We start from the raw sequence: 52,094 nt of genomic DNA, 5'->3' as shown, positions 1-52,094 counted from the left end.
CCACCCGCGTGCAGGAAGGCTTCACGCGCTTCCATGTTGATCTCTTCCAGCGTTTCAAGGCAGTCGCTGGTGAAGCCGGGGCAGACCACGTCCACGCTCTTCAAGCCCTTCTGCGCCAGATCGATCAGCGTGGGCTCGGTGTAGGGCTCCAGCCACTTGGCCTTGCCGAAGCGCGACTGGAAGGTGACCTTGTAGCGTTCTTTCGCCAACCCCAACTGCTCGGCCAGCAGGCGCGCGGTCTTGTGGCACTCGCAGTGGTAGGGGTCGCCCAGCTGCAGCGTGCGCTCAGGCACGCCGTGAAAGCTCATCACCAGCTGCTCGCACTGGCCGTGTGCCGCCCAGTGCGCGCGAATGGACTTGGCCAGTGCCTGGATGTAGCCGGGATGGTCGTGATAGCGGTTGATGAAGCGCAGCTCGGGCAGGTTGCGCACCTTGGCCGCCCAGTTCATCACGCCGTCCACCACGCTGGCCGTGGTGGTGGCGCTGTACTGTGGGTAGGCCGGCAGCACCAGCACGCGCGTCACGCCCTCGGCCTTGAGTTCGTCCATCACCGAAGCAATGGAGGGGTTGCCATAGCGCATGGCGTAGCGCACGGTCACCTGGTGGCCGCGCTCACCCAGGTAGCCTCGCAGCAGCGTGGCCTGGCGTTCGGTCCACACCTTCAGCGGCGAGCCCTCGGGCATCCATATACCGGCGTACTTGGCGGCCGATTTTTTGGGCCGCACGCGCAGGATGATGCCGTGCAGGATCAGCATCCAGACAAGCCGCGGTATTTCCACGACGCGCTGATCGCTCAGGAATTCGGCCAGGTAGCGGCGCAGGGCGGGGGCGGTGGGTTCGTCGGGGGTGCCCAGGTTGCACAGCAATACAGCGGTGCGAGCCGGCTGGCCGTGTTGGTAGGGCGGTTCGGTGTTGAAGGGCATGCGCTATTCTCACGCAAGCATGAAAACCCCCACGAGTACAGCCCTGCCGCCCGCGCCTTTCGCGCTGGACCCCGCCCGCATCCGCGCCATCAGCATCGATCTGGACGACACACTCTGGCCGATCTGGCCCACCATCGAGCGCGCCGAAGCCATGCTGGCCCGCTGGCTCAGCCAGCATGCGCCGGCCACCGCCCAGCTCTACGCCACGCCAGGCGCTCTGCGTGAGGCCCGCAACCACTTGCAGACCCTGCGACCCGACCTGGCCCACGACCTCAGCGCGCTGCGCCGCGAGTCGATTCGCCACGTGTTGCAACGTGCTGGAGACGACCCCGCGCTGGCCGAGCCCGCGTTCGACGTGTTCTTTGACGAGCGCCAGCGCGTGCAGTTGTTCGAAGACGCCATGCCCGCACTGGAATGGCTGAGCACCCGCTTTCCGGTGGTGGCCGTGTCCAACGGCAATGCCGATGTGCACCGCGTGGGTCTGGGGAACCACTTTCACGCTGCCTTCAGCGCCCGTGAATTCGGCGTGGGCAAACCCGATCCACGCATCTTCCATGCAGCCGCCGATGCCGCCGGTGTGGACGCCGCCGAGGTGCTGCACATCGGTGACGACGCGCGCCTGGATGTGTTGGGTGCCCTGGGCGCCGGCATGCAGGTGGCCTGGGTCAACCGCACGGGCATGGCCTGGGAGCACGCACCCGTGCAGCCGCACACCACCGTTGCCGACCTGATGGCCCTGTGCCGACAGATCGGTTGATCCCTTTTCCCCCCGCAGCGTTCGACATGAGCCTCACGATCTACGGCATTCCCGCGTCCCGCGCCGTGCGCCCTTTGTGGGCCGCCACCGAACTCGGACTGAACTACCACCACGAGAAGCTGGCCTACCAGGGCGGAGGCACGCGCACGCCGGAGTTCCTGGCCATCAACCCCAATGGTCACGTGCCGGCCATCGTCGATGCGAGGCCAGAGGGCGATGTGGTGGTGTGGGAGAGCATGGCTTGTGCGCTGTACATCGCACGCCACCACGGACCAGCGGACGGCGTGAGCATCACACCCGCCACGCCGCGCGAAGACGCCGAGGCCTTGCGCTGGAGCTTCTGGGCCGTGACGGAAACCGAGGCCGACGCGTTGACCGTGCTGATGCACCGCTTGGCGATGCCCGAGGAGCGGCGCAAGCCCGAGATGGCCAACGCCGCCGAGCGCCGCCTGGCGGTGCCGCTGCGCGTGATCGAACAGCACCTGCAAAAACAGAAGGATGCGGGCGAGGCCTTTCTTGCGGCCGCGCGGTTCACCGTGGCCGATGTCTGTGCAGCCAGTGTGCTCAACTGGGCCCGCCCCTCGCAGTCGCTGATGGCCGCCCACCCACTCACGCACGACTGGATCCTGCGCTGCATGGCGCGGCCAGCCTATGTTCAGGTGCGCGAGTTCGGTTGAGCGTCGGTTTTCAGAAGCCCCAGAGCAGCCGTTTCGCGATCCAGCCGCCCACGCCCTCGCTGCGCTCCACGCGCACCCAGTCGGCGCGCTTCTCGCGGGTGCGCAGCAACTCGCCGTATTCGACCTTGCCCACGATGCGGTGCTGCGTGCCAGGTCCGCTGCGCACGTTGGCCACTTTGGACTTGACGATATGGTGCGGTGTGTTGCCCGTGAGTGAGCGTGCCACCCAGCCGGTGTCGCCCTCGAAGTCGCGCACCCGCAGCCAGCGGCCCTTGCGCTGGGTGATCTGCAGCGGATAGCCTCGTTTCAGCTCCCACAGCACGGCGGTGTGGGTGCCAGGCCCTTCGCGCATGTTCAGCGTGCTGCCTTTGACGCTGACCATGTTCCGTGCGTTGGCCGTCGTGTTGAACAGCGCCGCGAGGCACAGGCCGGTTGCAATCAGCAGGGTTCGGGTGAGGCTGGTTCGGGTCATCAGCGGGGGTTCCTTGGTGGGAGGTTGAGAAAAATCCATCTGGTGGGAACGCCCGGCTTTGCAGAGGTTCCCCACGGGTGCTTTTTTTGTCGGCTCAGGCGTTGGCCAGGCGGGCCGCCGCCACGCCGCTGCGCACGGCGCCTTCGAGCGTGGCGGGGTAGGGCCCCTGTACATAGTCGCCCGCGGCATACAGCCCGGGGGCCATCACCGCGCCGGGGCGCTCCAGACTGGGCGTGCAGGCGAACGTTGCGCGCTTCTCCACCACACTGAGAAGTGGCTGCAGTGGCCAGCCGAGTTGACGTTCGCCCTGTTGCAACACGCGCGCCTGCAGGTCGTCGCGCTCACCGTTGCTGGCACTGACCACGAAGGCCAGCACGCCTTGCGCGGCCGCATCGGTCGGGCTGAGCTGCCCCCGGTCGAACACGAACTGCGCCGGCGCGGCATGGGCGTGCGGCTCGGCGCGCAAGGCCAGCATGGGCGCAGGCAGCCGCGCGCCCGCGGCATGGGCGTAGACCGTGGTGATGGCGGTGAACTCGAGCGCGTGCGCCGACAAAGCCCAACTGGCCAGGGCTTCGTTGTCATCGGCGTGGGCGAGCAGGGTCTGCGCGGCCACGCTGGCCGGCGTGGCCCAGATCACGCGATCGAATGCCTCATCCACGCCATCACCCGTCAGTTGCCACCGACCCGCATGGGCCAGCAGCCCGGTGATGCGCGCGCCCGTTCGAAGGCGTGTTGTCTCGCCATGGTGGCTTTGCAGCCAATGCGCCGCCGCTGCGGGAAACAGGCTGGTGAGATCGGTGCGTGGCAGCAGCAGGCTCGATGCGTTGAAGCCAGCCGCGCCTCGGCCGAACAGGGCGTCGCGCATGACGTTCAGAAAGACGGCCGCACTGGCATGCGCAGAAGGGAGGTTGAGCGCCGAGACGCACAGCGGTTCGATCAGCTCCTGCACCACGCGGTCAGGCAAGGACTCGCACAGTTCCTCGACGGTGAGCGTGGGCGTGCAACGGAAGCCCGCAAGCTGCCAGCCCAGCGACGCACGGATCAGCGCCAGGCGCTCGCCCCAGCGCCATCCGCGCGCGGTGGCGATGGCCGCCAGTGCGTCCAGCGGAGCAGGCCAGCGCGTCGCCCAGGCCGGGGTCTGCAGGCCCGTGCCGTCGGGGTAGGGCAGCGAGAGCGGCAGTGCCATCAGCACCTGCGGCAGGTTCAGCCCCACGCGCTGCATCAAGGCCAGCGTCTCGCTGTAGGCACCGATCAGGATGTGTTGGCCGTTGTCCAGCGTGATGGGTGTGCCGTCGGGTTTCTCGGTGGTCAGCGCGCGGGCGCGTCCACCCAAGGTGCGCGTGGCTTCGAACACGGTGACGTCGAGCCCCAACGATGCGGCTTCGACCGCCGCGGCCATGCCGGCCCAGCCTGCGCCGACGACGGCGAGCTTCACAGCCGACCCGCCGCCGGGCCGCCCCAAGGCGGGTCCGCCCCCTCGGGGGGCAGCGACCCGCGCCAGCGGTGGAGCGTGGGGGCAATCCTCATAGCCTGCCGAGGGCTTGCACTTTCCAGGCGAGCCAGAATTTGCGCAACGGTGTGAGGCTGACCCGCTGGGTCAACACCAGCAACGGATCGGCAGCGATCTCCTGCAGCAGGGTGCGGTAGATGCTGGCCATCATCAGGCCCGGCTTCTGGGCGCGGCGGTCGGCCGCGGGCAGCAGGGCCAGGGCGTCGTCGTAGGTCTGCAGTGCGCGGGTGCACTGGAACTGCATGAGTGCGGTGAAGCGGCGCTTGAAATCGGCTTCGTCGGTGCCGGGTGCAGCTCCACGTTGAAGCAGCTCGTGTGCCTTCACGTTGAAGCTCTGCAGTTCGTTGACCGGCAGGTAGATGCGCCCGCGCGCGGCATCTTCACCCACGTCGCGCACGATGTTGGTGAGCTGAAACGCCAGGCCCAGCCGGTGCGCGTACTCGGTGGTCTGCAACTGCGTCTGGCCGAAGATGCGCGCGGCCACTTCACCCACCACGCCGGCCACCAGGTGGCAGTAGCGTTGCAGGTTGGCGAAATCGAGGTAGCGGTTCTGCTCCAGGTCCATCTGGCAGCCGTCGATCACGGCGTTCAGGTGCCGGGCTTCGATGGCGTAGGTGTGGCTCAGGGGCATGAGCGCGCGCATCACCGGGTGGGTGGGTGAGCCGGCAAACGATTGCGCCACCTCGCGCCGCCACCAGGCCAGCTTGGTTTGTGCCACGGTGGGGTCGCTGACCTCGTCCACCACGTCGTCGACCTCGCGGCAGAAGGCATAGAAGGCGGTGATCGCGGCGCGCCGCTCGGCTGGCAGGAACAGGAAGGCGTAGTAGAAGCTGCTGCCGGAGGCGGCTGCTTTTTGCTGGACGTAGTCTTGAGGGGTCATGGGCACGTTTTTCTGACAAGTGTACGTACCCATGCCGGGGTTGCCCTGTGCCGGGGCTGGCAGGTTTGTCAACGCTCATGACACCGCGTGGTCCAGGCCTGGACGCTGGAGATGCGCAGTGGCTGCCGGTTCAGGGGTGTTGCGCGATCAGTTCGGCCTTGCGCCGGGCCATGCGGTCCCCGAGCTCCACCAGGTCAATGCGGGACTCCCTGACCCGTGGCAGCATGTTCTCGCGCAAGGTCGACACGTGCTGCTTCACCTCTTCGGCCAGCACCTGGATGGGGGCGTCGACCTCCTCGGCCACGGGATCCAGGCTCTTGATGTGGGCCACGAGTGCCTTCATGGTGTCATGTTGCGGTGTGGCCTGTGGCATCACCGCCTCGACCGCCGGGTAGAAGATTTCTTCCTTGACCTGCGCGTGCACCACCACGGTGGCGCAGATGCGCTCCACCAGGAAACGCTTGTTGTTCACCGAGCGTGTGTTTTCGAACGCCGTGAACATCTGCTGCAATTCGGCGTGTTCGGCCGCGATCCTGGAAATGGCATCGGGCGTGGGCCGGCTGGGTGGCGCCCGTTTGGCCAGGCGTTCCCGGAGGTGGGCTCTTTGATCGGTGTTCATGGGCCGACCGTAAGGCCCCCACTTGTTGGGGTCTGTGCGCTGTCGAACACAATGCAACCCGGTACATTCACTGCGACGCCGGTGCTCAGCCGATCGGCTGTTTTTGACCCCACAGTCTCCCAACAGAAGCAATTCATGCCCACATCCGCTGTCAGTCCAGCGCCCGAGGTCGATTGGCCCGACCAGGCACCCGCCACCGCCATGCGCTGCACCGAATGCCCGTTGCGGGCCTTGCCGCTGTTTGTGGAGCACACCCCTGAAGAGCTGGAACTCGTGCAGTCGCTCAAGCGCCGTGCGCTGCGGGTGGAGGCCAACGAGACGCTGATCCACGAAGGCCAGACCGATGCGCCGCTCTACACCCTGCTGCAAGGCTGGGCCTTCCGCTACAAGACCTTGAGCGACGGGCGGCGCCAGATACTGAGCTTCCTGCTCGCCGGTGATTTCATTGGTGTGCAGCAGAAGATGGGCGATGCCGCCGCGCACGGCGTGGGCACGCTCACATCGGCCAGCTTCTGCGTGTTCCAGCGCGACGCGCTGTGGGAGATCCACCGCCGCTCGCCCACCATGGGCTTCAACGTGACCTGGCTCACAGCGCACGAGGAGTCGCTGGTGGACGACACGCTGCTGTCGGTGGGGCGGCGCAGCGCCGAAGAACGCATCGCCAGCACATTGATCCTGCTGTTCAAGCGCGCGGCCGCGCTGCAGCAAGACAAGGGCGCGGGCGGCGTGGTCTTTCCCCTGACCCAGCAGCACATTGCCGACGCGCTGGGCCTGTCGCTGGTGCACACCAACAAGACCCTGCGCAAGCTGGAGAAGCGCGGCCTGCACCAGATCAAGGATGGCCGCTTGTTCCTGCGCGATGTGAAGGCGCTCGCGCGCCTGGCTGATCTGTACGGCGACGGGAATCCGCCCCCGCGACCACTGGTCTGAGGGCGGTGCGCGGGTGGGGCGGCGCCCTCCGGGATGTAACCGATTGACAAGTTATGTAAAGCGCAATGGGTATGTGTCTTTCGACATGGAAACCGCATATGTATCAACCTACATTGCGTCTCTGACCGGGGCGCGGAGATCTTTCACTGCGCTCAATGACAACCATGAGGCGCATGCAAATGACATCTTCTGCCGTTTCCCACCGTGAAAAAAACCAGTTGCTCGCGGCCATGCCGTTCGAAGACTGGCGTTACATCGAATCCCACCTCGAGTGGGTCGAGATGCCTGCCTGCAGCACCTTGTTTGAAGCAGGCACCAGCTTGCGCCATGTGTACTTTCCGACCACCGCCGTTGTCTCGCTGGTTTCCACGATGCTGGACGGCGCCACGGTGGAAGTGGCTGCGGTGGGCAGCGAAGGCATGGTGGGTGTGGATGCTTTCATGGGCAGCAGCAACGCCAACAACGGCACCACCGCCAGCGGCACCGTGATGGCCCAGAACACGGCCCTGGTGAGTCGGGGCGGTCACGGCTATCGCATGAGCGCGCAGTCCATCGCGCACCACGCCAAGCGCTCGGAACAGGTGATGCACCACCTGCTCAACTACACCCGCACGCTGTTCCAGCACATGTCGCAGACCTCGGCCTGCAACCGCCACCATTCGCTCGACCAGCAACTCGCGCGCTGGTTGCTGGTGCACCTGGAGCGCCAGCCAGACGACGAACTGCACATCACGCAGGAGCGCATTGCCAGCATGTTGGGGGTGCGCCGAGAAGGCGTGACCGGTGGGGCGCTGCGCCTGCAGAAAGCCGGGGTGATCCGCTATGGCCGCGGGCAGATGTCGGTGCTGGACCGGGCTGGCCTGGAAAACCACAGCTGCGAATGCCACGGCGTGATTCGCGAGGCCTACGACCGCCTGAAAAACGACGCGGTGCTGCAGGCCAAACCGGCCCAGGTGAGCTCTGGCGCAGTGCCCGGTACCTGCTCGCTGGATCGCGGCACCGCCCACGTCTGAGGTGCGCCGGCGCACAGACCCGGCGCCGTACTTTTGTCAGCATGGCTTCTGGTCATCGAACCGAGAACTGCCATGCACGACGAAACACTTGAAGAACCCGTCCTCCACGCCACCGCGACCCGCCGTGGTGAGATTGCCCCTCGCCAGGGTCCGGGCCCCCGGCTCATGGGCGCCAGCACCTTGATCGGCAACGATGTCTTCAATGATCGCGATGAAGACCTGGGCGAGATCCGGGAAATCATGCTCGACATGCACACCGGGCAGGTGGACTACGCAGTGCTGTCGTTCGGCGGATTTCTCGGTGTGGGCGAAAAGCTGTTTGCCGTGCCGTGGGCGGCGCTGGAGCTGGACACCACCAGCCGGTGCTTCGTGCTGCGCGTGAGCAAGGCGCGCCTGGAGAGCGCGCCGGGCTTTGACAAACAGCACTGGCCCGACATGGCCGACCCCGAATGGGAGAAGGACGTGCACGAGTTCTACGGCACGCAACCGGATGCGTTCACCGAGGGAGGCCGCTGATCCTGCGCCCTGTGCGCCTTGTCGGGCGGTCTGCGGATCAGGTGGCGTGGGGATGCAGGAATACGCGCGCTTTTCTGGGCGCGACCACCACGGTGTCGCCTTCCTGGATGCCGAGCTCCTTGAAGCGCTCGGCCGACAGGTGGGCTTCAATCAGCGTGGGTTTCTCGCCGTTGGCGGGCGCCTCCAGGGGCAGGAGTTCGAGGCGGGCGATTGGCCCCACCACGACGGCACGGTCCAGCTTGACAACCATGCCGCTGAGCCCCGCGGCGTAGGGCAATACATCCAGTTCGTGCGGACGCACGTAGGCGAAGGCCCTGGCGTCCTTCGCGCCGGCGTGTTCGGGCGATGCAATCGACACGCCCTCCAGATGCATCTGGCCTTCGTGCGCGCGGCCGTGAAAGAGGTTCACGTCACCCAGAAAGCCATACACGAAGGGGCTGGCCGGTCGGTCCCACACTTCCTGCGGGGCGCCCACCTGCTCCACATGGCCCTGGTTCATCAGCACCACGCGGTCGGCCACTTCAAGCGCCTCTTCCTGGTCGTGCGTGACGAACACGCTGGTCACGTGCAGCTCGTCGTGCAGGCGGCGCAGCCAGCGGCGCAGTTCCTTGCGCACCTTGGCATCGAGCGCGCCGAAGGGTTCGTCGAGCAGCAGCACCTTGGGTTCGACCGCGAGCGCGCGCGCCAGGGCGATGCGCTGGCGCTGGCCGCCCGAGAGTTGCGAGGGGTAGCGGTCGGCCAGCCAGTCGAGCTGCACCAGCGTGAGCAGGTCGTGCACCTTGGCCTTGATCTGCGCGTCGCTCGGGCGCTCGCCGCGCGGCTTCACGCGCAGGCCGAAGGCCACGTTTTCCAGCACGGTCATGTGGCGGAACAGCGCGTAGTGCTGGAACACGAAGCCCACGTTGCGCTCGCGCACGTGCACGTCGGTGGTGTCTTCGCCGCTGAACAGGATGTTGCCGGTGTCCGGCGTCTCCAGCCCGGCGATGATGCGCAGCAGCGTGGTCTTGCCGCAGCCCGACGGGCCGAGCAGCGCAAGCAGTTCGCCTGAGTGGATGTCGAGGTTGACGTTGTTCAGCGCCTGGAAGGTGCCGAAGTGTTTGTTGATGTTGCGGATTTCAATGCTCATGAGGTTTGTCCCAGCAAGGGGTTGACGGCTTGCGTGGGCCGCTCAGGTGGCAGCTCGGCCAGCGCCTTCATTTCACGCTCCATCTTCCATTCGGCGACCGACTTGATCACCAGCGTGACCAGGGCCAGCAGGGCCAGCAGCGAGGCCACGGCAAACGCCGCCACCGACTGGTATTCGTTGTAGAGGATCTCCACGTGCAGCGGCATCGTGTTGGTCTGGCCGCGGATGTGGCCCGAGACCACCGAGACCGCGCCGAACTCGCCCATGGCGCGTGCGTTGCACAGGATGACCCCGTAGATCAGGCCCCACTTGATGTTGGGCAGGGTCACATACCAGAAGGTCTGCCAGCCCGAGGCGCCGAGCACGATCGCGGCCTGCTCTTCGTCGTTGCCTTGTGCCTGCATCAGCGGAATGAGTTCGCGCGCGATGAAGGGGAAGGTGACGAAGATGGTGGCCAGGATGATGCCGGGCACGGCGAACACGATCTTGATGTCGTGCTCCGCGAGCCAGGGGCCCAGCCAGCCCTGCGCGCCGAACACCAGCACGTAGATCAGGCCCGCGACCACCGGCGACACCGAGAACGGCAGGTCGATCAGCGTGGTCAGGAAGGACTTGCCGCGGAACTCGTACTTGGCCACGGCCCAGGCCGCGGCCACGCCGAACGCGAGGTTCAGCGGCACGGCGACCAGCGCGGTGATGAAGGTCAGGCGGATGGCGGACCAGGCGTCCGGGTCTTTCAGCGCTTCCCAGTAGGCTGCAAAGCCTTTGCGCAGCGCTTCGGTGAACACCGCGGCCAGCGGCAGCACCAGGAACAGGAACATGAAGACCAGCGCGATGCCGATCAGCGTGCGGCGAACCCAGGGTGCTTCGGTGCGTGCAACGCTCATGCCATCACCCCGCCGGAGCGCTTGCGTTGCCAGGTCTGCAGGCCATTGATGAGCAGCAGCAGCACGAAGGAGATGGAGAGCATCACGGTGGCCACGGCGGTGGCGCCGGCATAGTCGTATTGCTCGAGCTTGCTGATGATGATCAGCGGCGTGATCTCGGAGATCATGGGCATGTTGCCGGCGATGAAGATGACCGAACCGTATTCACCCACCGCGCGCGCAAACGCCATGGCAAAGCCGGTGAGCAGGGCGGGGGCGATGCTGGGAAAGATCACGCGGCTGAAGGTCTGCCAGCGCGTGGCGCCCAGGCAGGTGGCGGCTTCTTCCAGTTCCTTCTCGGTGTCTTCGAGCACCGGCTGCACCGTGCGCACCACGAAGGGCAGGCCGATGAAGATGAGCGCGATCACCACCCCATTGGGGTTGAAGGCCAGCTGCAGGCCGAGGGGTTCGGTGTATTGGCCGATCCAGCCATTGCCGGCGAGGATGGCGGTGAGCGAAATGCCGGCCACAGCGGTGGGCAGCGCAAAGGGCAGGTCCACCAGCGCATCAACAATCTTCTTGCCCGGAAAGCTGTAGCGCACCAGCACCCAGGCCACCAGCAGGCCGAAGAAGGCGTTGATCAGCGCGGCGATCAGCGAGGCGCCGAAGGTGAGCTTGTACGAGGCCAGCACGCGCGGCGCGGTGACGGCGTCCCAAAACTGTGGCCAGGTGAGGGTGAAGGTCTTGAAGATCAGTGCCGAGAGCGGGATCAACACGATCAGGCTCAGGTAGAAGACCGTGAAGCCCAGCGTGATGTTGAAACCCGGCAGCACACGGCGCGTGGCGCGCCGGGGCAGGGGAACTCCGTGCGGGGCAGCGGCGCCGGGCAGCACGGCAGAGGGAGCCGACGCCATTTATTTACCGACGGTGTAGATTTTGTCGAACTGGCCACCGTCGTTGAAGTGCACCTTCTGGGCTTCAGCCAGCGAGCCGAAGTACTGCTCGACGCTGAACAGCTTGATCGGCTTGAAGGCGGTGGCGTACTTCTTGAGCACGGCTTCGTTGCGCGGGCGGATGTTGTGTTTGGCTGCGATCTCCTGGCCTTCGGGGCTGTAGAGGAAGTCGAGGTAGGCCTTGGCGTCGACGGCAGAGCCCTTCTTGTTCACGGTGCGCTCGACGATGGCCACCGGGTTCTCCGCCACGATGGAGATGCTGGGGTGGATGGCATCGACCTTGCCGGCGCCGAACTCGTTGTTGACCGACACGACCTCGGACTCGAAGGTGATCAGCAAGTCGCCGATGTTGCGTTGCAGGAAGGTGCCCGTGGCGTCGCGGCCACCTCGCGCGAGCACCGGCACGTTCTTGTAGAGCTTGCTCACGAACTCGGCGGCCTGCTCGTCGGTGCCGCCCTTGGCGCGGATGTGTCCCCAGGCTGCGAGGTAGGCATACCGGCCGTTGCCACCGGTCTTCGGGTTGACCACCACCACCTGCACGCCGGGCTTGATCAGGTCGTCCCAGTCCTTGATGCCCTTGGGGTTGCCGTTGCGCACCAGGAACAGCATGGTGGACGTGGTGGGCGCGGCGTTGTTCGGGAAGCGCTTGGTCCAGTCGGCTGCGACCACGCCCTTGTCGGCGAGGAACTGCACATCGGTGGTGGTGTTGAAGGTCACCACGTCGGCCTCCAGGCCGTCGGCCACGGCGCGCGCCTGCGCGCTGGAGCCGGCGTGCGACTGGTCGACCTTGATGTCCTTGCCGGTGGATTTCTTGTAGCTCGCGGCGAAGGCCACGTTGATGTCCTTGTAGAACTCGCGCGCCACGTCGTACGAGACGTTGAGCAGCGTGGTCTGGGCGGATGCCAGCGCGGACGTGGAGAGGGCGACGGCGGCCAGGGCCGCGCGCAGTGTGTTGTTCATGAAAGAGCTCCAGACGAAAACAGGATGTGAAGAATTCTGGGTGCGCGCCCTGCGAATCCAAACGACTTTGTTCTTGTTTTCTTATGCGGCTCAGGCATAAGCCCGGATCAAGCAGGCTCCACCGCGCGGGTGGCAGCGGGCACATTGGCCCCGAGCGACTGCAGCAGCGCGAGACCCAGTGGCCAGGGGCCATGGCCCGAGTCCACGTTGATGTGGCCGGCATCGTTGAGCCGCACGAATTCGCTGCCCCACGCCCGCGCGTAGGCGCCGGCCGTGCGCACCGGGCAATACGGGTCGTTGTTGCTGGCCACGAGGATGCTGCGGTAGCGCAGGCGCTGGTAGGGCACGGGCGCGAAGTCGACCAGCACGCCGCGGCGTTCGGGGTCGGCTGGCGCCACCAGCAAAGCCCCCTGGATACGGGCCGACACGTCGGGCGGCAGGTGGGTGGTGGCAATGCAACCCAGGCTGTGCGCAACGATCACCACCGGCCCAGGGGCCTGTTCGATGGTCTCGCTGAGCCGGGCCACCCAGGATCTGCGCACCGGTGCGACCCAGTCATCCTGCTCGACGCGCAACACCGAGGGCAGGCTGTCGGACCACAGCGTTTGCCAGTGGCCCGGGCCGGAATTGCGCCAGCCTGGCATGACGATGATGGTGGGGAATGCCATGCCGTGGGCTCAGCTGGCGGGGTCGGTCAGCGTGGTGTTCCGAGTGACATCCGGGGCGTTGTCGCCGGGTCGAAGCGTGCTCATGGTGACGTCCTTGATCCTTGCAAAACTGCATTCTCTGGAGCACTTCCAAACAAACAAACAACTATGAAGTAGTTTGTTTATGGGATCGCGGCATATGCAGCGGCACAGATGCCGGGCGAGGACACCGGGTCTTGCGAAAAGACCCACGCGAGAAATTGGAGATCGGGCACACTGCAAGAGCCGATCGCCTTGCAAGGGCGGACAAGCCGCTCGTCCTCCCGGACGAATGAGACCAAAAAACGGAGGTCGCCATGCCACACCGACAACCACCGCCAGATCAGGCCCTGGCCGAACATCCCCTGGAATATTCGGACCCTGAGTTGCGAGCGTACGCCGAGGAGCAGGCCGAAGACATCCTCGATTCCGTGGTGCACTACATGCCCTTGTTGTTGCCGATCATGGGCGCCATCCTCATTTTCATGCTGGCGTTCATTGCCGTGTTCATGGCGTGAGGTGACTCCGGCGCGCGCACCGGCCAGCCTTGGTGCTCCCGGCCATCTCAGGGCTCCATCCCGCGCTTCTGGTGCCATTCCTTGAGGGAAAAATCCGGGTACACGTCAAAGCACTCGTCGTCCTTGCCGCCTTCCACCCGAACCCATGAAGCCTTCGAGCCCAGCATGAGGTGCACGTTCGCGGGCGGCACGGGCAAGGGCGTATCGATGGCGCCCGCGTGGGGGTGCACCAGGTCTGGCCAGGTGGGGTCCCACAACCAGAGCGCAGTGCCACACACGCCGCAGAAGTGCCGATGCCCGCTGCTGTGCCGCACATGGTCACCCTCGGTGATCGTAGCCTTGTAGACCCGCAGGTGGCGTTTGCCGGTCACCTTGAGGGTGCGGTGGTCGGCGCCGAGGTTGATGGCGTAGCCGCCGGTGCCGGCCGTCTTTCGACAAATGGAGCAGTAGCACCGCATGAACGGAACGGGCTCGGCGGATTCGACCGAGAACCTGACACTGCCGCAATGGCATGAACCTTCCAGATGCATGACGCCTCCGCAGGTGCGTTTGGGCTTTTACGCCACCGCTTCGATGATGCGGATGTCGCGTTCAGCGCCCTGGCCCAGGGCCTTCAGCGCCTCCTGGTAGGCCGGACTGTCGTGCGCCGCGGTGGCCTGCGCCACGCTGTCGAACTCGATCAGCACGGCGCGCTGATTGTCGGCCGCCTCATACACCTTCGCGGGCATGCCACGCGCCAGGAAACGCCCGCCCGCGGCCTGAATGGCGGGGCCGGCCAGTGCTGCGTAGGCAGCAAGTGCGGCTGGGTCGTTGATCGTTCGGTAGGTGGCCATCCAGTACGCCTTGGGCATTTTCGAATCCTTGGTGGGTTGAGAAAAAAGGCACTGTAGCCGGACGCGACCAGGTTGACGCGCCCGGATGCCATTGCCCTTACGAGCCCGAGACCAGCTTGAGGCCGATCACACCGGCCAGGATGAGCGCGATGCAGAAGAGCCTCAGGGGTGCAGCGGCGTCGCCCATCAGCACCATCCCGAGAATCGCGGTGCCGGCCGCACCGATGCCGGTCCATACCGCATAGCCTGTGCCCACGGGCAGGGTGCGCAGCGCGAGCGACAGCAGCACCACGCTGGAGAGGCCGGTGGCGACCGTGAACAGCGAAGGCCACAGGCGCGTGAAACCCAGGGACGCCTTCATGCCCAGCGCGAAGGCGATCTCGAGAAGGCCGGCGATGCCGAGCAGTGTCCAGGCCATGGCATCAGGCCTGCGCTGTGGCTGCGGCTGCGGGGGTGGAGCGGAACGCCACGCCAAACCGGTTGAACGCGTTCATCAGGCCGATCGCGTAGGTGAGGTCGGCCAGTTCCTTGTCGTTGAACTCGGCGGCCGCGGCCTGGTAGTCGGCGTCGGGAATGCCGGTCGTCGCCACGCGGGTGACGGTTTCGGCCCAGGCCAGTGCGACGCGTTCGCGGCCCGTGAACACCGCGCCCGCGTCGCGCCACACCGGCACCAGGGCGAGCTTGTCCGCCGCCAGGCCGGACTTGATCAGGTCGCGTGTGTGCATGTCGATGCAGTAAGCGCAGCCGTTGATCTGCGAGACCCGCAGGTACACCAGGTCGACCAGGCCTTTGGCCAGGCCACTTTTCTGAACACTGACGTACACCCCGCCGAAGGCCTTGAAGCCCTCGGGTGAAGCCTGTGCGTAGTCGATGCGGTTGCTCATGACGAATCCTTCTTGAACGTGTTGATGGAAGGACGTCATGGTGCAGTTTCATGGACTATTCAAGAAGAGCCATGAATGGTGTTGTTGAATGGGCCAAGATGTGGAGTGTCAACCCGTTAAAGCAGGCGCAGGATGCGCCGGCCGAGTTTCTCGACGGTGGCCTGGTTGTCGATGTTCGTGAAACCCAGCAACAGGGCAGGATCGACATCCGCGCCCATGGTCCAGTCCGACATGGCTTCCGCGTACAGGCCATCCTCTCGCATGAGCGCCACCAGCTTGCGGTCGGAGCGCCGTGCGTGCAGGCGCAGCACCAGGTGCATGCCACCGGGTGGTGCATCGATCGTCATGTGCTGGCCCAGCACGCGTTGCAGGCCTGCGGTGGCCGCTTCCCGGCGCTCGGCATAGAGTTTTCGCATGCGCTGGATGTGGCGCGCGAAGTGCCCTTCGGTGATGAAGGCGGTGACGATGCCCTGCGTGAGGGTGGGGCTGCCGCCGGCAAAGACTTCGCTGATCTGTTCGAAGCGCTCGACCTGCGAAATCGGCACGACCAGGTAGGCCAGCCGGATGGCGGGAAACAGCACCTTGCTGAAGGTGCCGGCATACAGCACGCGCCCATCGCGGTCCAGGCTCTTGAGCGCGGGCAGCGGACGGCTGATGTACCGGTACTCGCCGTCGTAGTCGTCCTCGACGATCCAGGCCTGGTTTCGCGCGGCCCAGTCCAGCAAGGCCTGGCGCCGCGGCAACGACAGCGACACGCACAGCGGGCTCTGGTGCGCCGGTGTGACCACGGCGGCGCGCGCCCGTGGCGCCACTTTGATGCCATGGGCCACCGCCATGCCTTCGCCGTCCACGGGCACCGGGACGGTGGTGATGCGCATATGGCCCAGCAGTTCCCGCGTCGGCGGGTAGCCCGGATCCTCCAGCCACACGCGATCGCCTTCCTTCAGCAAGGCATGGGTGATCAGCTCCATGGTGTGGCGGTAGCCCGAGGTCACGAACACCTGGGCAGGGGAGCAGGCGATGCCCCGCGAGAGCTGGAGGTAGGCGGCGATCTCGACACGCAGGGCCTGCAGGCCGTGCACGGGCGGGTGTGCCATGTCGGCGGGCTGCATGGACCGCACGCAGCGGCCGCCCAGCCGCGCCCAGATCTTGCGGGGGAATGCATCCAGGGCCGGCAGACCCATCTGGAACGGCAGGATCGAATCGGGCCGAAAACTGGCCGCGGCAATACCGCTGCGGGAGGGTGGCCTGGGCAATGCCACCGGCATGCGCGGCTTGAGGCCCGGCGTCACCACGGTGCCAGCCTGCCCGCGGGCCTGGATGTAGCCCTCGGCGGCCAGCAAGCCATAGGCCGTCTCGATGGTGCCGCGTGCCAGACCCAGCTCTTTCATCAGCGCGCGCGCCGAGGGAATGCGGTCGCCGGGCTTGAGCACACCGCTGGCAATGGCGCCCCGGATGCGGTCGTAGATCTGCCGGTAGAAAGGCTCGGCCGACGCGGGATCGAGCGCGGGAACGGGGTTGGGTTGGGTGGCACTCATGGCTTAGTCATATTAACGATTCATGGACCTTCATGATGAGCCATTGATTTTTGACAATGAAGGTCTTCGGCGACCCGCGCAGGACGCGGGCGCTCTGTTCGAAACCGTTGGAAATGGTCTGCAATGAAAATCCTGCATGTGAGCTGCAGCCCGCGCGGGCCCAGCGCCGAGAGTGATCGGCTGTCCCGAAGGATCATCGCGTTCCTGCAACGCGGCGCGCCCGACGCGGTCGTGGTGGAGCGCTTCGTCGGCGGCGGTGCGTTGCCGCATGTCGATGACCGCTACGCGACGGCTTTGGGTGCCACGCACGCCACGGAGGACACGATGACGGGCTCCATGGCGCGGTCGGAGGAACTGATCCAGGAACTGGAGGCCGCAGACGCCGTGGTCATCGCCACGCCCATGCACAACTTCACCGTGCCGTCCGCGCTGAAGGCCTGGATCGATCACATCGTGCGGGTGCGCCGGACCTTCCATGTGAGTCGGGAAGGCAAACACGGCACGCTGCGAAACCGGCCAGTGTTCGTCGCCGTGTCCTCGGGCGGCGTCTTTTCAGGCGAGCGCGCCCGCCAACCCGATTTCCTGACGCCCTACCTCAAGGCGATCCTGGCTACCGTAGGGCTGCACGACATCATGTTCTTCTCGGTGCAGGGAACGGGTCAGGGACCGGATGCGCTGGTCGAGGCGAGGGCACGGACCGATCGCGCGCTGCGGGCGCATTTCGATCCGGTGGCTGCACGGGAGGATTACTTCCTGGTGTAGATCTGGTCGAAGCTGCCGCCATCGGCGAAGTGCACCTTGGCCGCCTGCTCCCAGCCGCCGAACGCATCTTCGATCTTGAAGAGGTTGAGCTTGGGCAGCTGCTTGGCGTACTTGGCCTGGGCCTTGGTCGAGGTGGGGCGGTAGAAGTGTTTGCCGATGATGTCCTGCGCCTCTTCGGTGTACAGGTATTCCAGGTAGGCCTGGGCCACGGCGCGCGTGCCCTTTTTGTCCACGTTCTTGTCGACCACGGTCACGGCGGGCTCGGCCAGGATGGAGAGCGAGGGGTAGACGAAGTCCACCTTGTTGCCGAATTCCTTCTCCAGCAAGTAGGCCTCGTTTTCCCAGGAGATGAACACGTCGCCCTGGGCGCGCTGCGCGAAGGTGATGGAGGAACCGCGCGCACCCGAGTCGAGCACCGGCACGTTGGCGTACAACTTGGCCACGAACTCCTGCGCCTTCGCGTCGCTGCCGTATTTGCGCTTGGCGAATTCCCACGCCGCGAGGTAGTTCCAGCGCGCGCCGCCCGAGGTCTTGGGGTTGGGGGTGATGACCTTCACGTCGGGCCGGATCAGGTCGTCCCAGTCCTTGATGTTTTTCGGGTTGCCGGCGCGCGTCACCAGCACGATGGTGGAGGTGTAGGGCGAGCTGTTGAGTGGCAGGCGTTTCTGCCAGTCCTTCGGGATCCAGCCGCCGTTGCTGTGCAGCGCGTCCGTGTCGCCGGCCAGGGCCAGGGTGGCCACGTCGGCGTCCAGGCCGTCGATGATGGAGCGGGCCTGTTTGCCCGAGCCGCCGTGGCTTTGTTTGATGCTCACGTCCTGGCCGGTCTTGGCCTTCCAGTATTTGATGAACGCGGCGTTGTATTCCACGTAGAGCTCGCGCGTCGGGTCGTAGGACACGTTGAGCAAGGTCACCGGTGCGGGCTGGGCCACGGCCGAGAAGGCGCTGGCGGTGAGGGCGGTGGCGGCAAGGGCCTGGATGAGTTGGCGGCGGGTGGTCATGTCGTTCCTTGTGTGAACTGTTGAAAGTGACCGGATGATCCGGGCTTCGGTGCAATTCAGGAACGAATGGATTTTTGGTTGTTAATTACTTAATCATCTGAGTCAAATGCCCTTGTGCCTGCTCGGTGGGGAGGGGCTCGGGGACCTGCACGCCAAAGACTGTTTGCAGGGACTTCTGCTCGGGCAGCACATACACCATCGCCCGGTGCACCGAGAACGTGGGCGCGATGTGGGCGTCGAAGAAGGCCGCGGGAATGTTGATGCAGCCGTAGCTGATGCGGTTGTCGTCTGTCGTGTCGCTGGCCAGGCGCTGCAGGCGGCGCTCTTTCGGCTGCGTGGTGCGCACCCGGTGCATGGACACGGCGGCGTCGTAGTCGACCCACACCACGTCCTCACCAATGATGTTGAGCCCACGCTGACCTTTGAAGCGACCGGCTGGCGTGGTGCGTTCCTCGGGCAGCACATCGGCAATGGCCTTGTCGCCGATGCCGGGCGTCGAGTCGTCGCCCTGCGCAGAGCCCAGCAGCACCGGGGTGTGGTCAAGCAGGCGGGCCTGTGCATCGAACACATACAGGCGCGAGGCGCGCTTGTCGATCATCACGAACGGCATGGCAGCGTGATCGCCCGCGCTTGCAATCCAGTTCGCCATATGGCGCATGTCGTTGGAAGCGTCCACGCCACCGAACTCGGCCTGGCGCAGCGGTGTGGGCTCGCGCGATGCCGTGAGCTGCGACGCGCTGTGCGACACGGGTGCGCCGGGGGGGAGCAGCAGCGCGAGTATGGCCATGCCGGCCAGCACCCCATTGCGGATGTCCGCCCATGGGACTCGGTCGGCCAGTGTGGATGGGGTGACGTCCATGGATCGAATGCCTTCAAACGACAACGCCCCCGGACCGCGCGGGTCAAGGGGCGCTGCGCGCAAGCTGGCCGGATCAGTTGCGATCAGCGCGGGCCACAGGTTCGTTCATCGCAGCGCTGTTGTTCATGCTGTCGGTGGTGGCGGGCGCGGGGGTGGTCATGCCGCCAGCGGGTGGCGTGGCCATGGGCGTGGTGGTTGTGGAAGGGGCCGGCTGGGTGGCTTCTGCAGGTGCGGGGCTCGATGGGGCCGGGGTCGTTTGCGCGAACACCAGACCGATGGAGCCGACCACGGCCAGGGCGGCAACCGAGGAAGTGATGAAACTGGACGTTTTCATGGAGGATCCTTTGAACGTGCTGCACGGGTGCAGCGGTTGAGACTCGCAGCCGAAGAATCCGACTGACCTTCAGGTTAGGTGCCATGAAAAAACCAGTCTGTTCGTGACCGTACCAACCAGTCGTCAATCCAGTAACAACCCGTGTTCAGAACCCCATGCGCTGGGCCAGCCAGATCGAGCCGATCACCGCGATGGCGAGCGAACCGCCGGCCACGACCACCCAACGGTAAAACGCGGTGTGGCGCAGCAGCCAGGCCACCGGCAGGAACGCCAGCACGATGGCGAGCTGGCCGATCTCCACACCGACGTTGAACCCACCGAGCGCCAGCGCAAGCTGTTGTGCCGGCAGGGCCAGGTCGAGCAACACGTTCGCAAAGCCGAAGCCGTGGATGAGGCCGAAGGCAAAGGCCAGGCGCCAGCGCTTGAGCGAGAACCAGCCCAGCAGGTTGTTGAGCGCCGCCAGAATCACCGAGAGCGCGATCACCGATTCGATGATGGCCACGGGTGGGTTGATCCAGCCCAGGATGGACGCCACCAGCGTGATGGAGTGCGCCACGGTGAAGGCGGTCACGACCGCCAGCACGTCCATGAACGAGATGCGAAAACGCTCCACCGCGCTCCAGCTGGTCACGCGCTGGCGAGTCTGCACGAGCGGCGCGAGCACCAGCAGGCTGAGCAGGAAGAGGATGTGGTCGATGCCGATCCAGATGTGCCAGATGCCTTCGACCACATAACGGGTGAACACCGACCACCCCGAGACTTCACCGGCCAGCAGCGCGGCGTCAGCCCGGTCCGGGCTCAGGATGGCGCTGCTCTGCGAACCCGGCAGATCAATCTTGAGCAGGCCGCGGTGCAGGTTGTCCTGGTCGAAGATCAGGCTGTATTTGAGGGTGAGACGCCGGGCCGCGACGTCTTCGGGATCGGCACAAGCCACGGTCCATTCGGCGCTGAGGTAAAAGCCGTCAGAGTGCGGGCTGGCCATCACGTCGAGGGGCCGCAGCTCGCACGCGGCCGAGGCACCGCGCACGATGATGCCTTGCTGCATCCACGCCGTGAGCTCATCGATGCGCGCCGCCGTCTCACCCCAGCTCACCTTGCCATCGCGGTCGTCGTCCAGGTCGAAGATCAGGTCCACGTCGCGCAGGTTGATGTCGGTGCGCAGCACCAGATCGGAGCCGCGCTGTGAGAGCGAGAGGTAGCTGTTGCTGCTGGAGTGGGCCCAGGCGTGGGATGCCGCGCAGGCGAGCAGGGCAAACAAGGCGGGCAGGGCGAGGTGCCCGGCCAGGCGTCGGAACAATGGGCTCATCAGGATTTGCCCAGCCGGGTCTGGAGTTCCTGGGTCAGGGCCTTCAGCACCGGGTCGGTGTAGCCGGTGGTGGCCATCCAGCCGAGCACCGGCTCGGCCAGTCTGGGTTGGTTGGCCTTCAGCGCGGCCTGCACCAACAGCACCGCATCGGCGGGTTCGTTCTGCGCGCTCCAGTTCTCGGCCGCGAGCTTGAGGCCTTGCGCGTTGTCGCGTCCGTAGGTGATGAGGTAGACCATGGTGGGCCGTTCGATCAGGCTCTCGCCGCGCAGGGCCTGGTTGTTCATCCGGCTCTCGAACTGGTCGGCCAGCTGCTGCGTGTTGCCGTCCTTCAGGCCACGGCTGGCCAGCAGCGCCTGCACCAGCAGCGCGTCGGTGGGTGAGGGCGATTCCGCGTAGCGCCGGGCTTTGGCGAACTGACCTTGCTGGTTCAGCAGTTCGGTGAGCGAGAGCTTCACCAGATGCGAGTTGGGTCGCGCCTGCAGGTGCTTCTCCCACACGGCAATGGCTTGCGCGTACTGGCCCGCGGTGCGGTAGGCCTCGCCCTGGTGGTAGCGCAGCCAGTCTTGCGTGAACGGGCCCTGGTAGTCCGGCAGATCGACCAGGCGGTTGAACACGGGAATGGCCTGCAGTGCCTGGCCGGTCCGGTACATCAATGTGGCCGCACAGGCCTGAGCTTCGTCACGACCGAAACGCTGTCCGATTGCATCGCAGTCGGTCCGCGCGGCCGCCATGTTGGAGGTGAGCAGGTTCAGCGAGAAGCGCCACGACCAGTATTCGGGCTGCGCCGGGTCGATGGCGATGGCAGCGCTCAGGTCGTCAATGCCGCCTTTGAATTCGTGGAAACCCTGCTTGACCAACGCGCGCAGGAAGTGGCCATCGGCCGGCAACCGGGTTGCGTTCCACCAGGGTTGCAATGCTGCCTTGGCCGCGCCGTACCAACGCAAATCGCCTTCGGTCAGCCCCAGCAGGAACACGGCGCGCGCGTACCGGAGCGCAACGGGCAGGTTGTTGCGGTTCTGGCGCCATTCGCGTTCAATTTCGCGCAGCGAACCGGCCTGATTGTTTTGCGCATGTACCGAAGCCGGCAATACGATCTGGTCGGGCGCTGGCGTCAATCGGGGTTGCGCCCAGGCACTCAATGAAACACCGATTACAAGGGCCAGCAGGGCTTTGCAACAGGGTTTCCACCTGAATCCAATCAATACCTGAGGGCCGCTCATGGGAACAAGGTCTGTCAGGTTGCGGATCATTGAAATCGATATCCTTCGCGGTGGCATCGGTGGGCGATTTCCCATTGTGTGCCGGTCTCAAAAGACATCTCACTCCAAAGGTAATCTATGAAAACTCTCATCTCCGCAATGATTGCTGCATTCATGATGGCTTCCGTTCCCGCGTTTGCTGCCAGCCATGCAGGCGGAAAAATGGACGACAAAAAAGTGGATTGCATGAAAGACGAAAACAAGGCCAAGGACGAGTGCAAGAAGAAGTAATTCGCTCAGCGCGAAAATGGGCCCGCATGAGCGGGCCTTTTTTATGAACACGTGGTGGGGCATCATCCGGTGAGGCTTCACCCCAGTCTTCAAATTCGTCACATGTCAAAACAGTCCAACACCTTCGAGCGATTCATGGAGTCGGCGATCTTTGCCAGCCGCTGGATCCTCGCGCCGTTCTTCATCGGGCTGATCATCGCCATGCTTGTGCTGTTGCTGAAATTCGGCAAGGAGCTGGTGTCGCTGCTCATGGGGGTGCTGGGGCTGTACGAGCACGACTCGATCATTTCCATCCTCACGCTCGTGGACACGGCGCTCATTGCGGTGCTGTTGCTCATCATCGTGTTCAGCGGTTACGAGAACTTCGTCTCCAAGCTGAGCATCGGCGACCACGAGGACCGCCCCGCGTGGATGGGCAAGGTCAGTTTCTCCGACCTCAAGATGAAACTGATCGGTGCCATCGTGGCGATCTCGGCGGTGGAACTGCTCAAGGCCTTTCTGGTGAGCACCACGCTCACCGGTGAACAGATCGGCTGGAAGATCGCGATCCACCTCACGTTCGTGATCTCGGGCCTTCTGTTTGCGGCGTCGGACTGGATCAGCGACAACCGCAAGAACAGCTGAACCCGCGCGGCGCCGCCGGCTCAATGCCGGTGCAGGTGGTGCGCATCGGGCACGTGCGGGTGCGTGTGCTGCATCGGTGCATGCGTGTGCCAGTGGCTGTGGGCACCCTCGGGCATGGGCTGGTGTGCGTGCAGGTGGTGCCCGTCGTCGTGTGAATGGGCGTGTTCGTGCTCCAGCGCTTCGTGCGTGTGCGCGTGGCTGTGGCGCTCGATCAGGTGCAGCAGCACGCCCAACGCCATGAGTGCGCCGCCCAACACCATGAGAGCGGTGACCGAGCGCTCACCGAGCGCGAAGGCGCCCGCCGCGCCGATGAAGGGGGCAAAGGCAAACACCGAGCCGGTGCGCGCCGCGCCGAAGGTGCGCTGGGCCAGCAAGTAAAAGCGCAGGCTCAGGCCGTAACCGGTGGCGCCCACGGCCAGCAAGGCCAGTGCACTGGCCCAGCCTGGCAGCGCCTCGCGCGCCATGAAGGCCAGGGCCACCGTGGCGCAGCTGCCCAGCAGGGCCTTGGCCCACACCACCTGGCCGGGGTCGCGGTCGGCCACGCCGCGCGAGAGCGTGTTGTCCACGCCCCAGGCCACGGTGGCCAGCGCCACGGCCAGCAGACCGAGCAGCTGCACCTGGCCCGCCAGGCCTTGCTCGACCACCAGCAGCGCGCCACCGGCGAGCAGCAGCAGCACGGCGCCGATCACGCGGCGGTCCATGGTTTCGCCATACCAGCGCCAGGCCAGCACCGCGGTGAACACGGCTTCGAGCGTGAGCATGAGCGAGGCGCTCGAGCCGCTGGTGCGCTGCAGGCCCCAGGCCAGCGCCACCGGCCCGATCACCGCGCCGCAGGCCGCCATGGCGAGCAGGCGGGGCAGGTCGGTGCGGCGCAGTTGCGCCTCGCGCTGCGTGGGTTGGCGCAGCAGCAGGGCCACCAGCGCGGCGCCCGCGTAGAGCAGGGCGGCGGTGGTGAACGGGCCCACGCCGAGCCCGAAACGCTGCACCAGCGGTGTGCTCAGGCCAAACAGCACGGCAGCCACCAGGGCGAGCAGTCCGCCGCGCAGGGCTGGAGAAAACGGTGTGTGGGTCATGGTCTTGAACGGTGGGCGTGATGCGAAGCGTACGCCAGCGCACCGACCTTGGGGGCCGTGCAGGGCGATGCTATTGGTCTTTAACTGGGGGATACCAAATGGCTCAAAAAGCACAGATCGTCGGCAAGGTCGAATACCGCAGTGGCGACGGCCCGAATGTCGAAATCCGCCCCGGCCCGGTGGAGGTGACCATCGCTGTCAACGACGCCACGCTGAGCTGGACCGACGAAGAGACGCACGGCTCGGCGGCGATACCCTTGACCGACTTCAAGCGCTATGTGGCGGAGGGGCTGATCAAGCTGGAGAACTGAGCGTCGTCAGCCGTCACTGTGGCAAGCGCAGGCCTCGCCTTGCGCCGCGGACACCAGCTCGTCCAGGATGCCGCAGTGTCCTGCGTGGGTGCCCGAGCAGCGCGCCCGCAACTGGAGCAACTGCTTCTCCAGCGCGCGCATGCTCTTGAGACGCGCCCGCACGCGCGCCAGTTGCTCGTCCACCAGCCGATCAACGTCGCCAAAATGCGCATCGGGCTTGTCAACGAAACCCAGCAAGCGGCTCACATCGGCCAGCGGCATGTCCAGCGCCCGGCAGTGGCGGATGAAGGACAGGCGTTCCAGATGGCTGGCTTCGTAGTCGCGATAGCCGTTGTCGCGCCGTGCCGGCTCGGGCAGCAGGCCCTGTTTTTCGTAGTAGCGGATGGTCTCGACGTCCACGCCCGTGGCTTGGGACAGTTCCTTGATCTGCATCGCACACCCTCCATTGAAATGAGTGGTTGACACTGTAGCGACTCCAGGGTTTCCAATGCAGGCATCGAAAGGAAAAACCATGTCCGCTCATTGCTGTGACCACGACACCCCCAAGGCCGAGACCCTCGTCAACCTGCCGCGCTACCGCAAGATCCTCTGGATCGCCCTGATCGTCAACGCCGCCATGTTCCTGATCGAGATCGGCGCGGGCGTGCAGGCCGGATCGCTCTCGCTGCTGGCCGATGCGGTGGACTTCGCGGGCGATGCGCTCAACTACGCGGTCTCGCTCGCGGTGCTGGCCTCGGTGCTGGCCTGGCGAGCGCGCGCGGCCATGCTCAAGGCGGTCAGCATGATGGGCTTCGGTCTGTATGTGCTGGGGGCGGCGGTGTGGTCGGTGTGGCATGGCGGGGTGCCACAGGCCATGACCATGGGCGCGGTGGCTCTGCTTGCGCTCGCGGCCAACGTAGCCGTGGCGTGGATGCTCTACGCGTTTCGCGAAGGCGACGCCAACATGCGCAGCGTGTGGCTGTGCTCGCGCAACGACGCCATCGGCAACGTGGCCGTGTTCATGGCCGCGCTCGGCGTGTTCGGCACCGGCTCGGCCTGGCCCGACCTGGCGGTGGCCAGCCTGATGGCTGCGCTGGCCTTGCACGGCGGCTGGACGGTGCTGCGGCAGGCGAGGGGAGAACTGGGTGAGGAAGCCGGCAAGGATCACCATGGCCACGTCCACTGAGCGGCCCCGGCCGATGCGTGCCTGGGCTGTGTTGGTGGTGGCCTGGGGCGTGGCCCTGGTGTCTACCCTGGGCGCCTTGTTCCTCGGCGAGGTCATGGGCATGACGCCCTGCCTGCTCTGCTGGTACCAGCGCATCTTCATGTTTCCGCTGGCGCTCATTCTGGGTATGGCCGCCTTCGCTGAAGACCGGCGCGGCGCCATTTATGCGATGCCGCTGGCGCTCGGTGGCGCGGCCATGGCGGGCTACCACTCCGCGCTGATCGCCGGGTGGGTGCCGAAGTGGTGGGTGCCCTGCGGCACCGGACCCTCGTGCAGCGAACAGCGCCTCGAAGTTCTGGGCGGCATCCAGATTCCCTGGTTGTCACTCGTGGCCTTCATCGCCGTCGTCATCCTGCTTTTTGGTTACTTGAGAAAGACCCGTTCATGAGCGCCAGAAAGTTCACTGTCATCGGCCTCGTGGCCATCGTTGCCTTGTTCTTCTACCTGGGCATGAATACCTACCAGAAGCGCGTGCAGACCGCGCAGGCGGTGCAGGTCAAGGCCGAGCAGACCCGCCTGGTGCGCATGCATTCGCCGGTCTTCGGCCCGCAAGACGCACCGGTCACCATCGTCGAGTTCTTTGACCCGGCCTGCGAGACCTGCCGCGCGTTCCATCCCATCGTCAAGAATCTCATGGCGCGGTACCCGAACGACGTGAAGCTTGTGATCCGCTACGCGCCGTTCCACCAAGGCTCTGACCATGTGGTCAAGCTGTTGGAAGCCGCCCGGAGCCAAGGCAAGTACCAGACAGTTCTTGAGGCTGTGTTGGCCGCGCAGCCCACCTGGGCCGACCACGGCCAGCCCAATATCGAGACCGCCTTCAAAGTGGCCGAGCAGGCCGGACTGGACCTCGCCCAGGCGCGGCGGGACATCGAGAAGCCCGGGATGCAGGCGCTGTTGCAACAGGACATGGAAGACCTCACGGCGCTGCAAGTCACCAAGACGCCCACCTTCTTCGTCAATGGCCGCAGCCTGCCGAGCTTTGGCCCTGATCAGCTGGCCGCGCTGGTGGCTGAAGAGGTGGGCAAGGCCAACCGATAGCATCGAGACCTTTGCTCCGCACGGTCCACCCGCCAGGGGCGGGGGGAGTCGTCGTCAAAGGCCTTCAGAACCTTCAGAAGTTGGTGAGGGCGTGGCGCACCAGCAGACCTGCCAACACCCACATGGTCACACCGATCAGAGCGTCCAGCATCTGCCATGCCCGCGGACGGGCAAACCAAGGCGCCAGCCAACGCGCGCCAAAGCCGAGCAGCCCGAACCAGAACAGGCTGGCCGTGCTCGCGCCTGCCACGAACCAGCCACGCAGCGCCGCCGGTTGCTGCGCGCCAATGCTGCCCACCAGCAACACCGTGTCCAGGTAGACATGGGGATTGAGCAGCGTGAACGCCGCCGCCTGCGCCACGGCCGCTCCACGGCTGAACGTCTCGCTGCCCTCGGAGGCCTTCAGAAGCTGCGGGTTGCGCGCGCGACGCAAAGCTTGCCACCCATACACCGCCAGGAAGGCAGCGCCGGCCAGCGCCAGCGCGCGTGCGATGCCGGGGCTGTCTGCCAGGGCCTGCGCCATGCCCAGCACGCCCGCCGTGATCAGCACGGCGTCCGCCACGGCACAGAAGAGCACCACGCTGCCCACATGCTCGCGGCGAAGCCCCTGGCGCAGCACAAAGGCGTTTTGCGCACCGATGGCCACGATGAGCCCGAGGCTCAGAAACAGACCTTGAATGAAGACCGGCCCCGCGCCGGACAAGTTGGAGAAAAACGTCGTCATGCGGCGAGATTGCCAGCTTGGTTGTGTGAAGGCAAACTGTCTCTACTTCATTCACTTAAGAAAAACTGCATTCATGCTGGACTATGCATCGCTGTCTGCGCTGGCCTCCGTGGTGCGCGAAGGCAGCTTCGAGCGCGCGGCCCGTGCGCTGAACGTGACACCGTCGGCGATTTCGCAGCGCATACGGTTGCTGGAGGAGCGCGTCGGCTGTGCGCTGGTGGTGCGCGGTCAGCCCTGCCAGGCCACGGAAACGGGCAGGCGGCTGTGTCAACACGTGGACCGCGTGCGGCTGCTTGAACAGGAACTGCAAGGCGCTTTGCCCGCGCTCGCGCCCGAAGGCGTTGCGCGGGTGGCGCTGCCCGTGGCGGTGAATGCCGACAGCCTGGCCACCTGGTTTGCCCCCGCGGTGGCCGCCTTCGCGGCACGGACTCCGGTGCTGATGGAGGTGGCGGTGGATGACGAGGACCACACCGCCGAGTGGTTGCGCAGCGGTGCGGTGCTGGCCGCGGTCACCGCCTCTGCCCGGCAGGCCGTCGGCTGCAACAGCCAGCCCTTGGGCTCCATGCGCTACCTGGCGACCGCCAGTCCCGCCTTCGTCGAACGCCACTTTGCCGGTGGTGTGGGCGCGGGCAGCCTGGCGCAGGCACCCAGCCTGCAGTTCAACACCAAGGACGAGTTGCAGGCGCGCTGGGTGCGGCGCCTGTGCCATCGGCATGTGGAGTTGCCCCGGCACACCTTGCCGTCGCCACAGGCCTTCGTGGTGGCGGCCGTCGCCGGCATGGGTTGGGGTCTGCAACCAGAGGTGATGATCCGCGCCCAGCTGAAGACGGGCGCTCTCGTGGAACTGGTGCCCGGCTCTTCGCTGGACGTGCCGCTGCACTGGCAACAGGCGCGCGCGGCGTCAACGTTGCTCGATGGACTGACCCGCCGGGTTGTTGCTGCTGCGCGCAACGTGTTGATACCGAACTGACCCGCCTCTGCCACGTTGGCAGGGCCGGGGTCGGCTTCATACTCCCGATCATTGGAATCACAGGAGATGCCATGAGTGCCCTGACGCTTCACTACCACCCCCTGTCCTCGTGCTGCCACAAGGTGCTGATCGCTGTCGACGTGCTCGGCATCGAGGTCGACCTGCGGTTTTTGAACCTGGGTGATGCGGCAGAGCGCTCGGCGCACCTGGCGCTGTGGCCCCTGGGCAAGATGCCGCTGCTGGTGGACCAGGGCCGGCCCGTTCCCGAGACGAGCATCATCATCGAGCACCTGCAACGCCACCATGCGCGCCCAGGCCGCACGCTGATACCGCACGACCCGGACCAGGCACTTGAAGTGCGCTTGTGGGACCGCCTCTTCGATCTGTACGTGATGACGCCGATGCAGGCCTTCACCGCCGATCTTCTGCGGCCGGAGGGCGAGCGCGACGCACACAGTGTTGCGCGGGCCCGAGACACGCTGACGTCGGCCTATGCGCTGATCGATCGCCAACTGGAAGGGCGAACCTGGGTCGCCGGCGATGGGTTCAGCATGGCCGACTGCGCAGCCGCGCCGGCCTTGTTCTACGCCGTGACCTACGTGCCCCTCGCGCCGCAACACACGCACCTGGCGGCGTACTTTGACCGGTTGATGGACCACCCACCGGTGGCACGCACCATCGACCAGGCGCGGCCCTGGTTCAAGTTCTATCCGGGGCGCAGCGGTCTGGCCCGGCGCTTTCACGACCCGACGATCCAGTGACATGAAAACACTGCTGCTCTACTTCGCCACCGCCATCGCCGAGATCGTCGGTTGTTATCTGCCCCTGTTGTGGCTGCGCGGCGAAGTGGGTCGGGGTTGGCTACTTCACATCGATATCGATGTAGACCTCGGTGTCGGATACGCGCACACCGTTGGTGGCTGTCTTCATGAAGGTGTTGTTGGCCGGGTTACCGGTTCCGAACGATGACGTCGGATCGAGCTTGAAGGTCACCCGGTACTGGCCGGCGGAGGATCCTGCAGTTGCAGGATCCCACACGAAGCCATAGGTGAAATTGCCGGATACGGGGATTTCACCAGACAGCTTGTTGAGGCCGTCGGGGACTGCTGGATCAAACAAGGCCTGGTCCACCACCACTGGGCCGGTGGGCAGGCCGCCTGCATCCAGCTTCTGGAGCGTCAGACGGGCATTGGTCGCGAAGACAAAGGCGGTGGTGGCGGTGGTGGCTACACCTGTGGTCCCTTGCAATTCGTTTGTTCCCGAGCCAGACAGCAGCAACATCGGGTAGACCGTCATGGGGGTTGCGGTGACGTCCTTGGTCAGAACCATTTCGATCCTGATCTTGGCAGACGAACTGAGGCTGGCACTGGACAGGTTGTCACCCCACTTGGCGGTGACTTCCTGATCCACCCCATTGGCCTTGGCCCATTCACCTTGCCAGGTGTTGATGGACTTCTGCTCGTAGTACAGAGGGTTGATTCTGGATGCCTGAGGCAGATAGGGCAGCGTGCTCGGGGGGACCGGGAGGGCCTGCATGGCTGTGATCTCTGAGGCCAGTGGGCGCAGTCCGGTGTTGTAGTCGATGGCCGTCAGGTCGGTGATGGTCCAGCTTTTTGCCGGATCGAGGGCCAGATTGGTGATGCCGATATCGTCCGCAAAGATCAGGGCCGCTGAAAAGTTGTTGCCATAGGTGGCGGGTACAGGTGGACCAGTCACTGAGTCACTGGCCACCGCGGATGGCGTCTCGCCGCCGGCGTTTTTGGCGGTGACCACGTAGTAGTAAGTGGTGTTGGCCCCTGGCAAACCGATGTCGGTGTGGCTGTAGGGCGTTGTCTGTGCCGCGACCGCAGGTATCGAGACGACGAAGTTGGCCGGGGAGACCAACGTTGTCGCGGTGGTGGTTGCGGTGGTGCTGCGGTAGATCTCAAAACTGGCCGGCTGGCCGGCATTGGCTGACACGACTGGCGGGGACCACACCAGGGTCGCCACATTCTCGCCACCGGTCACGGTCAAGGAAGTTGGCTCACCAGGCGCAGCGATGGTCGCGGGTGGCGGTGAAGTGGGTTCGGATGAACCTCCACCACATCCTGAGAGCGACAAGGCCGCAAGGGATGCCATGGAAAACGCAGCGACACCACTCACGAATCGATGCCAACGAGAAGAGTCCGATTTGGAAGTTTTCATGAAATATTTCCTTAAAAGAACCTTGAACGAGCCTTCTGGAGAACGCCCCGGTCATGACCGGAGGTCCTTCTCAGCGCCCACTGAAACTGCCTGCTTCTGGTTCACAACCGGGAACTGAAGCCGAGTTCCAATGTCGAGGGGTGATGTCAGCCGCACATTGACTGGACGCAATGTCCTGCGTGAAAAGTCCTTGAACCCTCACATTGCGCCGGCTCAATGCCGGGCGATGCCATGTCGCGGACGATGCCACTTGAGTTGCGCGTTGCGCGAACATGAACATTGCTCCAGGAAACCGCGGCATGAACCGTTCAGAGCCTTCCCGTCGCAGGACCACCATGACCCTGGGCGATGATCCCGAAGTCGGTGAACTGGTCCGTGTGACCCGTCTGCACGGTAACGACTTTCGCGTGGAAGACATGGCTGACACAGGCTCGGAACCCGTGCTGGGTGAGGCACCGCACGATCTGCTGGAGCATGCAGGCGATGCACGTCTCGTTTTGCTGGGCGAGGCAACGCACGGCACATCGGATTTCTACCGCATGCGATCGCGCATCACGCGCGAACTCATCACACGCAAGGGCCTTTCATTCGTAGGTATCGAGGGCGACTGGCCCGATGTCGCACGCATCGACTGCTACGTGCGCGCGCGTTCGCCCTCGGAGCTGTGGATGACGCAACAGCCGCCGCGCTGAGCACGAACCCCGGCACAAGAGATCCGACGCTTTCACTTTCCCTTCAAGACCTGTAGCAAGGTAGACCGATTGCTTGAATCCTTGTCCCGGCTCCCCCGCACAGTCTGGTTGATCGGTTTCATCAGTCTCGTCAACGACAGTGCCAGCGAGATGCTGTACCCGCTCGTTCCCCTGTACCTGGCCTCGGTGCTGATGGCCGGGCCCCGGGCGTTGGGCATCATCGAGGGGATTGCCGAAGCGACTGCGAGCTTGCTCAAGCTGTTCTCAGGCGTCATCGTGGACCGTACCCGCAAGAGCAAACCCTGGGTGGTTGTGGGATACGCACTGGCTGGCTTCGGTCGCCCGCTGATGGCTTTTGCGGGCAGTTGGGGCACGCTGCTGGTCATTCGGTTTGCAGACCGGGTCGGCAAGGGCTTGCGAACATCACCCAGGGATGCGCTGCTGGCGGCCAGCGTTGACTCGACCCAGCGTGGCCTGGCCTTTGGACTTCACCGCGCGATGGACAACGCTGGCGCTGTGGTGGGTCCCCTGCTGGCCTTTGCCTTGCTGGCCGCTGGCGTCCCGCTGCGGGATGTCTTTCTGTGGTCGGTGATCCCGGCGGTCATCTGTGTGGTCTTGGCCCTGTCGCTCAAGGAGTCCGCTCAAGTACCAGCCATGTCGCGCGACCGTTTTGACTGGCGAATCGGCCAGTTGCCACGATCGCTTCGGCACTACCTGGCGGTGGTGGCCCTGTTCAATCTGGGCAATTCATCCAACATGTTCTTGCTCCTGCGAGCGAGAGAGCTGGGTGTTCCCGAAGCCCACATACCGCTGCTTTGGGCGGCTGTGTCAGCTGTGGCGATGGCCTTTTCTACCCCCTTGTCGGCATGGTCTGACCAGGTGGGCCGCTCTCGAATCCTGCTCGGGGGCTATGTCGCCTACGGGGCCTTCTACCTTTTGATGGGACTTGTCGGAGTGGATGGCTGGGGCCTGTATTCCTTGTTCGGCTTTTATGGATTGTTCATGGCCGCGACCGAGGGTGTTGAGAAGGCGCTGGTGGCCGATCTTGCGTCCGAGGATCGGCGAGGCACGGCATTCGGATGGTTCAACCTGATCGCCGGGATTCTTCTGCTTCCGGCGTCTGTCGTCTTCGGCTGGCTGTATCAGGCATTCGGCCCGCTGAGCGCTTTCGGGTTCTCGGCTGCGTGCGCATTCAGCGCAGCCCTGCTGCTGTGGCGGTGGGTAGAGAGAGGGCCCGGAGTCTGATCAGACTGCCTCCCGAGCAACCCCGCACTCAAAACCTCAAGCTGACGAGCACCACCTCCATGCTGCCGGCCGTCAGGGCTGGGCGCGCCAGCTGCCGTCGGGCTGGCGGCAGGCCGTGCCCCACATCTGTTCCACGCGCCCGCCGATCACGGCGCTCACCTGGTATTCGCGGCAGGGGACTTCGTCGCTGCCGTAGGTGCGTGTGGGCACCACGGTGTAGCGGTAGCCGGTGTCCGGGTTGACCCACTGGCTGGGCACGCCGGTGCGTACGGTCTCCAGGGTCTGCGCGGTCATGTACCGGTCACGCTCGTCCATGGAGCGGCCCACGGTGCCGCCCACGGCCACGCCAGCGAGCGTGCCCAGGATGACGGCGGCCGTTCGGCCACTGCCATGGCCGAACTGCGAACCCACCGCACCACCGAGCAGACCACCGATCACCATGCCACTTTGCTCCTGGGTCACGGGGGTCTGGCAGGCCACCAAACTGAAGATGGCCAGCACAACGAGCAACGAACGTTTCAGGGCAGATGTGTGCATGGCGAATGGGTCGAGCAATGTCGCTGCGTGCAGCGGAGCCTTCAGTCTGTGCGGGGCAGCAATCGGCCCGCTTGAGCGTGCTCAATGCTTGCGCAGATTGGCATTCACAAGGGGATGGCGCGGGCCAGCACCGCACCGCGCCGCGTCCACAACGCTCGCCCGCCGGAACCGGGATGGACTCGAGCATGCCTCTGTGGGGTGCGGCGATATCCACCGTTTGCTGCACCAACCGCACCTGAGCCAGCAACTCACCCGCGTGCACTGAAGTTCCTTCGAAAACCTACCGCACCCAACGCGGACTTTTACCGCCCGCACCAGCGCGAGATCGTGGTGCTGTTTCTGGACCTGCGCGGCTACACCAGCTTCACCCAGCAGCATGGCGCGGACGAAGTGATGCGCATGCTGGCCGAGTTCCATGCGGTGATGGGGGAGCTGATCGCGGCGCACGGCGCCACGCCTGCCGCATGGCAACGGATATGCAGTGGCGTTTCGAGCACTTGCGAACCACGTGGGAAGCGCGCAACTACAGCCTGTCCCTGGGCGTGGGCATTTCCCAGGGCGTGCCAAGATCCTCCAGGCCCGGCGATCTGCCGGGAACCACGGTTGTGGCTAAAGTTGGAGCCGATCCCACCCGTGCCCGAACATCCTCTTCTCTCCGCCGCCTCAAGCCCCATGCAAACAATCCCCACTTTCACCGTTCTCCTGGCCGCCCTGTCGGTCATCTCCTCCGTTCATGCCCAAACGGCTGGTGCAGTGCCCGCCAACAAAACGCTGCCGTCAGGCATGGTTCTGAAATGGACCGCGGCTGGCACGGGCGAAAAGCCCTTGGCCACGGATACCGTGCAGGTGCACTACCGAGGCAAACTGACCGACGGGAAAGAGTTCGACAGCTCCTTCAAACGTGGCGAGCCCGCCACCTTCCCGCTCAACCGCGTCGTGCCCTGCTGGACACAAGCCTTGCAGGAAATGAAAGTCGGCGACACCGCTGATGTGACCTGCCCACCGGCTACTGCCTACGGCGAGCGGGGCATTCCAGGCGTGATTCCCGGCAACAGCATTCTGGAATTTCAGGTGCGGGCAGCCATGGCCATGAAACGTTGCGTCTGACGGACGCCGGCATCCAGGCTCGGGCGCAAGCCCATGCAGGAAACAATCCGCGCGCGATCCTCATGAGAGCCTGGTCCAGCGTGTGGCCGACCAGTTCGGCCGCGGCGTGCTGCAGATGGAGCGCGGCTCGTTGGTGGTGGCGCGCGCCGCGCCGCGCCTCGCCGTGCCGTGCCGTGCCGTGCCGTTGAACGCTTGCCATTTCATGTGTGGATGGCGTTGGCCCAGCCAGTCCGCACATGCGACCCGAGGGCGACGAGCAGGGCTTGCTTTGAACACACGCAGAATGCTCGCGAAGGTAGAGCTTGACTGTCATGGGTCATGCGAGCGGCCGTCTGCGCACGGCCCCGTGGTCTCCAGCTAGCTCAGGTGCTTGCCCACCAGCCCGGTCATCTCGAACATGGTGACTTCATCCTTTCCGAAGACGGCCTTGAGCTTGGCGTCCGCCAGGATGTTTCGCTTGTTTTTCGGGTTTTGCAGGTTGTTGGCCTTGATGTACTCCCACATGAGCTTCACAACTTCGGTGCGGGGTTGCGGCGTTGCACCGATCACAGCGGCCAGCTCGGCGCTGGGCGTGAGGGCTCGGTTGAATGCGGTTTGCTTTTTGGCAGTGGTCATCTGAGGTCCATTAGTTGAAACAAAGATTCTAGGGCGTGCTTCCGATCCCTTTGTAACCGCCTGCGACCGAGCAAGCGGGGTCAGGATTGAGGGGTTGCGGGCCCACCTGCCTGCGGGCCTGCGCTTGGCGTGGCACGCCCCGGGGGCGGGGTCGCTCCCGCCGCTCAAGCCTTCACTTCGACCACCGGTTCGAAGCCGCCGAAGATCATGCGTTTGCCGTCGAAAGGCATGGGCAGGTTGCCGGGTGTGGACGGATCCATGCGCGGGTCTTCCATCATTTTCTTCATGGCCGCGTCACGTGTGGCCTTGTCCGGCCATTCGATCCACGAAAAGGCCACCGTCTCCTCGGCCGTGGCCTGGACTGCGCGGCGGAAATCGGTGACTTTGCCGTCGGGGACGTCGTCGCCCCCACCCTCGATCACCCGGATGGCGTCCAGCTCGATGAACATCGAGTCGAACTGGCGCGCGTGCTCGATGAACTTCTGCGTGTGCCTGGCAGGAGGGCGCGCGCCCTGTGGCTGCGCTGGAGCTGTGCCGCTGCAGAATCGTATGCGCCCGGCAAACCCATCTTGACCGCAGCGAAGCGGTCGCAAGCGCACGCCCCTGTTTGCATCACCCATGTCCATTCGCGTGCCTTCCACTCTCACCAGAGCCAACGCATGCCGGCCGAGCCGTTGAGCCCGCCCGAGCTGCGGCTATCGCCGCCCGAGGCCCACAACGTGCCCAGCTCGGCGTACACGCTGGCACGGGGACTGACCTCCAGCGTCATGCCCAAAGCCGCCTCGGCGCTGGTGCCACCGACGCGCGTGGCGAAGCTCTTTGAACCCACGGCCACACCGAAGCTCGCCACATCGCTGCCGTTACTGGCGTGGTACACGTTGACACGACCGTACGGCTGCAGGATGCCCAGGCGCGTGGACATCGACGTCTTCACGCGCAAGCCCGCCCGCGCGAGCCAACTGCCCCGGGTGTTCACCTGCACCTGGGCGTTGGTGATCTGCACGTCGCTCACATCCATGTGCTGGTAGACGAGTTGCAGCTGCGGCTCCACCTGCCAGTTCGATCTGACATGGAACGGCTGTCCCACCTCCAGCGAAGCGAGCCAGCTGCTAGCGCCAGCGCTCTCGGCGGGGGCGGCATTGGGCTTGAGCGTGTAGCGGTGGTCGCCAAACTGCAACACGGCATCGGCATACAAGCCCGAGGCCCGGTGGTGCGTGGCATAGGCGCCCAGGTAGCGGCTGCGCAGGTCGGTGCCGCCCACGGCGAGGTTCTCGATGCCGCCAGAGAAACCGCGCACGCGCGAGTTGCCTTCGAGCTGGCCCAGGGACAGGCCCGCGCGCCACTCGGGCTCGTTCCACAGGTCGATGCCGGCTTGCACACCGTTGAACCGCGTGTGGCTCACCGGGGCGATGGTGCCGCCCTGGGCGATCTGACGCTCGGTGCTGATGAGGCGGGCCCAGCTGTGGCGCTGTTCGGCGCCGCCCTGGCGCTCGTCGCCCACGCGCTGGTGCAGGTTGCCCAGCATCACCAGGCCAGACTGGCGCAACTGCTCGGGCAGTGCGGTGAGCAGCGGCACCTCGGCGCGGTACATCACCGTGTCGGACGCCGCGCGGGTCGAGCGCAGGTACCAGTTCTCGCCCAGGCCCGCCGCATCGGCGGCGAACAGGTGGTACTCGTAGGCACCCGCGTCCACGTGTCCGCTCTGCAGCGCAAAGGCGTCGCGCGTGGTCTGCGCGGTGGAGGTCGCGCCACCTTGGGCGGTGACCACCTCGATGCCATCGCCCGTTGTCTGCGCGCCCAGGCCGCCGAGGTTCACGATCTGCAGCGTGGTGCTTCCGCTGGCCGAGGCCCCGGCGCCATCCAGCACCAGGCGGTCTGAGGCACTGCCATCGCCATTCAGCGCGGTGCCCAGGCGCAGCGTGCCGCCGCTGCCTCGCCACAGACCGTTGACGGTGAGCGTGGTGCCCGGGGCCGCGCCCACAGTGGACACCATACCGGCGACGTCCATGGACGCCAGGGTTTGGTTGAAGCCAGCGAGGTCCAGCGTGCCGCCGGCACCCACCATGTGCGCCGAGGCGGCGCTGAAGACGTTGGCCGCGCCGGCCTTCAAGGTGCCCGCGGCCACGTTCGTCGCGCCGGTGTGGATGTTGGCGCCCGTGAGTGTCAGCGTGCCCGTGCCTTGCTTGGTCAGGAAGCCGCCGCCGCTGATCACGCCCGAGAGGGTCTCGTTGAACGCGCCGGTGTCGATGATGGGGTCATTGGTTCCGGTCATCACAATGTCGTTGGCAATGTTCAGGCCGTCGGCGACAAAGCCGAGCGTGGTGCCGTCGTCCATGGCCAGCGCGCCCGTGCCCAAGGCCTGGTTGTGGCCGACGTTCAGGCGGCCGCTCTTGAGTTCCGTGCCGCCCGCATGGCTGTTGGCCGTGCGCAGCGTGGCCTCGCCCCCTTCGATGAACAGCGCGCCGGTCCCGCTGATCGCACCCGAGAAGTCGCTCTGACCGGCCATGAGGTGCAGGTTGCGCGCGCCCAGCAAGACCTGGCCGGTCCCGGTCAGATTGCGTAGGCTGCTGCCGTCAGGCGTATTCGTGGTGTTGCCGATGTTCGTCCCGTTGACCGTGCCCGAGATGTCGAGCGTGCCGTCGACGTTCACGCGGCTGGCGTTGTGCAGGCTGGCAATGCCCGTGAGCGCGAAGGTGCCCTGGCGGATGTCGGTGAAGCCGGTGTATGCCAGCAAAGAAGCCACTGAGCTGGCCGAGGTGCTCCAGGTCGAACGTCCGGCACCCGTCTTGACAACGTTCCCGGTGCCAATGATCCCGGCGTTAATTCCGTTCACGGTGTTCACCGCATTGACCGGATCGAGTGTCAGGGTGTAGTTCCCGATATCGATGGTGGAAGAAGGGGACGCATTGATCGCCCGGGCGAAGGAAATGCCGCCACCCGCTATGTGGGTCACCCGGATGGAAATATCGCCCAACAGGGTGACGTTCCGTATGAATTGGATGCCGTTGGGCGAATCCGACTGAATACCGATGCCGTTGATCCCGGCCAGCGAGAGCCAGCTCGCCTGCGGGTTCAACTGTCTGACGCCCGCGCCACTGGTGATCCAGAGGGAGCCGATGGAGACAGCACCGGGAGCGCTACCAGCGGAGAGATTGATGGTTGGGCCCGAAATGACGCCGCGGTCGCTGAGGCCGGGAAGTCTCCCACCTTGCCAGAGCAACGGGTTGTCCATGTAAGCAGCGGCGCCAGTGCTCAAGTATTCGATGTCTGCCGCATGTGCCGGTACGCCAACAAGCGCCACCGCCGCTACACCGCCCACCAGCAAGTGGCGACAGCCGCCCTTGCCATGTCCCGATGCGGCTTCCGACACCGCCACCCAGGCGCCGAGCGCGCCATTCCACACCGATCGATACACGCTGTTCACCGGGTCTACTCCTAAACTTTCAAACCCGCCGAAGGTAATTCGATACATGAGGGGCGTCAAGCTACATTTTTAGGAGCAGCAATTCGCAGGCACGTCTGGTTAATGTCAAGCCTGTGAGAACGAGTCAACACTTTCATCTGGGCGGCGAATAGCAAGCAATGCAATGTGCGCCCCACCCAAGCCTGCAACAACGTGCCAAAGTGGAAGTGCCACCACCCGCACCCGCAGGCGATTTGAGGTGTGCGCGCGGCGACCATGTCGACCGCAAACGGCGGTCATGGCTGATGCTCAGGTGGAGGCAGGCTGCCAGGGGCGCGCTGCGCCGAAGACCGACACCACGCGAGCCAGCGCCGTCTCGGTGCCCGCTCGCATGTCCAGCGGTTCGGTGGCCAGCCACAAGGCATCCACCCGGATCACTTGAGCAGCGCTCGCATCCAGACGGCGCACTGCTCGGCCGCAGTCAGTGGCCAGGTCAATGAGGCGCTGGTCGCGCCACGGCGCAGTTCAATGCAGATGTCCGGCGCAGGCGCGCACGCCGCAGGTGGCAGTGACACGGGAACGAATGCAGGGGGCCTGCAGTGCAGGCAGCGCGCCGCAGGCTTGGCGGCGCCATTTATGAACGACGTTGGCGTTGATACCGTGCGACATCGCAATGCTGGCCACCGAAGCGCCTGGCTCGGCGCACTGAGCAAGGATCTGCTGATTGAGCTCGGCGCCGTACCGCCGGCGGGTCTTCTTCCTGGCTTCATTCATGGTGTCCACCTCAACTGCTTGGTGGACGCCATCGTTGCCGCTTACGCCCATCCCTTCAAGGGTGAGATGGCTGTGCGCTTACGCAGAATCCACATCACCCTCGATCTCAACCCCGCCTTGTGGAGGCCGATGGCGGTATCGCAGACGCCCGCTCACCGCCCGCCCAAACTTTCCTTCTCCATGAGCAGGTAGGTGTTGTAGGCGTTCATGCGGTTGGCAAAGCGGAACATGGGCATGGGCTCGAAGCGGCTCCAGTCGGTGTTGCTGTAGGCCTCTTCGAACGGCACCAGGTCCTTGGCCGCCTGGCCCATGGTGCTGCGCAGGTAGGTGAGGTAGTCGCGCATTACCACCATGTCCTTGCGCGGCTCGGTGGACGCTGCGCCGTGGCCGGGCACGACCACCTGCACGTCAAAGCGCAGCAGGCGGTCGAGCGAGGCGATCCACTGGCCGCTGTCGGCCTGGCCCACGAAGGGCAGGCGTCCGCTGAACATGAGGTCACCGGCGAACAGCACGCGTTCGCTGGGCACATGAATGGCCAGGTCTTCGGGCGTGTGCGACGGCCCCACCCGTTCCACCACGAAGCGCATGCCCGCCAGCTCCAGGGTGGTGGAGTCGGTGAGCCAGCGGTCGGCCGGCACCAGGCGGGTGTTGTCGTCCACCCAGGGCGCCAGCTCGGTGCGCGAGGCCACGAGGCGTTGCGCCGCCGTATCGGAGTTCAGGTAGGTCCGCGCGTCTTGCTGCGCAATGATCTGCGCGCCCAGTTCCTTGAACACCTGCAGGCCGTAGATGTGGTCGGCGTGGTAGTGAGTGAGCACCACGTGGGTGATCGGCTTGGGCGTGATCTCCGTGATCTTCTGCACCAGCCGGCGCGCCAGCGCGGGTGAGCCCAGCGCATCGATCACCACCACGCCTTGCGGTGCCACCACAAAGCCGGCGTTGCTGATGAAGTTCTGGTTGGCCGGTGAGCCCATCGCGGCCAGGCCTTGCACGTACCAGCTGTTGGGGCCGACCTTCTGCGGCGTCATCTCCGGCGCGGTTTGTGCCGTGGCAGACACGCTCAGTGCGGCGAGGCCCAACGCAAGGGCACGCAGCAGCCAGTGGCGCAAGATCGGGTGCGCGTGGATGGGCATTGACGGGAACATGGAACGCTCCTCAGGTGATGGGGTTCGGGGGGTCAGTGCTTTGCACCGCTGGTCGTGTGGGTGGCGGCATCAAAGCCTCCCTTGGCCTTCCACTCTTCCATGCCGCCTTGCAGGATGCGCAGGTTGTCCCAGCCCGCCACGCGCAGCGCAAACCCGGCTTGCGCCGACAGCGAACCGGTGTTGCAGTAGATCAGCACCGGTTTGTCCTTGGGGATCGATTCGCGTTTGGCCAGCACCTGGCGCCAGTCCATGTTGATGGCGCCCGGGATGTGCCCCTTGGCAAACTGCCCGGCGTCGCGTGCGTCGATCAGCACGAACTTCTTCCAGTCGTCTTTGGGGATCTGCTCGGCAAAGATCACGCCACCGCCGTAGTCCACGAACTCCAGGTAGGCCTCCATTTCGTCGATGGCGGCCGCCTTGTTGGCCAGGGCCGCGGTCGAGCCGAGCAGGGCGGCGGTGCCCAGCACCGAAAGAACGATGTGTCGGTGGCGCATGTTGTCTCCGTTATTTGGAAGTAAATTAGCAAGTACTGATATTGTGAGCGAACTGTGGGAGGTTGGGGAAGTGTTCAACGTCGACGCGAGGCCTTCAGTCCAGCGGCTTGAGTTGCTGCAGCAGCGTGGGCAGCAGTTCCGACACCGTGGGGTGGATGTGCATGGTGCGCGCCATCGCGTCGCAGGGCACACCGGCGGCCATCTGGTCCAGCAGGCTGTGGACCACCTCGTCACCATTGAGGCCGAGGATGGCCGCGCCCAGCAGCTGCCGCGAGTCCGAATCCACCAGCACCTTCATGAAACCCTGGGTTTCGCCGGCCTCGCGCGCGCGACCCACCTTCTGCATCGCCATCTTGCCCATCAGCACCGGGCGGCCGCTCTCCCGGGCTTGCGTCTCGCTCATGCCCATGCGGCCCAGCGCCGGATCGATGAAGAGGGCGTAGCACGCAATGCGGTCGCTGAGGCGGCGCGGGTCCTTGTCGAACAGGTTGGCCACCACGATCTCGTGGTCGTTCCAGGCGGTGTGGGTGAAGGCGCCCCGGCCGTTGCAGTCGCCCACGGCCCACACGCCGTCGGCGCTGGTGCGGCACTGGTCGTCCACCTCGATGTAGCCCTTGTCGTCGGTGCGGATGCCGGCCTGCTCCAGGCCGAGTCCATCGGTGTTGGGGCGCCGGCCCACGGCCAGCAGCACGTGGCTGGCTTCGATGGGCGCGCGTTCGTCGGCGCACTGCGCGCCCACCCTGATGCGCTTGCCGTTGCGCGCCAGCGCCATGCATTCGGCTTCGAGTTCGAAGCGCACGCCCTCGGCCTCGAGAATCTCGCGGATGCCGTCGGACACGTCGGCGTCTTCGCGTGGCAACAGGTGTGCCGCGCGCTCCACCACCGTCACCTCGGCGCCGAAGCGGCGCATCATCTGCGCGAACTCCAGGCCGATGTAGCTGCCCCCGACGATGACCAAGTGCTCGGGCACGGTGGACAACTCCATCAACGACGCGTTGTCCAGCGTCGGCACATCGTCGATGCCCTGCAGATCGGGGCGCACGGGGGCGCCACGAAGCGCGCCTCGCCGGTGATCACCTCGGTGTGGTCCAGGCCCCGCATCCACGCCTCCACCCCCTGGCGCGACTGCAGCACGAGGCGCTCCTTGCGGGCCTTCACACGCGCCATGTCGACCCGGATCTCGCCCGCGTCAAAACCGTATTCGGCGCCCCTGTGCGCCTGGCGCACGGCGCGTGCGCTGGCCACCAGGGTTTTGGTCGGAACGCAGCCCACGTTGACGCAGGTGCCGCCGAAATGGTGGCGCTCGATCACCGCCGTGCGCAGACCTTCGCGGGCACAGCGCGCGGCCAGCGCCGGGCCGGCCTGTCCGGCGCCGACGACGATGGCATCAAAAACTTCAACGGGCATGGCGGGGTCCTCCTTGGCGTGTGGATGGCGGGTCGAAGAATTCGATGATGAACCCGGATCACGGCGCTGTCGATGCGCTTGCGCCTACCATGCGCAACACGTCAGACCAACACAGCAAGGCACTCATGGGCAGCAACCGCAGCGTTGACTTCTTCGACCGCCAGTTCGAACGGCAGATCCACCAGACCGAATCGGCGCTCAACCCGTTCGAGCAGGCCGCGCTGCCGCATCTGAGGGGCCGCGTGCTCGACTTCGGCTGCGGCATGGGCAATCTGGCCCTGGCCGCCGCGCGTCAGGGCTGTTCGGTGCTCGCGCTCGATGCCAGCGAGGTCGCGATTTCACATCTGCAACAGGTGGCCAGTGCCGAGGGCCTGCCGGTGCAGGCGCAGGTGGCCGACCTCAGCCGCTACAGCGTGAGCGGCGAGTTCGACACCATCGTCTCCATCGGCCTGCTGATGTTCCTGGACTGCGCCACGGCGCACAGGGCGCTGGCCGACCTGCAGGAGCACCTGGTGCCGGGTGGCACGATGTTGGTGAACGTGCTGGTCGAGGGCACGACCTACATGGACATGTTCGACCCCGAGTCGCATTGCCTGTTTGCGAAGGATTTCCTGGAGACCCGGCTGGCCGGCTGGCAGGTGATCGAGTCCGGGCACCAGGAATTCGCAGCACCGGGCGACACGGTGAAGTCGTTCGCGACCATCGTCGCGCGCAAGCCCTGAGGCATGCGGCCGGGTGGTCGGGTGGTCGGGTGGTCGGCGCTTCGTGGTTCTTCCTTGATCTGGCGCAATGCGCCATCTGCTCAGGCGCGCATGCTGAAAACCATGGGACTTTCCCATCAGGAGATCACCATGGTTGCACTGAAGACCTTGACCGCGCTGTCCACACTCACCCTGTTGGCCGCCTGCGCGGGCCCCGGAGGGTTCCGCGGCCCCCACGCGTCGCCTGCGCATCACCCGGGCGCGGCGCCCATGGCCATGCAGGGCTCGATGGATTCGATGCATGCGATGCGCGACAAGATGAGGAACGCCAAGACCCCCGAAGAGCGCCAGGCGCTGATGGCCGAGCACATGAAAGCCATGGAAGGCGGCATGGGCGCGATGCAGGGCATGCAGGGCCGGGGCATGCCCATGGACCCGGCCCAGCGTCAACAGATGCTGGAGCAGCGCATGGACATGATGCAGACCATGATGGACATGATGATGCAACGCATGCCGGGAGCCACCGCCGCGCCGCCTGTCCGATGAACCCTTGACCTTGCCACGGCGGCAAGGATCAAGCTCATGCTCCTGCCATCACCGCAGGAGATCGCTCATGGACGCGCACACGCACCACGCCCACGCGGGGCATGCCCATGGCCACGCGTCGGCTCAAGCCGCGCCCGGCACGGTCTACACCTGCCCGATGCACCCGGAGATTCGCCAGGACCACCCGGGCAACTGTCCCAAGTGCGGCATGTCGCTGGAGCCGGTCATGCCCGCGCTGGACGAGGCCGAGAACCCCGAACTGCTGGATTTCCAGCGTCGCTTCTGGTGGACCCTGCCGCTCACGGTGGTGGTGACGGTGCTGGCGATGTCTGGCCACAGCCTGGGCTGGTTCGAGATGGCCACCCAGAGCTGGATCGAACTCGTGCTCACCGTGCCCATCGTGCTGTGGGCTGGCTGGCCGTTTTTCGTGCGTGGGGTGCAGTCGGTGGTGAACCGCAGCCCCAACATGTGGACCCTCATCAGCCTGGGCACCGGGTCGGCGTTTGTTTACAGCGTGGTGGCCACGGTGGCTCCGCAGGTGTTTCCCGAAGCGTTCGTCTCGATGGGGCGGGTGGCGGTGTACTTCGAAGCGGCGGCGGTGATCATCTCGCTCACCCTGCTGGGGCAACTGCTGGAGCTCAAGGCGCGCTCACAGACTTCGGCGGCCATCCGTTCGCTGCTGGGGCTGGCGCCCAAGACCGCGCGGCGCATCACGGCCGATGGGCAGGAGGAAGACGTGCCGCTGGCCCACGTGCATGTGGGCGATCTGCTGCGCGTGCGCCCGGGCGAGAAGGTGCCCACCGATGGCACGGTGGTCGAGGGCAGCAGCGCGGTGGACGAATCCATGCTCACCGGCGAGCCGCTGCCGGTGACCAAGCGGATCGGCGACAAGCTGATCGGCGCCACGCTCAACACCAGCGGCGCCCTGGTGATGAAGTCCGAGCATGTCGGGTCTGCCACCGTGCTCTCGCAGATCGTGCAGATGGTGGCCATGGCGCAGCGCTCGCGCGCGCCCATGCAGCGCATGGCCGACCAGGTGGCGGGCTACTTCGTGATGGGCGTCGTGGTGGCGGCATTGCTCACCTTTTTCGTCTGGGGCTGGCTTGGGCCCGAGCCGAGCTGGGTGCATGCGCTCATCAACGCCGTGGCCGTGCTGATCATCGCGTGCCCCTGCGCACTGGGGCTGGCCACGCCCATGTCGATCATGGTGGCCACCGGTCGTGGCGCCACCCACGGTGTGCTGTTTCGCGACGCCGCCGCCATCGAGAATCTTCGCAAGGTCGACACGCTGATCGTCGACAAGACCGGCACCCTGACCGAAGGACGACCGACCTTCGAGCGAGCCATCGGCTTCGGGCACTTTGCCGAAGGCGAGGTCTTGCGTCTGGCCGCCAGTCTGGACCAGGGCAGCGAACACCCGCTGGCCGCCGCCATCGTGGCCGCGGCGAAGCAACAGGGGCTTGCGCTGGACGAGCCCGAGCAGTTCGACTCGGAATCCGGCATCGGGGTGCGGGGCCGGGTGAGTGGCCAGGACCTGGCCCTGGGCAACACGGCGCTGCTGCAGCAGCTGGGTGTGGACGTGTCACCGCTGGCCAGCGAGGCCGAAGCACTCCGTGCGCAGGGAGCCAGCGTGATGTACCTCGCGGCGGACAAGGCACTGGCCGGTCTGCTGGCCGTGTCCGACCCGATCAAGGCCACCACGGCCGATGCACTCGGCTCGCTGCGCCAGGCCAAATTCCGCGTGGTCATGGCCACGGGCGACGGCCTGACCACCGCGCGCTCGGTCGGCCAGCGCCTGGGCATCGACGAGGTTCACGGCGAAGTGAAACCGGCCGACAAACTCAAACTGGTGGAGCGGCTCCAGGCCGAGGGCCGCGTGGTGGCGATGGCGGGCGACGGCATCAACGATGCGCCGGCACTGGCCCGCGCCGACGTGGGCATTGCCATGGGCACGGGCACCGACGTGGCCATGAACAGCGCCCAGCTCACCTTGGTCAAAGGCGACCTGCGTGGCATCGCCACGGCCCGCGCCCTGTCGGTGGCCACGGTGGCCAACATGAAGCAGAACCTGGCGTTCGCGTTCGTCTACAACGCGCTGGGCATTCCATTGGCCGCCGGCTTGCTGTATCCCTTCACCGGCTGGCTGCTCTCGCCCATGATCGCGGCCCTGGCCATGAGCCTGAGCTCGGCCTCGGTGATCGGAAACGCACTGCGCTTGCGGGCCGCCGCGATCCGTGAAGCCTGAGATCAAGCGCGGGCTGAGCGCTCCGGACACCGCTCAACCCGAGGTGGTGCGCAGTTCCTCGAAGCGGCTGGCAAATTCCTGGCGCAGTTGCTTGCGCACCTGGGCGGCGGCGTGGCGGCGGCGTTCGTCAGGGGTGCCGGGTTGCAGGGGAGGCACCGCCACCGGCTTGCCGTCGTCGCCCACCGCCACCATGGTGAAGAAGCAGCTGTTGGCGTGGCGCACCACCTGGTTGCGGATGTGCTCGGTCACCACCTTGATGCCGATCTCCATGGACGAGGTGCCGGTGTGGTTCACCGAGGCCATGAAGGTCACGAGCTCGCCCACATGGATGGGCTGGCGGAACATGACCTGATCCACCGAGAGCGTGACCACATAGCTGCGCGCGTAGCGGCTGGCGCAGGCGTAGGCCACCTGATCGAGCAGCTTGAGGATGGTGCCACCGTGCACATTGCCCGAGAAGTTGGCCATGTCGGGCGTCATGAGCACGGTCATGGTGAGTTGGTGGGTGGGCAGGTCCATGGTCGGGTTCTCGTTGCGGCGCAGCAAGTGCTGCAGGCGCGGATTGTGCCCGGATCGGCAGGCGGGCGAAAAATGCCTCACGACCAAAGGCAGGCGCCGTGTAGGCACTGTCCTACCCGCATCTGCCCTGCGCGCCGACAGACCGCTTGCGTGCGGTACTGAACACTGAAGGCATCAGCCATTCAGGAGCAAGTTCAAATGCACGCCCTCTCTGCACCCCCGCACGCACCCCTGCAGTTCATCACACCTGCCCACCAAGGACTGTCGTCGCACCAATGCTGCGCGGCGCATGAGCGGTTCGCGGCGGGTACACCCACCAATCATCTGCTGGCGGCATTGCCCGCCAGCGACTGGGAACGCTGGTCCCATCAGATGGAGTTGGTCAACATGCCACTGGGCCAGGTGCTGTACGAATCGGGCAGTGACCTGAACCACGTGTATTTCCCCACGTCGGCCATCGTGTCACTGCTCAACCTCACGGCCAGCGGAGCCTGTGCCGAGTTCGCCACCGTCGGCAACGACGGCGTGGTGGGCGTGCCGCTGCTGATGGGCGGCATCTCGACCAACGGCCGCGCGGTGGTTCAAAGCGCAGGCCGGGGCTACCGGATGAATCGTCAGGTCGTCATTGACGAGCTCAACGCGGGCGGCGCGGTGATGCAACTGCTGCTGCGCTACACGCAAGCGCTGCTGACGCAGGTGGCGCAGACGGCGCTGTGCAACCGACACCACTCGGTCGATCAACAGGTCTGCCGGTTGATCCTGCTGAACCTGGACCGGGTGGAGGGCAACTGCCTGCAGATGACGCAGGAGCTGTTGGCCAGCAAGCTCGGCGTGCGGCGCGAAAGCGTCACGCTGGTGGCGCTGGCGCTGCAACGCGACGGCCTTATTCGCTACGCGCGCGGTCGCATCGAGGTGCTCGACCGACAAGGTCTGGAAGACCGGGCCTGCGAATGTTATGCCGTGGTAAAGCTCGAATGCGACCGGCTTCTGCCCCCGGCGCCCGTTGACGAGCCTGAGCAATGGACGATTCACCATACCGGCATGCGCGTCGGGTGACATCGGGTGACGGGGCGGAGGATTCCGGAGGAAACACCTTTTGTCACACGCGGTCGTTCGAGGGTCGTCAAAGCCGGTTAGATTGCCTCAACTTCAAAAAGGATGAGCACATGGACAAGTCAATGATCAAAGGTATCGCCGTGGGTGGTCTCGCCATGGTCGTGCTCGGGGCCAGCGGCGTCACCGGCTACAAGGCGCTGACGCAGCCGAAGTTCGCCGACGTGGTGGCCGTGAAGGAGATCAACCAAACCGTGGTGACCCCGCGCGAGCGCTGTGAAACCGTGGCGGTGCAGCGCGCGGCTCCGGTGAAAGACCAGAACCGCATTGCCGGCACGGTGGTGGGTGGCCTGGCCGGTGGCTTGCTGGGCAGCGCCGTGGGCAACGGCACCGGCAAGACCGTGGCGACCCTGGCGGGTGCCGCGGCCGGCGGTTATGCCGGCAACCAGGTTCAGAAGAACATGCAGCAGAAGGACGTTGTGACCACGTCCGAACAGCGCTGCAGGACCGTGAACGAAAAGTCGCAGAAGCTGGTGGGCTACAACGTGACCTACCGCCTTGATGGCAAAGACGGCACGGTGCGCACCTCCTTCAAGCCCGGCGCCACGCTGCCGGTGAAGGATGGCGAGGTGGTGACCACACCACCGGCGTCCGCGGCCAAGTCCTGATTCGGCCGGGGCTGCTTCGCCAGTGTCAGTCTGGCGAAACGGTGTGCCCGGCCATCAACTCAAGCGCCTTCACCAGGGCCGAGTGATCCAGATCACCCATGCCGTTCGCGGCGCAGGCTTGCATGAGCTGCGCGGCGTTCGCGGTTTGCGGCAGTGACACACCGATTTCCTTCGCGCCCTGCAGCGCCAGGTTCAGGTCTTTCTGGTGCAGCTTGATGCGAAAGCCCGGATTGAACGTGCGCTTGATCATGCGTTCGCCGTGCACTTCCAGAATGCGGCTGGCGGCAAACCCGCCCATGAGCGCCTGGCGCACCTTGGCCGGGTCGGCGCCGGCCTTGCTGGCGAACACCAGGGCTTCGCTCACGGCGGCGATGTTGAGCGCCACGATGATCTGGTTGGCCACCTTGGTGGTCTGGCCGTCGCCGTTGCCGCCCACCAGCGTGATGTTCTTGCCCATCAGTTCCAGCAGCGGGCGCACACGCTCGAACACGGCTTCGTCGCCACCGCACATGATGGTCAGCGAGCCGGCCTTGGCGCCCACTTCGCCACCAGAGACCGGCGCGTCGATGTAGTCGGCACCGAGCTCATTGATCTTCTTCGCGAAGGTCTTGGTGGCCATGGGGCTGATCGAGCTCATGTCGACCACGACCTTGCCCACCCGGCCGTTCGGACCGGCCTTGCTGTCTTTCAAACCAGAAGCCACGCCGTTCTCGCCGAACAGCACGGCTTCCACGTCGGGGGTGTCCGGCACCATGGTGAACACCACGTCGGCCTCGCGCGCCACGGCGGCGGCGTTGTCGCAGCGCACGCCGCCTGCGGCTTGAATGGTTTCGGGCACCTGACTGCGCGTGTGCACGTACAGCTGGTGGCCGGCCGAAGCCAGGTGCAGGGCCATGGGCGTGCCCATGATGCCCAAGCCGATAAATCCGATTTTCATGAAGGGTCCTTTTGTGTGAAGGGCGGGCTCAGTAGCCGCCCTCGGTTTTGGGTGCATTTCCGGCGCGCATGGTGGCCATCACCTGCTGCGCGCCGGAGGCCATGAGGCGCGCGTCCGAACTCACGGTGACGAACTGGAAGCCCATGGCCACGCGTTTGATCGCGGCCTCGGGCGAGCCGTTGTGGATACCGGCGACCAGGCCGTGCGCCTTGGCGCGCGCGAGGATGTGTTCGACAGCTGCTGCGGCCTTGGGGTCGAGGTCGTCGAAGGTGGGCTTGCAGCCGAGCGCCAGCGACAGGTCGGACGGGCCGATGTAGATCGCGTCCAGCCCCGGCACCGAGAGGATGTCGTCGAGGTTGTCCAGCGCCTGCGCGGTCTCGATCATCGCGAAGGTCACGATGGTGTCGTTGGCGTGCTGGGGATAGTCGGCGCCGCCGTAGAGCAGGGCGCGCACCGGGCCGAAACTGCGCGTGCCGCGCGGTGCGTAGTGGGTGTACGCCACCAGCTTCTGCGCGTCTTCGCGCGTGTTCACCATGGGGCAGATGACACCGTAAGCACCCGCATCCAGCGTCTTCATGAGGATGCCGGGCTCCAGCCAGGGCACGCGCACCACGGGCACGGTCTCGGTGGTGCTGATGGCCTGCAGCATGGTCACCATGGCCTGGTAGTCCACCACGCCGTGTTGCAGGTCGATGGTCAGCGAGTCCCAGCCTTGGTGGGCCATGGTCTCGGCCGAGAAGCTGTTGGGGATCGCCAGCCAGCCGTTGACGACAGCGCCACCGGCGGCCCAGATCTCGCGCAGGCGGTTGGGTCTCATGAAGCTTCCTTGCAAGTGCGGTGTGTCATCGGTCGAGCGCAGGGCGCTTGGGGTTGAAGGTCCAGTTCGGGATCAGGTATTGCATGGCGGTGGCGTCGTCGCGCGCGCCCAGGCCGTGCTGCAGATAGAGCTGGTGCGCCTTCTCCACTTCAACCATGTCGAGTTCCACGCCCAGGCCCGGGGTCTTGGGCACCTGCACGTGGCCGCCCTGGATGGTGAGCGGATCCTTCGTGAGGCGCTGGCCGTCCTGCCATATCCAGTGCGTGTCGATGGCGGTCACCTTGCCGGGCGCGGCTGCCGCCACGTGGGTGAACATGGCCAGCGACACATCGAAGTGGTTGTTGGAGTGCGATCCCCAGGTCAGGCCCCAGTCGCGGCAGGTCTGCGCCACACGCACGCTGCCGGCCATGGTCCAGAAATGCGGGTCGGCCAGCGGAATGTCCACGCTCTGCAGCGACAGCGCATGCGTGAGCTGGCGCCAGTCGGTGGCGACCATGTTGGTGGCGGTGGGCAGGCCCGTGGCGCGGCGGAACTCGGCCATCACCTCGCGGCCCGAGAAGCCGTCTTCGGCGCCACACGGGTCTTCGGCGTAGGCGACCACGCCGCGCATGCGCTGGCCCAGGCGGATCGCGTCTTTCAGCAGCCAGCCGCCGTTGGGGTCGAGCGTCACGCGCGCGTCGGGAAAGCGTTCGTGCAGCGCGATGACGGCGTCCACTTCCTCGTCGCCGCGCAGCACGCCGCCCTTGAGCTTGAAGTCGTTGAAGCCGTAGCGTTCATACGCGGCCTCGGCCAGGCGCACCACGGCTTCGGGCGTCATCGCCTCCTCGTGCCGCATGCGGCTCCAGGCGTTGTCCGCACCCGGTTCGCTGGCGTAGGGCAGATCGGTCTTCGACTTGTCGGCGACAAAGAACAGGTAGCCCAGCATCTCCACCGCGTCGCGCTGCTGGCCTTCGCCCAGCAGTGCAGCCACCGGCACACCCAGGTGTTGGCCGAGCAGGTCGAGCAGGGCCGACTCCACCGCGGTCACCGCATGGATGGTGGTGCGCAGGTCAAAGGTCTGCAGCCCGCGCCCGCCCGAGTCACGGTCGGCAAAACGGGTGTGCAGTTGCTGCAGCAGCTTCTGGTGGTTGCCCAGCGACTGGCCCACCACCAGTTCGGCCGCGTCTTCCAGCGTCTGGCGGATCTTCTCGCCACCGGGCACCTCGCCCACGCCGGTGTTGCCGGCGCTGTCGGTGAGGATGAGCAGGTTGCGGGTGAAGAAGGGCGCGTGTGCGCCGCTCAGGTTGAGCAACATGCTGTCGCGCCCGGCGACAGGAATGACGCGCAAGGCGGTGACGCGGGGCGTGGCGAAAGACGGCATGGGATCAGTCGGCTTTGATGTTGCGGGCCTGGATAAGCTTCTGCCAGCGCGCGAACTCGGCAGCCTGGAATGCAGTGAACTGCTCAGGCGTGTTCGCGACGATTTCGAAGCCCACTTCGAGCAGCTTCGGCTTGACGGCCGGGTCGTTCAACACTTCCTTGATCGCAGCGTGCAGCTTGGCTTTCACATCGGCCGGCATGCCCTTGGGACCGGCCACGGCCTGCCACGAGTACACGTTGGCGTCCTTGATGCCGAGTTCCTCGAGCGTGGGCACGTTGGGCAGCAAGGGCGAGCGCTGGGCGCTGGTAATGGAGAGTGCGCGCAGCTTGCCGGCCACGATTTGCGGCATGGCGGTGTTGATGTTCATGAACGACGAATCCACCTGGGCGCCCAACAGATCGGTCATCACCGGGCCGCCGCCTTTGTAGGGCACGTGCACGCCACTGGTGCCGGTTTGCTGCCAGTAGAGTTCGGCGGTGAGGTGGTCGCTGCTGCCGTTGCCCGACGATGCAAATGTCATCTTGCCGGGGTTGGCTTTCTGGAACGCCAGCACGTCGGCCATGTTTTTGTGGGGTGAAGCGGCGGGCACCACCAGCACGTTGGGCGCCTGCACTGCGACCGAGATGTAGTCGAAGTCTTTGGGCGCGTCGTAGCTCACCTTGAACAGGTGCGGCGCGATCACGAAGGGGCCAAGCGACGAAACGAACAGCGTGTGGCCATCGGGCGCGGAGCGCACCACGTGCGTGGCGCCAATGGTGCCGGTGGCGCCGGCCTTGTTTTCCACCACAAAGGTGCCACCAAGCTTTTCCTGGAGGCGGGGCTGCAGGGTGCGGGCGATCACGTCGGTGGAGCCGCCGGGTGGGAAGGGCACGACGATGGTGACGGTCTTGTCGGGCCAGGCCATGGCGGTGGTCATGACCATGGATGCGCCGAGTGCGCAAAGCAGTTTCTTCATTGCATGTCTCCTTCAGGGGTGGAATCGGGTGGTGTAGTCGCCGCGAATTGGTACCGGTACCAATGATTGTCGGATCGCATGGTACCGGTACCATTGTTTTGCGTCAACGGTCGTTTGTCGGGTGGTTTTTATGCCTGCACCTTCGCGGGCTCGTGAGCGAGCGGCGCTCTGCTCCGCGGCTGTCCCCCGGCGGCTGGTGCCGCCTCCTCCTTGATGCCGCTGCGCAGAACGCCGCTCACTCACGAGCTTGAAGCAATGTTGGCGTGAGCCTTGACGAGTGCCAACGAGGTCATCGGCGGCCATGGGGCACGGCGCAGCGAAATCAAGGAGGAGGGG

At 65.5% G+C, this 52,094-nt stretch carries 61 protein-coding genes and 2 pseudogenes (1 of these 63 cut by a window edge); 24 read left to right on the top strand and 39 right to left on the bottom strand.

The annotated features are described in order from the left end of the window. Window positions 1–923 carry the 5' portion of a ferrochelatase gene (hemH, locus tag ASE11_RS19290; RefSeq protein WP_056275309.1) on the bottom strand. Its footprint begins 169 nt before the window's first position, so 923 of the gene's 1,092 nt are visible here — the first part of the coding sequence; it begins with the start codon at window positions 921–923; the stop codon falls past the left edge of the window. Between the two features lie 19 nt (window positions 924–942). Here hemH and ASE11_RS19285 point away from each other — a divergent pair, with 19 nt between their 5' ends. Both ASE11_RS19285 and ASE11_RS19280 read left to right on the top strand, forming a co-directional pair. After that, on the top strand, window positions 943–1,680 hold the full coding sequence (locus tag ASE11_RS19285; RefSeq protein WP_056275306.1) for an HAD family hydrolase: 738 nt from the start codon (window positions 943–945) through the stop codon (window positions 1,678–1,680). Window positions 1,681–1,706: 26 nt separating this feature from the next. Continuing rightward, on the top strand, window positions 1,707–2,357 hold the full coding sequence (locus tag ASE11_RS19280) for a glutathione S-transferase family protein (protein ID WP_056275304.1): 651 nt from the start codon (window positions 1,707–1,709) through the stop codon (window positions 2,355–2,357). 10 nt (window positions 2,358–2,367) lie between these two features. Here the strand turns inward: ASE11_RS19280 and ASE11_RS19275 are convergent, their stop codons facing one another. The 4 genes from ASE11_RS19275 to ASE11_RS19260 form a co-directional block, all read right to left on the bottom strand. Continuing rightward, window positions 2,368–2,829, bottom strand: a complete 462-nt coding sequence (locus ASE11_RS19275) for an SH3 domain-containing protein (protein ID WP_056276373.1) — start codon at window positions 2,827–2,829, stop codon at window positions 2,368–2,370. Between the two features lie 94 nt (window positions 2,830–2,923). Then, window positions 2,924–4,264 (bottom strand): hydroxysqualene dehydroxylase HpnE, encoded by a 1,341-nt coding sequence (gene hpnE / locus ASE11_RS19270; RefSeq protein WP_056275300.1) that lies wholly within the window; start codon window positions 4,262–4,264, stop codon window positions 2,924–2,926. A gap of 88 nt (window positions 4,265–4,352) precedes the next feature. Further along, window positions 4,353–5,219, bottom strand: a complete 867-nt coding sequence (gene hpnD, locus ASE11_RS19265; RefSeq protein ID WP_056276370.1) for a presqualene diphosphate synthase HpnD — start codon at window positions 5,217–5,219, stop codon at window positions 4,353–4,355. A 130-nt stretch (window positions 5,220–5,349) separates the two neighbouring features. Further along, on the bottom strand, window positions 5,350–5,838 hold the full coding sequence (locus ASE11_RS19260; protein ID WP_056275298.1) for a hemerythrin domain-containing protein: 489 nt from the start codon (window positions 5,836–5,838) through the stop codon (window positions 5,350–5,352). 135 nt (window positions 5,839–5,973) lie between these two features. On the opposite strand from ASE11_RS19260, the gene ASE11_RS19255 reads away from it, so the two are divergent. The 3 genes from ASE11_RS19255 to ASE11_RS19245 all read left to right on the top strand — a co-directional run bounded on the left by ASE11_RS19255 (window position 5,974) and on the right by ASE11_RS19245 (window position 8,297). After that, a complete protein-coding gene (locus ASE11_RS19255) occupies window positions 5,974–6,768 on the top strand; it encodes a Crp/Fnr family transcriptional regulator (RefSeq protein ID WP_235501367.1) in 795 nt (264 codons plus the stop codon). A 179-nt stretch (window positions 6,769–6,947) separates the two neighbouring features. After that, window positions 6,948–7,781: a Crp/Fnr family transcriptional regulator gene (locus tag ASE11_RS19250; protein WP_082585871.1), complete on the top strand. Its 834-nt coding sequence runs from the start codon at window positions 6,948–6,950 to the stop codon at window positions 7,779–7,781. Between the two features lie 72 nt (window positions 7,782–7,853). Next, complete coding sequence (locus tag ASE11_RS19245; RefSeq protein ID WP_082585870.1) at window positions 7,854–8,297, top strand: PRC-barrel domain-containing protein; 444 nt, start codon at window positions 7,854–7,856, stop codon at window positions 8,295–8,297. A gap of 37 nt (window positions 8,298–8,334) precedes the next feature. On the opposite strand, the gene ASE11_RS19240 is transcribed toward ASE11_RS19245, so the two are convergent. The 5 genes from ASE11_RS19240 to ASE11_RS19220 form a co-directional block, all read right to left on the bottom strand. Beyond that, window positions 8,335–9,423: a sulfate/molybdate ABC transporter ATP-binding protein gene (locus ASE11_RS19240; protein WP_056275294.1), complete on the bottom strand. Its 1,089-nt coding sequence runs from the start codon at window positions 9,421–9,423 to the stop codon at window positions 8,335–8,337. Continuing rightward, window positions 9,420–10,310 carry a sulfate ABC transporter permease subunit CysW gene (cysW, locus tag ASE11_RS19235; protein ID WP_056275290.1) on the bottom strand — a complete coding sequence of 297 codons (891 nt, stop codon included), beginning with the start codon at window positions 10,308–10,310 and terminating at the stop codon, window positions 9,420–9,422. Before cysW ends, ASE11_RS19240 begins: the two co-directional genes overlap by 4 nt. Continuing rightward, window positions 10,307–11,203 (bottom strand): sulfate ABC transporter permease subunit CysT, encoded by an 897-nt coding sequence (cysT, locus tag ASE11_RS19230; RefSeq protein ID WP_056275286.1) that lies wholly within the window; start codon window positions 11,201–11,203, stop codon window positions 10,307–10,309. The genes cysW and cysT overlap by 4 nt, the downstream gene beginning before the upstream one ends. Then, window positions 11,204–12,202, bottom strand: a complete 999-nt coding sequence (locus tag ASE11_RS19225; protein ID WP_056275283.1) for a sulfate ABC transporter substrate-binding protein — start codon at window positions 12,200–12,202, stop codon at window positions 11,204–11,206. It lies immediately after the preceding gene. Window positions 12,203–12,309: 107 nt separating this feature from the next. Further along, window positions 12,310–12,870 (bottom strand): RBBP9/YdeN family alpha/beta hydrolase, encoded by a 561-nt coding sequence (locus ASE11_RS19220; protein ID WP_056275279.1) that lies wholly within the window; start codon window positions 12,868–12,870, stop codon window positions 12,310–12,312. 335 nt (window positions 12,871–13,205) lie between these two features. On the opposite strand from ASE11_RS19220, the gene ASE11_RS19215 reads away from it, so the two are divergent. Then, the gene (locus tag ASE11_RS19215) at window positions 13,206–13,406 is read left to right on the top strand and encodes a hypothetical protein (protein ID WP_056275276.1); all 201 of its coding nucleotides are present in this window, start codon (window positions 13,206–13,208) and stop codon (window positions 13,404–13,406) included. Between the two features lie 47 nt (window positions 13,407–13,453). Here ASE11_RS19215 and ASE11_RS19210 read toward each other — a convergent pair whose 3' ends face one another. The 5 genes from ASE11_RS19210 to ASE11_RS19190 form a co-directional block, all read right to left on the bottom strand. Next, window positions 13,454–13,936 carry a GFA family protein gene (locus ASE11_RS19210; RefSeq protein ID WP_056275273.1) on the bottom strand — a complete coding sequence of 161 codons (483 nt, stop codon included), beginning with the start codon at window positions 13,934–13,936 and terminating at the stop codon, window positions 13,454–13,456. Window positions 13,937–13,963: 27 nt separating this feature from the next. Continuing rightward, window positions 13,964–14,257: a DUF1330 domain-containing protein gene (locus ASE11_RS19205; protein WP_056275270.1), complete on the bottom strand. Its 294-nt coding sequence runs from the start codon at window positions 14,255–14,257 to the stop codon at window positions 13,964–13,966. A 79-nt stretch (window positions 14,258–14,336) separates the two neighbouring features. Continuing rightward, window positions 14,337–14,657, bottom strand: coding sequence for a DMT family transporter (locus ASE11_RS19200; RefSeq protein ID WP_056275268.1), 321 nt, complete (start codon window positions 14,655–14,657; stop codon window positions 14,337–14,339). Between the two features lie 4 nt (window positions 14,658–14,661). After that, window positions 14,662–15,123 (bottom strand): carboxymuconolactone decarboxylase family protein, encoded by a 462-nt coding sequence (locus tag ASE11_RS19195; protein ID WP_056276364.1) that lies wholly within the window; start codon window positions 15,121–15,123, stop codon window positions 14,662–14,664. Between the two features lie 116 nt (window positions 15,124–15,239). Next, window positions 15,240–16,661 carry a PLP-dependent aminotransferase family protein gene (locus tag ASE11_RS19190; protein ID WP_056275265.1) on the bottom strand — a complete coding sequence of 474 codons (1,422 nt, stop codon included), beginning with the start codon at window positions 16,659–16,661 and terminating at the stop codon, window positions 15,240–15,242. Between the two features lie 123 nt (window positions 16,662–16,784). Between ASE11_RS19190 and ASE11_RS19185 the strand changes: the two genes are divergently transcribed. Further along, complete coding sequence (locus ASE11_RS19185) at window positions 16,785–17,423, top strand: FMN-dependent NADH-azoreductase (RefSeq protein ID WP_056275264.1); 639 nt, start codon at window positions 16,785–16,787, stop codon at window positions 17,421–17,423. On the opposite strand, the gene ASE11_RS19180 is transcribed toward ASE11_RS19185, so the two are convergent. From ASE11_RS19180 to ASE11_RS19160, 5 genes are all read right to left on the bottom strand, one after another. Beyond that, complete coding sequence (locus ASE11_RS19180) at window positions 17,408–18,421, bottom strand: sulfate ABC transporter substrate-binding protein (RefSeq protein ID WP_056275259.1); 1,014 nt, start codon at window positions 18,419–18,421, stop codon at window positions 17,408–17,410. The two genes, ASE11_RS19185 and ASE11_RS19180, sit on opposite strands and share 16 nt — an antisense overlap. A gap of 85 nt (window positions 18,422–18,506) precedes the next feature. Beyond that, the gene (locus ASE11_RS19175; RefSeq protein WP_056275256.1) at window positions 18,507–19,280 is read right to left on the bottom strand and encodes a hypothetical protein; all 774 of its coding nucleotides are present in this window, start codon (window positions 19,278–19,280) and stop codon (window positions 18,507–18,509) included. 73 nt (window positions 19,281–19,353) lie between these two features. Beyond that, entirely contained in the window at window positions 19,354–19,614 is a 261-nt protein-coding gene (locus ASE11_RS19170; protein ID WP_056275253.1) for a hypothetical protein, read from the bottom strand. A 145-nt stretch (window positions 19,615–19,759) separates the two neighbouring features. Next, window positions 19,760–20,920, bottom strand: a complete 1,161-nt coding sequence (locus ASE11_RS19165) for a HupE/UreJ family protein (RefSeq protein WP_056275250.1) — start codon at window positions 20,918–20,920, stop codon at window positions 19,760–19,762. Beyond that, window positions 20,920–22,035, bottom strand: a complete 1,116-nt coding sequence (locus ASE11_RS19160; RefSeq protein WP_056275246.1) for a hypothetical protein — start codon at window positions 22,033–22,035, stop codon at window positions 20,920–20,922. Before ASE11_RS19160 ends, ASE11_RS19165 begins: the two co-directional genes overlap by 1 nt. A gap of 222 nt (window positions 22,036–22,257) precedes the next feature. Between ASE11_RS19160 and ASE11_RS25990 the strand changes: the two genes are divergently transcribed. Together ASE11_RS25990 and ASE11_RS19155 are read left to right on the top strand one after the other, a co-directional pair. Next, window positions 22,258–22,410 (top strand): hypothetical protein, encoded by a 153-nt coding sequence (locus ASE11_RS25990; RefSeq protein ID WP_156406418.1) that lies wholly within the window; start codon window positions 22,258–22,260, stop codon window positions 22,408–22,410. Between the two features lie 102 nt (window positions 22,411–22,512). Next, window positions 22,513–23,034, top strand: coding sequence for a TIGR00645 family protein (locus ASE11_RS19155; protein WP_056275244.1), 522 nt, complete (start codon window positions 22,513–22,515; stop codon window positions 23,032–23,034). Between the two features lie 20 nt (window positions 23,035–23,054). Here ASE11_RS19155 and ASE11_RS19150 read toward each other — a convergent pair whose 3' ends face one another. Next, entirely contained in the window at window positions 23,055–24,107 is a 1,053-nt protein-coding gene (locus ASE11_RS19150; RefSeq protein ID WP_056275242.1) for a DMT family transporter, read from the bottom strand. Between the two features lie 98 nt (window positions 24,108–24,205). Here ASE11_RS19150 and ASE11_RS19145 point away from each other — a divergent pair, with 98 nt between their 5' ends. Then, a complete protein-coding gene (locus ASE11_RS19145; protein ID WP_056275239.1) occupies window positions 24,206–24,418 on the top strand; it encodes a hypothetical protein in 213 nt (70 codons plus the stop codon). Between the two features lie 6 nt (window positions 24,419–24,424). On the opposite strand, the gene ASE11_RS19140 is transcribed toward ASE11_RS19145, so the two are convergent. Further along, entirely contained in the window at window positions 24,425–24,850 is a 426-nt protein-coding gene (locus ASE11_RS19140; RefSeq protein ID WP_056275236.1) for a Cd(II)/Pb(II)-responsive transcriptional regulator, read from the bottom strand. A 79-nt stretch (window positions 24,851–24,929) separates the two neighbouring features. Between ASE11_RS19140 and ASE11_RS19135 the strand changes: the two genes are divergently transcribed. From ASE11_RS19135 to ASE11_RS19125, 3 genes are read left to right on the top strand one after another with little or no spacing between them, the layout of a single operon-like run. Next, a complete protein-coding gene (locus ASE11_RS19135; protein WP_056275234.1) occupies window positions 24,930–25,583 on the top strand; it encodes a cation transporter in 654 nt (217 codons plus the stop codon). After that, window positions 25,567–26,010: a disulfide bond formation protein B gene (locus ASE11_RS19130; RefSeq protein ID WP_056275231.1), complete on the top strand. Its 444-nt coding sequence runs from the start codon at window positions 25,567–25,569 to the stop codon at window positions 26,008–26,010. The genes ASE11_RS19135 and ASE11_RS19130 overlap by 17 nt, the downstream gene beginning before the upstream one ends. Next, a complete protein-coding gene (locus tag ASE11_RS19125) occupies window positions 26,007–26,663 on the top strand; it encodes a DsbA family protein (RefSeq protein ID WP_056275228.1) in 657 nt (218 codons plus the stop codon). Before ASE11_RS19130 ends, ASE11_RS19125 begins: the two co-directional genes overlap by 4 nt. Before the next feature lie 73 nt (window positions 26,664–26,736). Here ASE11_RS19125 and ASE11_RS19120 read toward each other — a convergent pair whose 3' ends face one another. Beyond that, window positions 26,737–27,387: a LysE/ArgO family amino acid transporter gene (locus ASE11_RS19120; protein WP_056275224.1), complete on the bottom strand. Its 651-nt coding sequence runs from the start codon at window positions 27,385–27,387 to the stop codon at window positions 26,737–26,739. A gap of 73 nt (window positions 27,388–27,460) precedes the next feature. On the opposite strand from ASE11_RS19120, the gene ASE11_RS19115 reads away from it, so the two are divergent. The 3 genes and pseudogenes from ASE11_RS19115 to ASE11_RS27155 all read left to right on the top strand — a co-directional run. Next, complete coding sequence (locus tag ASE11_RS19115) at window positions 27,461–28,357, top strand: LysR family transcriptional regulator ArgP (protein WP_056275221.1); 897 nt, start codon at window positions 27,461–27,463, stop codon at window positions 28,355–28,357. A gap of 71 nt (window positions 28,358–28,428) precedes the next feature. Beyond that, window positions 28,429–29,118, top strand: a complete 690-nt coding sequence (locus ASE11_RS19110; RefSeq protein WP_056275219.1) for a glutathione S-transferase family protein — start codon at window positions 28,429–28,431, stop codon at window positions 29,116–29,118. Window position 29,119: 1 nt separating this feature from the next. After that, window positions 29,120–29,224 (top strand): annotated as a pseudogene (locus tag ASE11_RS27155) (hypothetical protein); the annotation flags it as partial. Here the strand turns inward: ASE11_RS27155 and ASE11_RS26770 are convergent. Next, a complete protein-coding gene (locus tag ASE11_RS26770) occupies window positions 29,219–30,541 on the bottom strand; it encodes a hypothetical protein (RefSeq protein WP_235501366.1) in 1,323 nt (440 codons plus the stop codon). The pseudogene ASE11_RS27155 and the gene ASE11_RS26770 sit on opposite strands and share 6 nt — an antisense overlap. 299 nt (window positions 30,542–30,840) lie before the next feature. Between ASE11_RS26770 and ASE11_RS26315 the strand changes: the two genes are divergently transcribed. Both ASE11_RS26315 and ASE11_RS19095 read left to right on the top strand, forming a co-directional pair. Further along, a complete protein-coding gene (locus ASE11_RS26315) occupies window positions 30,841–31,233 on the top strand; it encodes a hypothetical protein (protein ID WP_200959386.1) in 393 nt (130 codons plus the stop codon). A 69-nt stretch (window positions 31,234–31,302) separates the two neighbouring features. Beyond that, complete coding sequence (locus tag ASE11_RS19095) at window positions 31,303–32,478, top strand: MFS transporter (protein WP_082585868.1); 1,176 nt, start codon at window positions 31,303–31,305, stop codon at window positions 32,476–32,478. A gap of 72 nt (window positions 32,479–32,550) precedes the next feature. Here ASE11_RS19095 and ASE11_RS19090 read toward each other — a convergent pair whose 3' ends face one another. Further along, the gene (locus ASE11_RS19090) at window positions 32,551–33,015 is read right to left on the bottom strand and encodes an RT0821/Lpp0805 family surface protein (RefSeq protein WP_156406417.1); all 465 of its coding nucleotides are present in this window, start codon (window positions 33,013–33,015) and stop codon (window positions 32,551–32,553) included. Window positions 33,016–33,342: 327 nt separating this feature from the next. Between ASE11_RS19090 and ASE11_RS27150 the strand changes: the two genes are divergently transcribed. Beyond that, on the top strand, window positions 33,343–34,122 hold the full coding sequence (locus ASE11_RS27150) for an FKBP-type peptidyl-prolyl cis-trans isomerase (RefSeq protein WP_162258068.1): 780 nt from the start codon (window positions 33,343–33,345) through the stop codon (window positions 34,120–34,122). Window positions 34,123–34,182: 60 nt separating this feature from the next. Here the strand turns inward: ASE11_RS27150 and ASE11_RS25985 are convergent, their stop codons facing one another. From ASE11_RS25985 to ASE11_RS19050, 9 genes and pseudogenes are all read right to left on the bottom strand, one after another. Then, window positions 34,183–34,326 (bottom strand): hypothetical protein, encoded by a 144-nt coding sequence (locus ASE11_RS25985; RefSeq protein ID WP_156406416.1) that lies wholly within the window; start codon window positions 34,324–34,326, stop codon window positions 34,183–34,185. Window positions 34,327–34,479: 153 nt separating this feature from the next. Further along, on the bottom strand, window positions 34,480–34,737 hold the full coding sequence (locus ASE11_RS27145) for an SWIB/MDM2 domain-containing protein (protein ID WP_056275206.1): 258 nt from the start codon (window positions 34,735–34,737) through the stop codon (window positions 34,480–34,482). A gap of 164 nt (window positions 34,738–34,901) precedes the next feature. Next, window positions 34,902–35,288: a DUF1428 domain-containing protein gene (locus ASE11_RS19075; RefSeq protein ID WP_268766324.1), complete on the bottom strand. Its 387-nt coding sequence runs from the start codon at window positions 35,286–35,288 to the stop codon at window positions 34,902–34,904. 92 nt (window positions 35,289–35,380) lie between these two features. Then, window positions 35,381–38,161 carry an autotransporter outer membrane beta-barrel domain-containing protein gene (locus ASE11_RS19070; RefSeq protein ID WP_056275204.1) on the bottom strand — a complete coding sequence of 927 codons (2,781 nt, stop codon included), beginning with the start codon at window positions 38,159–38,161 and terminating at the stop codon, window positions 35,381–35,383. A gap of 288 nt (window positions 38,162–38,449) precedes the next feature. Continuing rightward, window positions 38,450–38,608, bottom strand: a complete 159-nt coding sequence (locus ASE11_RS25515; protein ID WP_156406415.1) for a hypothetical protein — start codon at window positions 38,606–38,608, stop codon at window positions 38,450–38,452. Between the two features lie 57 nt (window positions 38,609–38,665). Next, window positions 38,666–38,914: a transposase gene (locus ASE11_RS19065; protein ID WP_162258067.1), complete on the bottom strand. Its 249-nt coding sequence runs from the start codon at window positions 38,912–38,914 to the stop codon at window positions 38,666–38,668. Window positions 38,915–39,066: 152 nt separating this feature from the next. Beyond that, window positions 39,067–40,056 (bottom strand): MBL fold metallo-hydrolase, encoded by a 990-nt coding sequence (locus ASE11_RS19060; RefSeq protein WP_321166268.1) that lies wholly within the window; start codon window positions 40,054–40,056, stop codon window positions 39,067–39,069. Between the two features lie 32 nt (window positions 40,057–40,088). Next, window positions 40,089–40,550 carry a rhodanese-like domain-containing protein gene (locus ASE11_RS19055; protein ID WP_056275195.1) on the bottom strand — a complete coding sequence of 154 codons (462 nt, stop codon included), beginning with the start codon at window positions 40,548–40,550 and terminating at the stop codon, window positions 40,089–40,091. A 94-nt stretch (window positions 40,551–40,644) separates the two neighbouring features. After that, window positions 40,645–41,957 (bottom strand): annotated as a pseudogene (locus ASE11_RS19050) (mercuric reductase). Window positions 41,958–42,046: 89 nt separating this feature from the next. Here ASE11_RS19050 and ASE11_RS19045 point away from each other — a divergent pair. The 3 genes from ASE11_RS19045 to ASE11_RS19035 all read left to right on the top strand — a co-directional run bounded on the left by ASE11_RS19045 (window position 42,047) and on the right by ASE11_RS19035 (window position 45,449). Then, window positions 42,047–42,679 (top strand): methyltransferase domain-containing protein, encoded by a 633-nt coding sequence (locus ASE11_RS19045; RefSeq protein ID WP_056275193.1) that lies wholly within the window; start codon window positions 42,047–42,049, stop codon window positions 42,677–42,679. A gap of 129 nt (window positions 42,680–42,808) precedes the next feature. Beyond that, window positions 42,809–43,204 (top strand): hypothetical protein, encoded by a 396-nt coding sequence (locus ASE11_RS19040; protein WP_056276355.1) that lies wholly within the window; start codon window positions 42,809–42,811, stop codon window positions 43,202–43,204. Window positions 43,205–43,271: 67 nt separating this feature from the next. After that, complete coding sequence (locus ASE11_RS19035; RefSeq protein WP_056275192.1) at window positions 43,272–45,449, top strand: copper-transporting P-type ATPase; 2,178 nt, start codon at window positions 43,272–43,274, stop codon at window positions 45,447–45,449. A 33-nt stretch (window positions 45,450–45,482) separates the two neighbouring features. Here ASE11_RS19035 and ASE11_RS19030 read toward each other — a convergent pair whose 3' ends face one another. Then, a complete protein-coding gene (locus ASE11_RS19030; protein ID WP_056276352.1) occupies window positions 45,483–45,968 on the bottom strand; it encodes an acyl-CoA thioesterase in 486 nt (161 codons plus the stop codon). Between the two features lie 198 nt (window positions 45,969–46,166). Between ASE11_RS19030 and ASE11_RS19025 the strand changes: the two genes are divergently transcribed. Together ASE11_RS19025 and ASE11_RS19020 are read left to right on the top strand one after the other, a co-directional pair. Then, entirely contained in the window at window positions 46,167–47,024 is an 858-nt protein-coding gene (locus ASE11_RS19025; RefSeq protein ID WP_082585863.1) for a Crp/Fnr family transcriptional regulator, read from the top strand. Between the two features lie 110 nt (window positions 47,025–47,134). Next, entirely contained in the window at window positions 47,135–47,689 is a 555-nt protein-coding gene (locus ASE11_RS19020; protein WP_056275189.1) for a glycine zipper 2TM domain-containing protein, read from the top strand. 25 nt (window positions 47,690–47,714) lie between these two features. Here the strand turns inward: ASE11_RS19020 and glxR are convergent, their stop codons facing one another. From glxR to ASE11_RS19000, 4 genes are read right to left on the bottom strand one after another with little or no spacing between them, the layout of a single operon-like run. After that, the gene (gene glxR, locus ASE11_RS19015) at window positions 47,715–48,626 is read right to left on the bottom strand and encodes a 2-hydroxy-3-oxopropionate reductase (RefSeq protein ID WP_056275187.1); all 912 of its coding nucleotides are present in this window, start codon (window positions 48,624–48,626) and stop codon (window positions 47,715–47,717) included. Between the two features lie 28 nt (window positions 48,627–48,654). After that, complete coding sequence (locus ASE11_RS19010; RefSeq protein ID WP_056275185.1) at window positions 48,655–49,443, bottom strand: HpcH/HpaI aldolase family protein; 789 nt, start codon at window positions 49,441–49,443, stop codon at window positions 48,655–48,657. A gap of 25 nt (window positions 49,444–49,468) precedes the next feature. After that, window positions 49,469–50,803, bottom strand: coding sequence for a glucarate dehydratase (gudD, locus tag ASE11_RS19005; RefSeq protein WP_056275183.1), 1,335 nt, complete (start codon window positions 50,801–50,803; stop codon window positions 49,469–49,471). 4 nt (window positions 50,804–50,807) lie between these two features. Beyond that, entirely contained in the window at window positions 50,808–51,758 is a 951-nt protein-coding gene (locus ASE11_RS19000; protein WP_056275181.1) for a Bug family tripartite tricarboxylate transporter substrate binding protein, read from the bottom strand. Between the last annotated feature and the right edge of the window lie 336 nt (window positions 51,759–52,094).

Source organism: Hydrogenophaga sp. Root209, from assembly GCF_001428625.1.
In the GTDB taxonomy this organism is placed as follows: Bacteria; Pseudomonadota; Gammaproteobacteria; order Burkholderiales; family Burkholderiaceae_C; genus Hydrogenophaga.
This window is presented reverse-complemented; position numbering and strand designations above follow the sequence as displayed.

What these genes read in the sequence shown, in the direction of transcription:
- ASE11_RS19285 (WP_056275306.1), top strand. Translation starts at nt 943, where the DNA reads ATGAAAACCCCCACGAGTACAGCCCTGCCGCCCGCGCCTTTCGCGCTG.
- ASE11_RS19280 (WP_056275304.1), top strand. Translation starts at nt 1,707, where the DNA reads ATGAGCCTCACGATCTACGGCATTCCCGCGTCCCGCGCCGTGCGCCCT.
- ASE11_RS19275 (WP_056276373.1), bottom strand. Translation starts at nt 2,829, where the DNA reads ATGACCCGAACCAGCCTCACCCGAACCCTGCTGATTGCAACCGGCCTG.
- hpnD (WP_056276370.1), bottom strand. Translation starts at nt 5,219, where the DNA reads ATGACCCCTCAAGACTACGTCCAGCAAAAAGCAGCCGCCTCCGGCAGC.
- ASE11_RS19260 (WP_056275298.1), bottom strand. Translation starts at nt 5,838, where the DNA reads ATGAACACCGATCAAAGAGCCCACCTCCGGGAACGCCTGGCCAAACGG.
- ASE11_RS19255 (WP_235501367.1), top strand. Translation starts at nt 5,974, where the DNA reads ATGCCCACATCCGCTGTCAGTCCAGCGCCCGAGGTCGATTGGCCCGAC.
- ASE11_RS19250 (WP_082585871.1), top strand. Translation starts at nt 6,948, where the DNA reads ATGACATCTTCTGCCGTTTCCCACCGTGAAAAAAACCAGTTGCTCGCG.
- ASE11_RS19245 (WP_082585870.1), top strand. Translation starts at nt 7,854, where the DNA reads ATGCACGACGAAACACTTGAAGAACCCGTCCTCCACGCCACCGCGACC.
- ASE11_RS19240 (WP_056275294.1), bottom strand. Translation starts at nt 9,423, where the DNA reads ATGAGCATTGAAATCCGCAACATCAACAAACACTTCGGCACCTTCCAG.
- cysW (WP_056275290.1), bottom strand. Translation starts at nt 10,310, where the DNA reads ATGAGCGTTGCACGCACCGAAGCACCCTGGGTTCGCCGCACGCTGATC.
- cysT (WP_056275286.1), bottom strand. Translation starts at nt 11,203, where the DNA reads ATGGCGTCGGCTCCCTCTGCCGTGCTGCCCGGCGCCGCTGCCCCGCAC.
- ASE11_RS19225 (WP_056275283.1), bottom strand. Translation starts at nt 12,202, where the DNA reads ATGAACAACACACTGCGCGCGGCCCTGGCCGCCGTCGCCCTCTCCACG.
- ASE11_RS19220 (WP_056275279.1), bottom strand. Translation starts at nt 12,870, where the DNA reads ATGGCATTCCCCACCATCATCGTCATGCCAGGCTGGCGCAATTCCGGC.
- ASE11_RS19215 (WP_056275276.1), top strand. Translation starts at nt 13,206, where the DNA reads ATGCCACACCGACAACCACCGCCAGATCAGGCCCTGGCCGAACATCCC.
- ASE11_RS19210 (WP_056275273.1), bottom strand. Translation starts at nt 13,936, where the DNA reads ATGCATCTGGAAGGTTCATGCCATTGCGGCAGTGTCAGGTTCTCGGTC.
- ASE11_RS19205 (WP_056275270.1), bottom strand. Translation starts at nt 14,257, where the DNA reads ATGCCCAAGGCGTACTGGATGGCCACCTACCGAACGATCAACGACCCA.
- ASE11_RS19200 (WP_056275268.1), bottom strand. Translation starts at nt 14,657, where the DNA reads ATGGCCTGGACACTGCTCGGCATCGCCGGCCTTCTCGAGATCGCCTTC.
- ASE11_RS19195 (WP_056276364.1), bottom strand. Translation starts at nt 15,123, where the DNA reads ATGAGCAACCGCATCGACTACGCACAGGCTTCACCCGAGGGCTTCAAG.
- ASE11_RS19190 (WP_056275265.1), bottom strand. Translation starts at nt 16,661, where the DNA reads ATGAGTGCCACCCAACCCAACCCCGTTCCCGCGCTCGATCCCGCGTCG.
- ASE11_RS19185 (WP_056275264.1), top strand. Translation starts at nt 16,785, where the DNA reads ATGAAAATCCTGCATGTGAGCTGCAGCCCGCGCGGGCCCAGCGCCGAG.
- ASE11_RS19180 (WP_056275259.1), bottom strand. Translation starts at nt 18,421, where the DNA reads ATGACCACCCGCCGCCAACTCATCCAGGCCCTTGCCGCCACCGCCCTC.
- ASE11_RS19175 (WP_056275256.1), bottom strand. Translation starts at nt 19,280, where the DNA reads ATGGACGTCACCCCATCCACACTGGCCGACCGAGTCCCATGGGCGGAC.
- ASE11_RS19170 (WP_056275253.1), bottom strand. Translation starts at nt 19,614, where the DNA reads ATGAAAACGTCCAGTTTCATCACTTCCTCGGTTGCCGCCCTGGCCGTG.
- ASE11_RS19165 (WP_056275250.1), bottom strand. Translation starts at nt 20,920, where the DNA reads ATGAGCCCATTGTTCCGACGCCTGGCCGGGCACCTCGCCCTGCCCGCC.
- ASE11_RS25990 (WP_156406418.1), top strand. Translation starts at nt 22,258, where the DNA reads ATGAAAACTCTCATCTCCGCAATGATTGCTGCATTCATGATGGCTTCC.
- ASE11_RS19155 (WP_056275244.1), top strand. Translation starts at nt 22,513, where the DNA reads ATGTCAAAACAGTCCAACACCTTCGAGCGATTCATGGAGTCGGCGATC.
- ASE11_RS19150 (WP_056275242.1), bottom strand. Translation starts at nt 24,107, where the DNA reads ATGACCCACACACCGTTTTCTCCAGCCCTGCGCGGCGGACTGCTCGCC.
- ASE11_RS19145 (WP_056275239.1), top strand. Translation starts at nt 24,206, where the DNA reads ATGGCTCAAAAAGCACAGATCGTCGGCAAGGTCGAATACCGCAGTGGC.
- ASE11_RS19140 (WP_056275236.1), bottom strand. Translation starts at nt 24,850, where the DNA reads ATGCAGATCAAGGAACTGTCCCAAGCCACGGGCGTGGACGTCGAGACC.
- ASE11_RS19135 (WP_056275234.1), top strand. Translation starts at nt 24,930, where the DNA reads ATGTCCGCTCATTGCTGTGACCACGACACCCCCAAGGCCGAGACCCTC.
- ASE11_RS19130 (WP_056275231.1), top strand. Translation starts at nt 25,567, where the DNA reads ATGGCCACGTCCACTGAGCGGCCCCGGCCGATGCGTGCCTGGGCTGTG.
- ASE11_RS19125 (WP_056275228.1), top strand. Translation starts at nt 26,007, where the DNA reads ATGAGCGCCAGAAAGTTCACTGTCATCGGCCTCGTGGCCATCGTTGCC.
- ASE11_RS19120 (WP_056275224.1), bottom strand. Translation starts at nt 27,387, where the DNA reads ATGACGACGTTTTTCTCCAACTTGTCCGGCGCGGGGCCGGTCTTCATT.
- ASE11_RS19115 (WP_056275221.1), top strand. Translation starts at nt 27,461, where the DNA reads ATGCTGGACTATGCATCGCTGTCTGCGCTGGCCTCCGTGGTGCGCGAA.
- ASE11_RS19110 (WP_056275219.1), top strand. Translation starts at nt 28,429, where the DNA reads ATGAGTGCCCTGACGCTTCACTACCACCCCCTGTCCTCGTGCTGCCAC.
- ASE11_RS26770 (WP_235501366.1), bottom strand. Translation starts at nt 30,541, where the DNA reads ATGAAAACTTCCAAATCGGACTCTTCTCGTTGGCATCGATTCGTGAGT.
- ASE11_RS26315 (WP_200959386.1), top strand. Translation starts at nt 30,841, where the DNA reads ATGAACCGTTCAGAGCCTTCCCGTCGCAGGACCACCATGACCCTGGGC.
- ASE11_RS19090 (WP_156406417.1), bottom strand. Translation starts at nt 33,015, where the DNA reads ATGCACACATCTGCCCTGAAACGTTCGTTGCTCGTTGTGCTGGCCATC.
- ASE11_RS25985 (WP_156406416.1), bottom strand. Translation starts at nt 34,326, where the DNA reads ATGAAATGGCAAGCGTTCAACGGCACGGCACGGCACGGCACGGCGAGG.
- ASE11_RS27145 (WP_056275206.1), bottom strand. Translation starts at nt 34,737, where the DNA reads ATGACCACTGCCAAAAAGCAAACCGCATTCAACCGAGCCCTCACGCCC.
- ASE11_RS19065 (WP_162258067.1), bottom strand. Translation starts at nt 38,914, where the DNA reads ATGAATGAAGCCAGGAAGAAGACCCGCCGGCGGTACGGCGCCGAGCTC.
- ASE11_RS19060 (WP_321166268.1), bottom strand. Translation starts at nt 40,056, where the DNA reads ATGTTCCCGTCAATGCCCATCCACGCGCACCCGATCTTGCGCCACTGG.
- ASE11_RS19055 (WP_056275195.1), bottom strand. Translation starts at nt 40,550, where the DNA reads ATGCGCCACCGACACATCGTTCTTTCGGTGCTGGGCACCGCCGCCCTG.
- ASE11_RS19045 (WP_056275193.1), top strand. Translation starts at nt 42,047, where the DNA reads ATGCGCAACACGTCAGACCAACACAGCAAGGCACTCATGGGCAGCAAC.
- ASE11_RS19040 (WP_056276355.1), top strand. Translation starts at nt 42,809, where the DNA reads ATGGTTGCACTGAAGACCTTGACCGCGCTGTCCACACTCACCCTGTTG.
- ASE11_RS19035 (WP_056275192.1), top strand. Translation starts at nt 43,272, where the DNA reads ATGGACGCGCACACGCACCACGCCCACGCGGGGCATGCCCATGGCCAC.
- ASE11_RS19030 (WP_056276352.1), bottom strand. Translation starts at nt 45,968, where the DNA reads ATGGACCTGCCCACCCACCAACTCACCATGACCGTGCTCATGACGCCC.
- ASE11_RS19025 (WP_082585863.1), top strand. Translation starts at nt 46,167, where the DNA reads ATGCACGCCCTCTCTGCACCCCCGCACGCACCCCTGCAGTTCATCACA.
- ASE11_RS19020 (WP_056275189.1), top strand. Translation starts at nt 47,135, where the DNA reads ATGGACAAGTCAATGATCAAAGGTATCGCCGTGGGTGGTCTCGCCATG.
- glxR (WP_056275187.1), bottom strand. Translation starts at nt 48,626, where the DNA reads ATGAAAATCGGATTTATCGGCTTGGGCATCATGGGCACGCCCATGGCC.
- ASE11_RS19010 (WP_056275185.1), bottom strand. Translation starts at nt 49,443, where the DNA reads ATGAGACCCAACCGCCTGCGCGAGATCTGGGCCGCCGGTGGCGCTGTC.
- gudD (WP_056275183.1), bottom strand. Translation starts at nt 50,803, where the DNA reads ATGCCGTCTTTCGCCACGCCCCGCGTCACCGCCTTGCGCGTCATTCCT.
- ASE11_RS19000 (WP_056275181.1), bottom strand. Translation starts at nt 51,758, where the DNA reads ATGAAGAAACTGCTTTGCGCACTCGGCGCATCCATGGTCATGACCACC.